This is a genomic window from Mediterraneibacter gnavus ATCC 29149 (assembly GCF_008121495.1).
GTDB lineage: Bacteria > Bacillota > Clostridia > Lachnospirales > Lachnospiraceae > Mediterraneibacter > Mediterraneibacter gnavus.
In genome coordinates this window covers 513,413-571,083 of the sequence record NZ_CP043051.1, presented here as the reverse complement: position 1 = coordinate 571,083, position 57,671 = coordinate 513,413, and the positions used below count along the sequence as shown (strand labels likewise).

General features: G+C 42.4%; 60 protein-coding genes, 3 tRNA genes and 1 pseudogene (2 of these 64 running past the window's edge). 58 read left to right on the top strand and 6 right to left on the bottom strand.

Features of this window, described 5'->3' with window-relative positions:
• The 22 genes from rplX to FXV78_RS02775 form a co-directional block, all read left to right on the top strand.
• Position 1, top strand: partial view of a 50S ribosomal protein L24 gene (gene rplX / locus FXV78_RS02880; protein ID WP_004843595.1) — a 1-nt sliver only. Its footprint begins 311 nt before the window's first position; a 1-nt sliver of its 312-nt coding sequence is all that appears in the window; the start codon falls outside the window, past its left edge; only part of the stop codon is in view: it crosses the left edge, with 1 base visible at position 1.
• A gap of 23 nt (positions 2-24) precedes the next feature.
• Positions 25-564 (top strand): 50S ribosomal protein L5, encoded by a 540-nt coding sequence (rplE, locus tag FXV78_RS02875; RefSeq protein WP_004843594.1) that lies wholly within the window; start codon positions 25-27, stop codon positions 562-564.
• Between the two features lie 13 nt (positions 565-577).
• On the top strand, positions 578-763 hold the full coding sequence (locus FXV78_RS02870; RefSeq protein WP_004843592.1) for a type Z 30S ribosomal protein S14: 186 nt from the start codon (positions 578-580) through the stop codon (positions 761-763).
• A 49-nt stretch (positions 764-812) separates the two neighbouring features.
• Entirely contained in the window at positions 813-1,214 is a 402-nt protein-coding gene (gene rpsH / locus FXV78_RS02865; RefSeq protein ID WP_004843590.1) for a 30S ribosomal protein S8, read from the top strand.
• 104 nt (positions 1,215-1,318) lie between these two features.
• Positions 1,319-1,861 carry a 50S ribosomal protein L6 gene (gene rplF, locus FXV78_RS02860; RefSeq protein WP_004843589.1) on the top strand — a complete coding sequence of 181 codons (543 nt, stop codon included), beginning with the start codon at positions 1,319-1,321 and terminating at the stop codon, positions 1,859-1,861.
• Positions 1,862-1,878: 17 nt separating this feature from the next.
• Entirely contained in the window at positions 1,879-2,247 is a 369-nt protein-coding gene (gene rplR, locus FXV78_RS02855; protein WP_004843587.1) for a 50S ribosomal protein L18, read from the top strand.
• Between the two features lie 16 nt (positions 2,248-2,263).
• Positions 2,264-2,773: a 30S ribosomal protein S5 gene (gene rpsE / locus FXV78_RS02850; RefSeq protein WP_004843586.1), complete on the top strand. Its 510-nt coding sequence runs from the start codon at positions 2,264-2,266 to the stop codon at positions 2,771-2,773.
• A gap of 13 nt (positions 2,774-2,786) precedes the next feature.
• On the top strand, positions 2,787-2,969 hold the full coding sequence (rpmD, locus tag FXV78_RS02845; protein WP_022037027.1) for a 50S ribosomal protein L30: 183 nt from the start codon (positions 2,787-2,789) through the stop codon (positions 2,967-2,969).
• A gap of 25 nt (positions 2,970-2,994) precedes the next feature.
• The gene (rplO, locus tag FXV78_RS02840; protein WP_004843584.1) at positions 2,995-3,435 is read left to right on the top strand and encodes a 50S ribosomal protein L15; all 441 of its coding nucleotides are present in this window, start codon (positions 2,995-2,997) and stop codon (positions 3,433-3,435) included.
• Positions 3,435-4,766: a preprotein translocase subunit SecY gene (gene secY / locus FXV78_RS02835; RefSeq protein WP_004843583.1), complete on the top strand. Its 1,332-nt coding sequence runs from the start codon at positions 3,435-3,437 to the stop codon at positions 4,764-4,766. The genes rplO and secY overlap by 1 nt, the downstream gene beginning before the upstream one ends.
• 102 nt (positions 4,767-4,868) lie before the next feature.
• On the top strand, positions 4,869-5,513 hold the full coding sequence (locus FXV78_RS02830; RefSeq protein WP_004843582.1) for an adenylate kinase: 645 nt from the start codon (positions 4,869-4,871) through the stop codon (positions 5,511-5,513).
• Positions 5,514-5,516: 3 nt separating this feature from the next.
• The gene (locus FXV78_RS02825) at positions 5,517-5,762 is read left to right on the top strand and encodes a KOW domain-containing RNA-binding protein (RefSeq protein WP_004843581.1); all 246 of its coding nucleotides are present in this window, start codon (positions 5,517-5,519) and stop codon (positions 5,760-5,762) included.
• Positions 5,763-5,797: 35 nt separating this feature from the next.
• The gene (gene infA, locus FXV78_RS02820; RefSeq protein WP_004074886.1) at positions 5,798-6,016 is read left to right on the top strand and encodes a translation initiation factor IF-1; all 219 of its coding nucleotides are present in this window, start codon (positions 5,798-5,800) and stop codon (positions 6,014-6,016) included.
• Positions 6,017-6,137: 121 nt separating this feature from the next.
• Positions 6,138-6,251: a 50S ribosomal protein L36 gene (gene rpmJ, locus FXV78_RS02815; protein WP_003497809.1), complete on the top strand. Its 114-nt coding sequence runs from the start codon at positions 6,138-6,140 to the stop codon at positions 6,249-6,251.
• Between the two features lie 353 nt (positions 6,252-6,604).
• Positions 6,605-6,973 (top strand): 30S ribosomal protein S13, encoded by a 369-nt coding sequence (gene rpsM / locus FXV78_RS02810; protein WP_009245086.1) that lies wholly within the window; start codon positions 6,605-6,607, stop codon positions 6,971-6,973.
• Between the two features lie 61 nt (positions 6,974-7,034).
• Positions 7,035-7,430, top strand: a complete 396-nt coding sequence (rpsK, locus tag FXV78_RS02805; protein ID WP_004843578.1) for a 30S ribosomal protein S11 — start codon at positions 7,035-7,037, stop codon at positions 7,428-7,430.
• A 106-nt stretch (positions 7,431-7,536) separates the two neighbouring features.
• Positions 7,537-8,130 (top strand): 30S ribosomal protein S4, encoded by a 594-nt coding sequence (gene rpsD, locus FXV78_RS02800; protein ID WP_009245085.1) that lies wholly within the window; start codon positions 7,537-7,539, stop codon positions 8,128-8,130.
• 89 nt (positions 8,131-8,219) lie between these two features.
• Entirely contained in the window at positions 8,220-9,179 is a 960-nt protein-coding gene (locus FXV78_RS02795) for a DNA-directed RNA polymerase subunit alpha (RefSeq protein WP_004843576.1), read from the top strand.
• Positions 9,180-9,282: 103 nt separating this feature from the next.
• Positions 9,283-9,813 (top strand): bL17 family ribosomal protein, encoded by a 531-nt coding sequence (locus FXV78_RS02790; protein ID WP_004843575.1) that lies wholly within the window; start codon positions 9,283-9,285, stop codon positions 9,811-9,813.
• Positions 9,814-10,005: 192 nt separating this feature from the next.
• A complete protein-coding gene (locus FXV78_RS02785; protein ID WP_004843574.1) occupies positions 10,006-11,460 on the top strand; it encodes a L,D-transpeptidase family protein in 1,455 nt (484 codons plus the stop codon).
• Between the two features lie 151 nt (positions 11,461-11,611).
• Positions 11,612-14,233 (top strand): bifunctional acetaldehyde-CoA/alcohol dehydrogenase, encoded by a 2,622-nt coding sequence (adhE, locus tag FXV78_RS02780; RefSeq protein WP_004843573.1) that lies wholly within the window; start codon positions 11,612-11,614, stop codon positions 14,231-14,233.
• A gap of 284 nt (positions 14,234-14,517) precedes the next feature.
• The gene (locus FXV78_RS02775) at positions 14,518-15,273 is read left to right on the top strand and encodes an aminoglycoside phosphotransferase family protein (protein ID WP_004843572.1); all 756 of its coding nucleotides are present in this window, start codon (positions 14,518-14,520) and stop codon (positions 15,271-15,273) included.
• 66 nt (positions 15,274-15,339) lie between these two features.
• Here FXV78_RS02775 and FXV78_RS02770 read toward each other — a convergent pair whose 3' ends face one another.
• Positions 15,340-16,473 carry a cell wall hydrolase gene (locus tag FXV78_RS02770; protein WP_004843571.1) on the bottom strand — a complete coding sequence of 378 codons (1,134 nt, stop codon included), beginning with the start codon at positions 16,471-16,473 and terminating at the stop codon, positions 15,340-15,342.
• Between the two features lie 143 nt (positions 16,474-16,616).
• Between FXV78_RS02770 and FXV78_RS02765 the strand changes: the two genes are divergently transcribed.
• The 22 genes from FXV78_RS02765 to trpS all read left to right on the top strand — a co-directional run bounded on the left by FXV78_RS02765 (position 16,617) and on the right by trpS (position 39,364).
• Entirely contained in the window at positions 16,617-17,444 is an 828-nt protein-coding gene (locus FXV78_RS02765) for a Cof-type HAD-IIB family hydrolase (protein WP_004843570.1), read from the top strand.
• Between the two features lie 10 nt (positions 17,445-17,454).
• Positions 17,455-18,282, top strand: coding sequence for an undecaprenyl-diphosphate phosphatase (locus FXV78_RS02760; protein ID WP_004843569.1), 828 nt, complete (start codon positions 17,455-17,457; stop codon positions 18,280-18,282).
• 146 nt (positions 18,283-18,428) lie between these two features.
• Positions 18,429-19,223, top strand: coding sequence for a transporter substrate-binding domain-containing protein (locus FXV78_RS02755; protein ID WP_004843568.1), 795 nt, complete (start codon positions 18,429-18,431; stop codon positions 19,221-19,223).
• A gap of 98 nt (positions 19,224-19,321) precedes the next feature.
• Positions 19,322-20,008, top strand: a complete 687-nt coding sequence (locus tag FXV78_RS02750; RefSeq protein WP_004843567.1) for an amino acid ABC transporter permease — start codon at positions 19,322-19,324, stop codon at positions 20,006-20,008.
• Entirely contained in the window at positions 19,998-20,741 is a 744-nt protein-coding gene (locus FXV78_RS02745) for an amino acid ABC transporter ATP-binding protein (protein ID WP_004843566.1), read from the top strand. Before FXV78_RS02750 ends, FXV78_RS02745 begins: the two co-directional genes overlap by 11 nt.
• Before the next feature lie 87 nt (positions 20,742-20,828).
• Complete coding sequence (locus FXV78_RS02740; RefSeq protein WP_004843565.1) at positions 20,829-23,531, top strand: translation factor GTPase family protein; 2,703 nt, start codon at positions 20,829-20,831, stop codon at positions 23,529-23,531.
• A 2-nt stretch (positions 23,532-23,533) separates the two neighbouring features.
• Complete coding sequence (gene mutY, locus FXV78_RS02735) at positions 23,534-25,267, top strand: A/G-specific adenine glycosylase (protein WP_009244955.1); 1,734 nt, start codon at positions 23,534-23,536, stop codon at positions 25,265-25,267.
• A 75-nt stretch (positions 25,268-25,342) separates the two neighbouring features.
• A complete protein-coding gene (locus tag FXV78_RS02730; RefSeq protein ID WP_004843563.1) occupies positions 25,343-25,945 on the top strand; it encodes a TetR/AcrR family transcriptional regulator in 603 nt (200 codons plus the stop codon).
• Between the two features lie 17 nt (positions 25,946-25,962).
• The gene (locus FXV78_RS02725; protein WP_004843562.1) at positions 25,963-26,883 is read left to right on the top strand and encodes a diacylglycerol/lipid kinase family protein; all 921 of its coding nucleotides are present in this window, start codon (positions 25,963-25,965) and stop codon (positions 26,881-26,883) included.
• 15 nt (positions 26,884-26,898) lie between these two features.
• Positions 26,899-27,708: a glycerophosphodiester phosphodiesterase family protein gene (locus FXV78_RS02720; protein WP_004843561.1), complete on the top strand. Its 810-nt coding sequence runs from the start codon at positions 26,899-26,901 to the stop codon at positions 27,706-27,708.
• Positions 27,709-27,835: 127 nt separating this feature from the next.
• Positions 27,836-28,516, top strand: coding sequence for a phosphatase PAP2 family protein (locus FXV78_RS02715; protein WP_039959869.1), 681 nt, complete (start codon positions 27,836-27,838; stop codon positions 28,514-28,516).
• A gap of 132 nt (positions 28,517-28,648) precedes the next feature.
• Positions 28,649-29,347, top strand: coding sequence for a response regulator transcription factor (locus FXV78_RS02710; protein ID WP_039959868.1), 699 nt, complete (start codon positions 28,649-28,651; stop codon positions 29,345-29,347).
• 96 nt (positions 29,348-29,443) lie between these two features.
• Positions 29,444-30,370 carry an ABC transporter ATP-binding protein gene (locus FXV78_RS02705; RefSeq protein WP_004843557.1) on the top strand — a complete coding sequence of 309 codons (927 nt, stop codon included), beginning with the start codon at positions 29,444-29,446 and terminating at the stop codon, positions 30,368-30,370.
• Positions 30,364-31,164 carry an ABC transporter permease gene (locus tag FXV78_RS02700; protein WP_039959866.1) on the top strand — a complete coding sequence of 267 codons (801 nt, stop codon included), beginning with the start codon at positions 30,364-30,366 and terminating at the stop codon, positions 31,162-31,164. Before FXV78_RS02705 ends, FXV78_RS02700 begins: the two co-directional genes overlap by 7 nt.
• A 15-nt stretch (positions 31,165-31,179) precedes the next feature.
• Positions 31,180-31,659: a peptide deformylase gene (locus FXV78_RS02695; protein WP_004843555.1), complete on the top strand. Its 480-nt coding sequence runs from the start codon at positions 31,180-31,182 to the stop codon at positions 31,657-31,659.
• Positions 31,660-31,738: 79 nt separating this feature from the next.
• Entirely contained in the window at positions 31,739-32,602 is an 864-nt protein-coding gene (locus FXV78_RS02690; RefSeq protein ID WP_004843554.1) for a sialate O-acetylesterase, read from the top strand.
• A 2-nt stretch (positions 32,603-32,604) separates the two neighbouring features.
• Complete coding sequence (locus FXV78_RS02685) at positions 32,605-33,552, top strand: sensor histidine kinase (protein ID WP_004843553.1); 948 nt, start codon at positions 32,605-32,607, stop codon at positions 33,550-33,552.
• 65 nt (positions 33,553-33,617) lie between these two features.
• Complete coding sequence (locus FXV78_RS02680; protein WP_101871984.1) at positions 33,618-34,997, top strand: DUF1266 domain-containing protein; 1,380 nt, start codon at positions 33,618-33,620, stop codon at positions 34,995-34,997.
• A gap of 4 nt (positions 34,998-35,001) precedes the next feature.
• A complete protein-coding gene (locus FXV78_RS02675) occupies positions 35,002-36,405 on the top strand; it encodes a hypothetical protein (RefSeq protein ID WP_004843551.1) in 1,404 nt (467 codons plus the stop codon).
• 98 nt (positions 36,406-36,503) lie between these two features.
• Positions 36,504-37,406 carry a hypothetical protein gene (locus FXV78_RS02670; RefSeq protein WP_131588783.1) on the top strand — a complete coding sequence of 301 codons (903 nt, stop codon included), beginning with the start codon at positions 36,504-36,506 and terminating at the stop codon, positions 37,404-37,406.
• Positions 37,381-38,193: a hypothetical protein gene (locus tag FXV78_RS02665; RefSeq protein WP_004843549.1), complete on the top strand. Its 813-nt coding sequence runs from the start codon at positions 37,381-37,383 to the stop codon at positions 38,191-38,193. Before FXV78_RS02670 ends, FXV78_RS02665 begins: the two co-directional genes overlap by 26 nt.
• An 82-nt stretch (positions 38,194-38,275) precedes the next feature.
• Positions 38,276-39,364 carry a tryptophan--tRNA ligase gene (gene trpS, locus FXV78_RS02660; RefSeq protein WP_004843548.1) on the top strand — a complete coding sequence of 363 codons (1,089 nt, stop codon included), beginning with the start codon at positions 38,276-38,278 and terminating at the stop codon, positions 39,362-39,364.
• Between the two features lie 48 nt (positions 39,365-39,412).
• Here trpS and FXV78_RS02655 read toward each other — a convergent pair whose 3' ends face one another.
• The 3 genes from FXV78_RS02655 to FXV78_RS02645 form a co-directional block, all read right to left on the bottom strand.
• Entirely contained in the window at positions 39,413-40,456 is a 1,044-nt protein-coding gene (locus tag FXV78_RS02655; protein ID WP_004843547.1) for a ribonucleotide-diphosphate reductase subunit beta, read from the bottom strand.
• A gap of 29 nt (positions 40,457-40,485) precedes the next feature.
• On the bottom strand, positions 40,486-42,777 hold the full coding sequence (locus tag FXV78_RS02650) for a ribonucleoside-diphosphate reductase subunit alpha (RefSeq protein WP_004843546.1): 2,292 nt from the start codon (positions 42,775-42,777) through the stop codon (positions 40,486-40,488).
• A gap of 165 nt (positions 42,778-42,942) precedes the next feature.
• A tRNA-Arg gene (locus FXV78_RS02645) sits at positions 42,943-43,016 on the bottom strand.
• A 181-nt stretch (positions 43,017-43,197) separates the two neighbouring features.
• Between FXV78_RS02645 and glf the strand changes: the two genes are divergently transcribed.
• From glf to FXV78_RS02570, 14 genes and pseudogenes are all read left to right on the top strand, one after another.
• Positions 43,198-44,298 (top strand): UDP-galactopyranose mutase, encoded by a 1,101-nt coding sequence (glf, locus tag FXV78_RS02640; RefSeq protein ID WP_004843545.1) that lies wholly within the window; start codon positions 43,198-43,200, stop codon positions 44,296-44,298.
• Between the two features lie 14 nt (positions 44,299-44,312).
• Positions 44,313-44,711 (top strand): GtrA family protein, encoded by a 399-nt coding sequence (locus FXV78_RS02635; RefSeq protein ID WP_004843544.1) that lies wholly within the window; start codon positions 44,313-44,315, stop codon positions 44,709-44,711.
• A 177-nt stretch (positions 44,712-44,888) separates the two neighbouring features.
• Positions 44,889-45,506 (top strand): hypothetical protein, encoded by a 618-nt coding sequence (locus tag FXV78_RS02630; RefSeq protein ID WP_226970752.1) that lies wholly within the window; start codon positions 44,889-44,891, stop codon positions 45,504-45,506.
• Positions 45,507-45,791: 285 nt separating this feature from the next.
• The gene (locus FXV78_RS02625; RefSeq protein ID WP_004843542.1) at positions 45,792-46,247 is read left to right on the top strand and encodes a DUF1700 domain-containing protein; all 456 of its coding nucleotides are present in this window, start codon (positions 45,792-45,794) and stop codon (positions 46,245-46,247) included.
• A gap of 213 nt (positions 46,248-46,460) precedes the next feature.
• Positions 46,461-46,655, top strand: a complete 195-nt coding sequence (locus FXV78_RS02620) for a hypothetical protein (protein WP_009244939.1) — start codon at positions 46,461-46,463, stop codon at positions 46,653-46,655.
• Positions 46,656-46,820: 165 nt separating this feature from the next.
• Positions 46,821-47,969, top strand: a complete 1,149-nt coding sequence (locus FXV78_RS02615; protein WP_039959859.1) for a THUMP domain-containing class I SAM-dependent RNA methyltransferase — start codon at positions 46,821-46,823, stop codon at positions 47,967-47,969.
• 11 nt (positions 47,970-47,980) lie between these two features.
• Positions 47,981-48,589: an XTP/dITP diphosphatase gene (locus FXV78_RS02610; protein ID WP_004843538.1), complete on the top strand. Its 609-nt coding sequence runs from the start codon at positions 47,981-47,983 to the stop codon at positions 48,587-48,589.
• A 12-nt stretch (positions 48,590-48,601) separates the two neighbouring features.
• Positions 48,602-49,081: a metallophosphoesterase family protein gene (locus tag FXV78_RS02605; RefSeq protein WP_004843537.1), complete on the top strand. Its 480-nt coding sequence runs from the start codon at positions 48,602-48,604 to the stop codon at positions 49,079-49,081.
• 229 nt (positions 49,082-49,310) lie between these two features.
• Entirely contained in the window at positions 49,311-50,183 is an 873-nt protein-coding gene (licT, locus tag FXV78_RS02600; protein ID WP_004843536.1) for a BglG family transcription antiterminator LicT, read from the top strand.
• A complete protein-coding gene (locus tag FXV78_RS02595; protein ID WP_004843535.1) occupies positions 50,167-51,975 on the top strand; it encodes a glucose PTS transporter subunit IIA in 1,809 nt (602 codons plus the stop codon). The genes licT and FXV78_RS02595 overlap by 17 nt, the downstream gene beginning before the upstream one ends.
• Positions 51,976-51,977: 2 nt before the next feature.
• A pseudogene (locus FXV78_RS02590) lies at positions 51,978-53,417 on the top strand (MFS transporter).
• Positions 53,414-55,657: a glycoside hydrolase family 2 protein gene (locus tag FXV78_RS02580; protein WP_004843532.1), complete on the top strand. Its 2,244-nt coding sequence runs from the start codon at positions 53,414-53,416 to the stop codon at positions 55,655-55,657. The pseudogene FXV78_RS02590 and the gene FXV78_RS02580 overlap by 4 nt, the downstream one beginning before the upstream one ends.
• A gap of 157 nt (positions 55,658-55,814) precedes the next feature.
• Positions 55,815-55,885: transfer RNA gene (locus FXV78_RS02575), tRNA-Gln, on the top strand.
• 30 nt (positions 55,886-55,915) lie between these two features.
• Positions 55,916-55,989 (top strand) — tRNA-Pro (locus FXV78_RS02570).
• A gap of 69 nt (positions 55,990-56,058) precedes the next feature.
• Here the strand turns inward: FXV78_RS02570 and FXV78_RS02565 are convergent.
• Together FXV78_RS02565 and FXV78_RS02560 are read right to left on the bottom strand one after the other, a co-directional pair.
• Positions 56,059-57,330 carry a tyrosine-type recombinase/integrase gene (locus FXV78_RS02565; RefSeq protein WP_179974618.1) on the bottom strand — a complete coding sequence of 424 codons (1,272 nt, stop codon included), beginning with the start codon at positions 57,328-57,330 and terminating at the stop codon, positions 56,059-56,061.
• A gap of 40 nt (positions 57,331-57,370) precedes the next feature.
• Positions 57,371-57,671, bottom strand: the 3' portion of a protein-coding gene (locus FXV78_RS02560) for a rolling circle replication-associated protein (RefSeq protein ID WP_004614644.1). 524 nt of this gene lie beyond the right edge of the window; 301 of the gene's 825 nt are visible here — the last part of the coding sequence; its start codon lies beyond the right edge, outside the window; it ends in the stop codon at positions 57,371-57,373.

Sequence of the window (57,671 nt, the reverse complement as noted above, 5' to 3'; positions counted from 1 at the left end):
ATTTGGGAAAGGAGGACCAGAACTTTGAGTAGACTGAAAGAACAGTATCAGAATGAGATCGTTGATGCAATGATCAAAAAATTTGGATATAAAAACACTATGGAAGTGCCGAAACTGGACAAAGTTGTAATCAACATGGGTGTTGGTGAGGCAAAAGAAAACGCGAAAGTATTAGAGTCAGCAGTAGCTGATCTTGAGAAAATCGCAGGTCAGAAAGCAGTTCTTACAAGAGCTAAGAACTCAGTGGCTAACTTCAAAATCAGAGAAGGTATGCCGATCGGATGTAAAGTTACTTTAAGAGGAGAAAGAATGTATGAGTTCGTTGATCGTCTGATCAACCTTGCTCTTCCTCGTGTACGTGACTTCAGAGGTGTAAATCCGAACGCATTTGACGGAAGAGGTAACTACGCTCTCGGAATTAAAGAGCAGCTGATTTTCCCAGAAATCGAATACGACAAAGTGGATAAGGTCAGAGGTATGGATGTAATTTTCGTTACAACTGCTAAGACTGACGAGGAAGCTCGTGAATTATTGACACAGTTCAATATGCCATTCACAAAGTAAAGGAGGGAAATTCATGGCTAAAACATCAATGAAAATCAAACAGCAGCGCAAACAGAAATTCTCTACAAGAGAATACAGCCGTTGCAGAATCTGTGGACGTCCACATGCATATTTGAGAAAATATGGTATCTGCCGTGTTTGCTTCCGTGAACTGGCATACAAAGGACAGATCCCAGGCGTAAGAAAAGCAAGCTGGTAAGTCCGGAACAAAGGAAACTACCCGTATAAACATATAGGAGGTCATATAAATGAACATGAGCGATCCAATTGCAGATATGCTTACAAGAATCCGTAATGCAAATACTGCGAAACATGATACAGTAGATGTACCTGCATCCAAAATGAAAAAAGCAATCGCTGAGATTCTTTTCAATGAAGGATACATCGCAAAATATGATATCGTAGAAGATGGACACTTTGAAACAATCCATATTACACTGAAATATGGTGCAGACAAGAACGAAAAAGTTATCTCTGGTCTGAAGAGAATCTCCAAACCAGGTCTGCGTGTGTATGCTGGAACAGAGGATATCCCGAGAGTACTCGGAGGACTCGGAACAGCAATCCTTTCTACAAACAAAGGTGTTATCACAGATAAAGAAGCCAGAAAACTTGGCGTAGGTGGAGAAGTACTCTGCTTCGTTTGGTAGGCACTGAACACCGAGATATTCTGTGTAAAACATAGATAATTGTAACTGAAAACAGAGGAGCCAAAGCAGCTCCTCCGAAAATCTAAGTTAAGGAGGAAACAGGTATGTCACGTATCGGAAGACTGCCAGTTGCAATTCCAGCAGGAGTAACTGTGGAAGTTGCAGCAAACAATGTAGTGACTGTAACAGGTCCAAAAGGAACTCTTGTAAAAGAGCTTCCAGTTGAAATGGAAATCAAAGTTGAAGGTGAAGAAGTTGTTGTAACAAGACCAAGCGATCTGAAGAAAATGAAATCTCTTCACGGTCTTACAAGAACACTGATCAACAACATGGTTGTTGGTGTAACAAACGGATACGAAAAAGTTCTGGAAGTTAATGGTGTTGGTTACAGAGCATCCAAATCCGGAAACAAACTGACATTGAACTTAGGATACTCTCATCCAGTTGAAATGATCGATCCGGAAGGTGTTGAGACTGTACTGGAAGGTCAGAACAAAATCACAGTAAAAGGTATCGACAAAGAAAAAGTTGGCCAGTTTGCAGCTGAAATCAGAGATAAGAGAAGACCGGAACCATACAAAGGTAAAGGTATTAAATATGCTGATGAAGTTATCAGACGCAAAGTTGGTAAGACTGGTAAGAAATAATTAAGGAGAGTGTGAAAATGGTTAGTAAGAAATCAAGAAGCGAAGTTCGTAGAAAAAAACACATGAAATTACGTAACCGTTTCAGCGGTACTGCTGAAAGACCACGTTTGGCTGTGTTTAGAAGTAATAATCATATGTATGCTCAGATTATCGATGATACAGTTGGAAACACTCTGGTTGCAGCGTCTACACTTGAAAAAGATGTAAAAGCAGAATTAGAAAAAACCAACAACGTTGAAGCAGCAGCATACTTAGGAAAAGTAATTGCTGAAAAAGCAAAAGCAAAAGGAATCACTGATGTTGTATTCGACAGAGGCGGATTCATCTATCAGGGAAAAGTTAAAGCATTAGCAGATGCAGCTAGAGAAGCTGGACTGAATTTCTAAGGAAGGGAGAACACAGATGAGACAGGAACGCATTGATGCTAGTAATTTAGAATTAACAGAAAAAGTGGTATCAATCAAACGTGTTACCAAAGTTGTTAAAGGTGGTCGTAACTTCAGATTCACAGCTTTAGTAGTTGTTGGCGATGGAAAAGGCCATGTTGGTGCAGGTTTAGGAAAGGCTACTGAAATTCCAGAAGCTATCCGTAAAGGAAAAGAAGATGCAGCTAAAAATCTGATTAAAGTTGCATTAGATGAAAACGAGAGCATTACACATGATGTGATCGGAAAATTCGGCAGCGCTTCCGTACTGCTGAAAAAAGCTCCGGAAGGTACTGGAGTTATCGCCGGTGGTCCGGCTCGTGCGGTTATCGAGATGGCAGGTATCAAGAACATCCGTACAAAATCTCTGGGATCTAACAACAAACAGAATGTCGTACTTGCAACAATCGCAGGTCTGAAAGACGTTAAGACTCCGGAAGAAGTAGCAAAACTTCGCGGCAAATCAGTAGAAGAGATCGTAGGCTAGGAGGTAAATGAAAATGGCAAATTTAAAAGTTACATTAGTAAAGTCTACAATCGGTGCCGTACCAAAGCATAAAAGAACTGTTGAGGCACTTGGATTAAAGAAAGTGAACAAAACAGTCGTATTACCAGATAATGCAGCTACCAGAGGTATGGTACAGCAGGTTAGACATTTAGTAAAAGTTGAAGAAGAAGCTTAATTTCAGACGATAAGGAGGTAATATCATGGACTTATCTAACTTAAGACCGGCAGACGGTTCTAAGCACAGCGATAATTTCAGAAGAGGCCGTGGACACGGTTCTGGAAATGGTAAGACAGCTGGTAAAGGTCACAAAGGTCAGAAGGCTCGTTCCGGAGCAACAAGACCAGGCTTTGAAGGTGGTCAGATGCCTTTATACAGAAGAATACCAAAGAGAGGATTCAAATGCAGAAACTCTAAAGAAATCGTTGGTATCAATGTAAGTGCATTAGAAAGATTTGAAGATGGCGCAACAGTTTCCGTTGAAACTCTGATCGAAAGCGGTATCGTAACAAATCCTAGAGATGGTGTTAAAATTCTTGGAAACGGAGAGTTAACTAAGAAACTCACTGTTCAGGCAAATGCATTCAGTGCAGGCGCTGTTGAAAAGATTGAGGCCCTTGGTGGAAAAGCAGAGGTGATCTAATGCTCAAGACTGTGCGAAAAGCATTTCAAATAGAAGACATTAGAAAACGGCTTTTCTATACATTTTTAATGCTGATCGTTGTAAGATTTGGTTCTCAGCTCCCGACTCCGGGAGTTGACCCGACTTACATTCAGAATTTACTGGCGAGCCAGAATAACGGTGCATACAGCTTTTTTGATGCATTTACCGGTGGTTCGTTCACAAGGATGTCAGTCTTCGCACTGAGCATCACACCATACATTACATCTTCCATCATTATGCAGCTTTTGACAATTGCAATTCCGAAGCTTGAGGAAATGCAGAAGGAAGGTGCTGAGGGAAGAAAGAAAATTGCGGCAATTACGCGTTATGTGACAGTTGCTCTCGCACTGATCGAATCCATTGCAATGTCTATCGGTTTTGGTCGTCAGGGACTTCTGGAAGAATTTAACTTTGTAAATGTTGCGATTGTTGTGTGTACATTGACAGCCGGTTCTGCATTCTTGATGTGGATCGGTGAGCGTATCACAGAAAAAGGTGTGGGAAATGGTATTTCTATCGTACTGTTGATTAATATTCTTTCCCGTGTACCGAATGATTTTGTGACGCTTTACACACAGTTTATTAAAGGAAAAACTCTGGCAAAGGGTGCTATGGCAGCAATCATTATCCTTGCAATTCTGTTGGCAGTTGTGTTATTTGTTATCATTCTGCAGGATGGTGAGAGAAGGATTGCAGTACAGTATTCCCAGAAAGTACAGGGAAGAAGGACATATGGTGGCAAGGCTACACATATTCCGTTAAAAGTAAATACTTCAGGTGTTATTCCGGTTATCTTTGCATCTTCACTGATGCAGTTCCCGATTGTAATTGCCCAGTTCTTAGGCAAGGGTGACGGAAACGGATGGGGAAGTCAGATTCTTCGGACAATGAATTCCAATAACTGGTGTGATCCTGATAATTTAGTATATTCAATAGGACTGATCATTTACATTGCGCTGACAATCTTTTTTGCATATTTCTATACATCGATTACATTTAATCCACTGGAAATTGCAAACAACATGAAAAAAAGCGGCGGATTTATTCCGGGAATTCGTCCTGGAAAACCAACAGTCGAATATCTGCAGACAATTTTGAATCGTATCGTATTCATTGGTGCATGCGGACTTGTGATTGTTCAGGTAGTTCCGTTCTTCTTTAACGGTGTATTTGGTGCGAATGTTTCTTTTGGAGGAACTTCACTGATCATTATCGTAGGTGTTGTACTTGAGACGATCAAGAAGATCGAGTCGCAGATGCTTGTCCGCAACTACTCAGGTTTCCTGAGCAGCAAGGGCTCATCAAAGTAAAAGGGTTCTTGGATATGAAATGAGACAATTTAGCTCGTTGTATGCTGTCCCTTTTTGGGACGGAATACGGCGGGTTAAAGTGCTATATGGAGGGATACTGTTATGAAGATTATTATGTTGGGTGCTCCTGGAGCAGGAAAAGGAACACAGGCTAAGAAAATTGCAGAGAAATATGATATTCCTCATATTTCTACAGGTGATATTTTCAGAGCCAATATTAAAAACGGAACAGAGCTTGGACAGAAAGCAAAAACATATATGGATCAGGGACTTCTTGTACCGGATGAACTGGTAGTTGACCTCGTGGTAGACAGGGTAAATCAGGAAGACTGTTCCAAAGGATATGTGCTGGATGGTTTCCCGAGAACAATCCCACAGGCAGAGGCACTGGATAAAGCTCTGTCTGCAATGGGACAGAAGATGGATTATGCCATCAATGTAGAAGTTCCGGATGAAAATATTGTAAACAGAATGTCCGGACGCAGAGCATGTGTAGACTGCGGAGCAACATACCATATTGTATATGCACCGACAGAGAAAGAGGATGTCTGTGATAAATGCGGTGGAAGTCTGATCTTAAGAGATGATGACAAACCGGAAACAGTACTGAAACGTCTTGGAGTATATCACGAGCAGACACAGCCACTGATCGACTATTATACAAAAGCGGGAATCTTAAAAGAAGTAGATGGAACGATCGATATCAATGATGTGTTTGCAGCAATCGTTCAGATTCTGGGAGAGTAATTCATGCAGCTGGAACTGGGAATGCTTGCGCGTTCGAAAGCAGGGCATGATAAGAATTGTATATATGTCATAATTTGTGTCAAAGATGAATATGTATATCTGGCAGACGGGCAGCTTCGTCCGGTCTGCCGGGCAAAGAAGAAAAACCTGAGGCATGTGCAGCCGATCAAAAAGCTTCACAGTACTTCAGTGACCGATGATGAAACAATCAGAAATGTAATAAGAAAGTATTCCAAATCTATTGGATGAGGAGTGGAAGCGTCAAGAGCGCAGGAGGATTTAGTATGTCAAAAGCTGACGTAATCGAAATTGAAGGAGTCGTAGTTGAAAAGCTGCCAAACGCAATGTTTAAAGTAGAGCTGGAGAATGGTCATATCGTGCTGGCTCATATCAGTGGAAAACTGCGTATGAATTTTATTAAGATTTTACCAGGTGACAAGGTGACATTGGAGATGTCTCCATACGATCTGAGCAAAGGAAGAATTGTTTGGAGAGATAAGTAAAAAGGTATTGACTTTATTAGATATAGGGTGCTATAATATCAAATGGCTGTTTTTGGGTAGGTGTGTCCAAAAACAGTTGGAAACGTAAGGGTTTTAGCAAAGGATGGAAGGAGGATTTGACATGAAGGTTAGATCATCAGTAAAACCAATTTGTGAAAAATGCAAAATCATTAAAAGAAAAGGAAGCATCAGAGTAATCTGTGAGAATCCTAAGCACAAACAGCGTCAGGGATAATTGTTGGTTTGTGAAATGAATTAGGCGGCTGACAGCGCGACACACCAGGAAGTGTGTAGAGCTGTTTAATATACAGTAAGGATACACCACTGCTACGCATTTGGCAGATTGCCTCACAAGAAGGCTGGTGGTCTTGACACATACACGAGAACTTGGATACAGGTTCTTTCTTCTGCATTCGGCAGGACAGTATGTGTGTGTATATTGCTTCTAATACCCGACGGTCATTTGCGTAAAAAGATTTGCGTGTCGGGAAAGGGTGCATCATATTTGCACCTGGTGTGATTCAGCAAAGTCTGACACACCCAGTTAAAGACAATATTAAATTTAGATTCAAAATGGAGGAAAGACACATGGCTCGTATTGCAGGTGTAGACTTACCAAGAGACAAACGTGTAGAAATCGGACTTACTTATATTTACGGAATCGGAAAAACATCCGCTATCCGTATCCTTGCAGATGCAGGAGTAGATCCAGATACACGTGTTAGAGATTTGACACAGGACGACGTTAAGAAAATCAGTGAAGTGATCGATGAGACTCAGGTTGTAGAAGGTGATCTCAGAAGAGAAATCCAGTTAAACATCAAGAGACTTAAAGAAATCGGATGCTACCGTGGAATCCGTCACAGAAAAGGACTTCCGGTACGTGGTCAGAAAACAAAGACTAATGCAAGAACATGCAAAGGTCCTAAGAGAACTGTAGCAAACAAGAAAAAATAATATAAAGTAATATCCCCGTCAAGTGGGGAATACAAGAATTCAAGAAAGTAGGTTAGTTTAAATGGCTAAGAAAGTTACAAAAAAAGTGACAAAGAAACGTGTCAAGAAAAACGTTGAACGAGGACAAGCACATATCCAGTCATCTTTTAATAATACAATCGTAACATTAACAGATACACAGGGAAATGCACTTTCATGGGCAAGTGCAGGCGGTCTGGGATTTAGAGGTTCAAGAAAATCTACTCCATATGCAGCTCAGATGGCAGCTGAAACAGCAGCAAAGGCAGCATTAGTACATGGTCTGAAAACAGTTGATGTTTTCGTAAAGGGTCCAGGATCAGGAAGAGAAGCTGCAATCCGTGCATTACAGGCTTGCGGTATTGATGTAGTAAGTATCAAAGACGTAACACCGGTACCACACAACGGATGCCGCCCACCAAAACGCAGAAGAGTCTAATTTCAGGACTTGGCGGCAGTTTTTTGCTGCAGGTGAGCTAACAGAGAATTTGAGCAATGAGCATAGCGGATTACTGCAGTTCCGCTGATTTTTAAGGAGGATAAACATGGCAGTTAATAGAGTTCCAGTTCTTAAAAGATGCCGTTCATTAGGTATGGACCCAATCTATTTAGGAATCAACAAAAAATCTAACAGACAGTTAAAAAGAGCTAATAGAAAAATGAGCGAGTACGGTCTCCAGTTACGTGAGAAACAGAAAGCAAAATTCATCTATGGTGTATTAGAGAAACCTTTCAGAAACTACTATGCAAAAGCAAAACAGATGGAAGGTATGACAGGTGAAAACCTGATGATTCTTCTGGAATCCAGACTGGACAATGTAATGTTCCGTATGGGATTCGCAAGAACAAGAAAAGAAGCTAGACAGATCGTTGACCACAAACACGTTTTAGTAAACGGAAAACAGGTAAACATTCCATCTTACCTTGTAAAAGCTGGTGACGTGATTGAAATCAAAGAAAAACACAAAGACTGCCAGAGATACAAAGATATTCTGGAAGTAACAGGTGGAAACATGATTCCTGACTGGCTGGAAGTTGATGCTGAGAACCTGAAAGGTACAGTAAAAGAGCTTCCTTCAAGAGAAGCAATCGATGTTCCTGTAGATGAGATGTTAATCGTCGAATTATATTCTAAATAATCTCTCAGTGAGTAGCAGAAGTTTTAGAATCCGGAGATTTAACATTGTACCCCCTCAACATATATTAACCCATAAGGAGGGTCTGTGTAGTGTTTGATTTTAATAAGCCGAATATTGAAATTACAGAAATTTCAGAAGATAAAAAATATGGAAAATTTGTAGTGGAACCTCTGGAGAGAGGATACGGAATCACATTGGGTAACTCCCTGAGAAGAATCATGCTTTCTTCTCTTCCGGGAGCAGCCATCAGTTCTGTAAAGATTGACGGAGTTCTGCACGAATTCAGTTCCATCCCAGGTGTAAAAGAAGATGTAACAGAGATTATCATGAACTTAAAGTCCCTGGCAATCAAAAATACATCAGAATCAGACGAAGTAAAGACTGCATATATCGAGTTTGAAGGAGAAGGTATTGTAACAGGTGCTGATATCCAGACAGATTCTGATATTGAGATTATGAATCCGGAGCAGGTTATCGCTACATTGAGCGGCGGTAAAGACAGCAAATTGTATATGGAACTTACCATTACAAAAGGCAGAGGATACGTAAGCGCAGACAAGAACAAGAGTGAGGATATGCCGATTGGTGTGATTCCGATCGATTCAATCTATACACCGGTTGAACGTGTCAATATGACCGTTCAGAATACTCGTGTCGGACAGGTTACAGATTATGACAAACTGACATTAGACGTATGGACAAAGGGAACACTGCTTCCGGATGAGGCAGTCAGCCTTGCAGCAAAAGTTCTCAGTGAACATCTGAAATTATTCATTGACCTTTCTGAAGTTGCTCAGTCAGCTGAAGTCATGATTGAAAAAGAGGATGACGAGAAAGAGAAAGTTCTGGAGATGAGCATTGATGAATTAGAGCTTTCTGTACGTTCATACAACTGTCTGAAGAGAGCCGGCATCAACACAGTAGAAGAACTTACAAACAAGACACCGGAAGACATGATGAAGGTGCGTAACCTTGGACGTAAGTCTCTGGAAGAAGTGCTGGCAAAATTAAAAGAATTAAACCTTGAGTTAAATCAGGGAGAGGAATAAAGAAAATTATCCCGTCAGTAAGCCCGAAGAGCGTGGCGGGAGCATTTGATTTATAAGCCCGAAGATGCAAAACCAAATGTTTATTTAATGGAGGACCATAAAAATGGCAAAATATAGAAAACTCGGCAGAACATCCAGCCAGAGAAAAGCTTTGATCAGAAACCAGGTAACAGCATTACTGAACAATGGTAAAATTGTTACTACAGAAGCAAAAGCAAAAGAGATCCGTAAAGAAGTTGAAAAACTGATCGCTTTAGCTGTAAAAGAAAAAGATAACTTCGAAGAAGTAACTGTAAAAGCTAAAGTTGCTAAAAAAGACGACAAAGGCAGAAGAGTGAAAGAAGTTGTTGACGGTAAAAAAGTAACTGTTTACGAAGAAGTTGAAAAGACAATCAAAAAAGATATGCCAAGCAGACTTCACGCAAGAAGACAGATGCTGAAAGTTCTTTACACAGCAACAGAAGCTCCAAAGAACAACATCAAGAGAAATATGAAAAAAGTTGATTTAGTGGATAAATTATTCACAGAAATCGCTCCAAAATATGCAGACCGCAACGGTGGTTACACAAGAATCGTTAAGATTGGCCAGCGTAAAGGTGATGCAGCTATGGAAGTACTGATCGAGTTAGTTTAATCAGTAATCAAAATAGCAAAAGAGAAGCACTTGAAGATCAGAGATGGTTTTCGAGTGCTTTTTTGATTCATCTAAAATTAAAAAAAATTTAATGATTTTTGCAACACATTTGTAATCTTTTTCGTCTAATATATAGGTGATACTGTATCACGGTATTATTACATAAGAGAATGTAAAAGGGGAACATTTAGGATGGGAAAAGCGAAAAAAACAAAGGCAGTAAAAAGAAGAAAAGTGGGAAAAGACGGTAAAGTAAAGGCTTTGTGGATCACAGGAGGGGTTCTTGCAGTGATCTGTTTGATCTATGTTGCAATCTCTGTGTATTTCATGAGTCACTTTTTCGTGAATACGAAAATTAACGGTAAAAACTTTTCGGGGAAGACAGCAAGTGATGTAGAAAAGTATCTCCAGACAAATATAAAAGATTATAAGCTTACAATTTTGGAAAATGAAGGAAGACAGGATGTGATCAGCGGAAGCGAGATTGGACTGGAATACAGAGCGGGGACAGAAACAGAAAAATTGTTGAAGGATCAGAATGGATTCGCCTGGCCGAAAGCTTTCTTTACGGAGAATTCCAGAAAGGTTTCAGTCAATGTGTCATATAATGAGGAATCCTTGAATCAGCGGATCTCACAGCTTTCATGTCTGCAGACAGAGCAGACACCGGCAGAGAATGCAAAGCCGGAATTTGATGGAAACCAGTATGTCATCAAACCGGAAGTGTATGGAAATGCCGTGGATAAAGAACGTCTTACAGAGCAGGTAAAAGTTCATATCACAGAGTTTCAGCCACAGTTGGATATGGTGGAAACCAAGTGCTATGCGAAACCAAAATATGTAGAGGATTCCAAGGAAGTACAGGAAGCCTGTGATGCAATGAATAAATATGTAAATGCAAGTATCACATATCCGATGAATGAACCAGTCGTAGTAGATAAAGCGCTGATCTCACAGTGGCTACAGGTAGACGGAGAAATGAAGGTTTCTCTCAATACAGAGGCGATGAAGCAGTGGTTTACTGCCTTTGGAGATAAGTATGATACACAGGGAACGACCAGAACCTTTACAACGCCGGCCGGAAAGAGCGCAACTGTGACGGGCGGGACTTATGGATGGTCGATTGATGAGGATACAGAGCTTGTGAATCTGCAGAACAGCATTTTAAACGGGGAAGTAGTCACAAGGGAGCCTGCATATTATGCGGGCGGTACTGCCGCAGCACATTCCGGGCAGGACTGGGGAAATACGTATGCAGAAGTGGATATGAGTGCACAGCATATGTGGTATGTTCAGAATGGACAGGTGGTGCTGGAGACGGATGTTGTGACAGGAGAGCCGATTCCGTCCAAGATTACACCGGAAGGAGTGTATTCCCTGATGTGGAAGCAGCCAAATTCTGTTCTGGTCGGAGATATTAATCCAGATACCGGAGAACCGGCATACAGAACAAAGGTAAAATACTGGATGCAGGTGACGTCAAGCGGAGTCGGTTTTCATGATGCGACCTGGCAGACTGCATTTGGCGGGACATTGTATCAGATTCCGGGAACAGGGTCTCATGGCTGTATCAATATGCCGTTAGATCAGGCGGGGGCGCTCTTCAATATGATCGAACCAGGGACACCGGTAATCTTCCATTGGTGATAAAAAATTAATTTTTTGTGCAAATGTACCAATTGATGTTAAAAAGATAACGTTAAATATTTGTCAAAAGCTATATTGACAATTATTTAACAAGAAAGTATACTAATACCTGTAATTAAGAAACCAAGTCAATTACAGGAGGATTATTGAAATGGCGAAGAAAAAAGAAGAGATGGGAGTACCTGCAATCGTAGACAGCGTAGAAACACTGGAAGCGAAGATGAAAGCAATGCGCGAAGCTCAGAAAGAATTTGCAAAATTCTCTCAGGAGCAGGTTGATAAGATTTTCTATGAAGCAGCAATGGCAGCGAACAAAATGCGTATTCCACTCGCTAAAATGGCAGTTGAAGAGACACAGAGAGGTGTTCTTGAAGATAAAATCATTAAAAATCATTATGCAGCAGAGTACATCTATAATGCATATAAAGATACAAAAACTTGTGGGGTGATCGAAGAAGACACTGCATACGGAATCAAAAAAGTGGCAGAGCCGATTGGACTTGTTGCGGCTGTTATCCCGACAACAAACCCGACATCTACAGCAATCTTTAAAACACTGATCTGCTTGAAAACAAGAAATGCAATTATCATCAGTCCACACCCAAGTGCAAAAGCATGTACGATCGAAGCTGCAAAGGTAGTATTGGATGCAGCCGTAAAAGCCGGAGCACCGGAAGGAATCATCGGATGGATCGATGTTCCATCTCTGGAACTGACAAATCAGGTTATGAGAGATTCTGACATCATCCTGGCTACAGGTGGTCCTGGAATGGTGAAGGCTGCATATTCTTCAGGAAAACCAGCACTTGGTGTTGGACCTGGAAATACACCTGTTATCATTGATGATACAGCAGATATCAAGATGGCAGTAAACTCTATCATCCATTCTAAAACATTTGACAATGGTATGATCTGTGCTTCTGAGCAGTCAGTTACTGTTCTGGATAGCATTTATGAAGAAGTGAAGAAAGAATTCCAGTATCGTGGATGCTACTTCCTGAAAAAAGGCGCTGAGCTTGATAAGGTTCGTAAGACAATTATCATCAATGGTGCATTAAACAGCAAGATTCCTGGAAAATCTGCATATGAGATTGCAAAAATGGCAGGTGTAGATGTTCCTGAGAATACAAAAATCCTGATCGGTGAAGTAGAGTCTGTAGATATTTCAGAAGAATTTGCTCACGAAAAATTATCTCCTGTACTTGCTATGTATAAAGCAAAAACATTTGACGAAGCACTTGCAAAAGCAGAACAGCTTGTAGCAGACGGTGGATATGGACATACATCTGCTCTGTACGTTCATCCGGCACAGACAGAAAAGATTGAAAAACACTATGCAGCAATGAAGACATGCCGTGTTCTGATCAACACTCCTGCAGCTCAGGGTGGTATCGGAGATCTTTACAACTTCAAACTGGCTCCATCTCTTACACTGGGATGTGGTTCATGGGGCGGAAACTCCGTATCAGAAAACGTTGGAGTAAAACACCTGATTAACGTGAAGACAGTTGCAGAGAGGAGAGAGAACATGCTCTGGTTCAGAACACCTGAAAAAGTATACTTCAAGAAAGGCAGCATGCCGGTTGCACTGGATGAACTTGGAACAATCATGCACAAGAAAAAAGCATTCATCGTAACAGACTCATTCCTGTACAAAAACGGATATGTAAAAGGAATCGAAGAGAAACTGGATGCTATGGGAATCCAGCACACATGCTTCTATGAAGTAGCTCCGGACCCGACACTGCAGTGTGCACAGAAAGGTGCAGACATGATGCGTTCTTTCGAGCCTGATACAATTATTGCTCTTGGTGGTGGATCTGCAATGGACGCTGCTAAGATTATGTGGGTAATGTACGAATATCCGGATGCAAACTTTGAAGATATGGCTATGGACTTCATGGATATCCGTAAGAGAGTATACACATTCCCTGAGATGGGTAAAAAAGCATACTTCGTAGCAATCCCGACATCTTCAGGAACAGGTTCTGAGGTAACACCATTTGCGATCATTACAGACGCAGAGACAGGTGTAAAATGGCCGCTGGCTGATTACCAGTTACTTCCGAACATGGCAATCGTTGATGTTGACAACATGATGACACAGCCAAAAGGACTGACAAGTGCATCAGGTATCGACGTTATGACACATGCGATCGAAGCATTTGTATCTATCATGGCTACAGACTACACAGATGGTCTTGCTATGAAAGCAGTGAAGATGGTATTTGAAAACCTTCCATCTGCATATGAGAACGGAGCAAATGATCCGAAAGCACGTGAAGAGATGGCAAACGCTTCTTGTATGGCTGGTATGGCATTCGCAAATGCATTCCTTGGATTGAACCACTCTATGGCTCATAAACTGGGAGCATTCCACCATCTGCCACACGGTGTTGCAAACGCAGTACTTCTGACAGAAGTTATGAGATACAATGCATCTGAGGTTCCAACTAAGATGGGAACATTCTCTCAGTATCAGTATCCACATGCACTTGCAAGATACGCTGAGTTAGGACGTTTTGCAGGATGCACAGGAAAAGATGACAAAGAAGTATTTGAGAACTTCCTTGCAAAACTGGAAGTATTAAAAGAACAGATCGGAATCAAGAAATCCATCAAAGAGTATGGTATCGATGAGAAATACTTCCTTGACACACTGGATGACATGGTAGAGCAGGCATTCAATGACCAGTGTACAGGAGCAAACCCAAGATACCCACTGATGAAAGAGATCAAAGAACTTTACCTGAAATGCTACTATGGAAAATAATTTCCGGTAAGGAAAATAAGAGAGAAGGACATTCCAAACGCCAGAAATGACGGGAGGAGTGTCCTCTTTTTGTGAAAATATAAAAGAAGAAAATCGTTAAAAAAAGTTAAGAAATTAACAATTATATTCAGTAAAAAAATATCGTGAAAAATTGCACAAAGTTAACTTTAGGGGCTTACATTTCAAAAAAGCAGGAGCTATAATAAGGTCAGTAAAAGAAAAACAGATACCACACCGGAAGGATTTACCGGGCGGGATAGAATGTATGACAGGAGGCAATTTTTATGAAACTGGAAGAAAAAAACTTAATCGTAAAACGTTCTTACAAAGAAGTGTACAAATGTGAAGAAGGAATTGTAAAAGTATTTGCAAAAGAGCATCCGAAGTCAGACGTACTGAATGAGGCTTTAAATACTGCCCGTGTTGAAGAAGCAGGACTGGATATCCCGAGTGTAAAAGAAGTGACACAGATCGATGGAAAATGGGCTCTGGTGATCGAGTACAAAGATGGTAAGACAATGGAAGAGATGATGAAGGTCGATCCTACAAATCTGGAGAAATATATGAATGATTTTGTGGATCTGCAGCTGAGTGTTACAAGTAAAAAGGCACCTCTTTTAAACAAGATGAAAGATAAATTTGCCCGGCAGATCAATGGATTAAAAGTCCTGGATGCGACGACAAGATATGAACTGATGACACGACTGGAAAGTATGCCGAAGCATGACAAGATCTGTCACGGAGATTTTAATCCGAGCAACGTGATCGTTGGAAAGAACGGTAAGATGACTGTGATTGACTGGGCTCATGTGACACAGGGAAATGCAAGTGCGGATGCAGCTATGACCTATCTTTTGTTTGCACTGGAAAGTCAGGAAAAAGCAGATCTGTACCTGAAGATTTTCTGTAAGAAGAGTGATACAGCAATGCAGTATGTACAGCAGTGGCTTCCGATCGTCGCAGCAGCACAGCTTTCCAAGGAAAATGCGCTTGAGAAAGATTTCCTGATGAGATGGATTGATGTTATGGATTACCAATAGAAAAGAGGCTGAAGATCGGTATTAACAAACCGATTTTCAGCCTTCTTTTTATGTACGTATAAATTTCTACCAGCTCTGGAAGAAAAGATTCCCGCCGACATTGACTCCCGGACGATCGGTAGCACCTGCATACAGGAAGTAGTAGCAGTCAATGACAGAAGAAAGTCTTGCTCCGTTGACTGCGTCCTGGGTAACCTGAAGTGCCAGGCTGGACGGACCGGAATTCAGAACAGAATCAAGTCTTCCGCTCCAGACCGGTTCAAACTGTCCGGTTGCATAGATGACACCGTGAATTGAATTCGGGAAAAGCGGACTTTCCACACGATTCATGATCACGGTCGCTACAGCCAGCATGGAATTATAATCATGTATGGCCTCGCAGTCCAATAAAGCGGCAAAGGTAGTGAGCTCATCATGGGTTGCATCAGAGCCTCCTCCCTGAATGATATCTCCGCCGGAATCCGGTGTAGTCGGAGGTGTCGGAGTCACTGTTGAGTTACCGTCACCGGATGAAGGCTTGTCCGATTTCTGCTGCTGTTGCTGCTGAAGTTCCTGCTGTCTTTTTGCTTCCAGTTCTGCAGCTTCCTGTGCTCTAAGTGCTGCAAGCTGTGCCTGAAATGTAGCCAGATCAGTAGAAGTAGCAGCGGCTTTCGCTTCGAGATCAGACTGCTTCTTATCCAGACTTGTCTGGAGTGAGACCAGAGAATCCTGCTGTGCCTGAAGAGTCTTTTCCTCTTCTGCGATTTGATTTTTCGTCTCCTGCAGTTCAGTGAGCATCTTGCGGTCATAGTCGCTGATGTTCTGGATAAAATCTGCTTTGTTCAGAAAGTCAGTCATATCCTCTGCAGAAAAGAGCATTTCCAGAAGTGATGCGCTTCCGGTCTCGTACATATACTTAATACGTGTCTTCATGTCATTATACTGTTGAGCTTCTTTTGCCTGTGCGTCGGCTAAGGAATCTTTTGTCCTTTGAATCTCGCCATTCGTAATCTCAACCTGCATCTCAGTCGTAGATATCTGATCGCTGATGGCGACAAGTTCCTGATTGATACCGGCCAGCTGGCCTGCCAGATCAGAAGTTTTGCTTTCGAGGCTTTGGGTGCTTTCCTCTGCGGAAACAGGGAGAACAGAAAAAGCCATTGCGAGGGAGCAAATAAGTGCAGTACCTGTTTGCAGCCTGCGTTTTAAGCCTGATTTCATAACTTTAATTCCTTTCTATAAAAAAGTCTGTTTCGCTATTATACTATAAATTGCGAAATAACGCAAATTTTGATAAAATAAGTTACAAAACTTTAAGAAAGAGGTTACTGTGAGCAGTAACAGAAAGATGAGGAGTAGGCTTCATGAAAAAGATAAAAATGATAGGACTGGATTTGGACGGGACTTTGCTCAATTCAAAAAAAGAGGTAACTGATCATACAAAGAGTGTACTGGAGGAGGCCATCGCGCAGGGGATCATTGTGCTGGTAGCGACCGGGCGGCCGCTTACCGGTATTCCAGGACAGGTAAGAGCGATACAGGGAATGCAGTATGCGCTGACGACCAATGGGGCGAGAATCTACGATTTGATCCATGAAAAAACGATTCTTTCGCATCCGGTTCCTTATGAAAAAGGAAAGAAAGCGTTGGAAATCACAGAAAAGTATGATACATTACAAGAGGCGTACTTTGACCGGGAGGTATATGCGCAGGAAAATCAGCTACAGGAAATTTGGCGTTATCACAAGAATCCGCATATGTGGGAGTATGTAAGGTCTACCAGGACTGTAGTTCCGTCTATTGTAAAATGGTATGGCGAAGCAGAGCGCGATGCAGACAAACTGCAGCTTATGTTTGCGGATATGCAGGATATAGAGCGTGCCAGAAAAGAGCTGGAAGAGATTCCGGGGCTGGTATTGACGGGATCGCTTGGAAATAACATTGAGATTAATGCTCAGGGAATCGATAAGGGAATTGGAATGATTGAGCTTGGGCACAGACTTGGAATTGACAGAGATGAGATTATGGCATGCGGAGACGGGGACAATGATCTTGAAATGTTAAAGGCCGTGGGATTTGGAGTTGCCATGGGCAATGCAGAGGAAAGTGTAAAAGCGGTAGCAGATTATGTGACGGATACGAATGAGGAAGAAGGCGTGGCAAAAGCAGTCGAAAAGTTTGCTTTGAGATAGGAGGAGAGATATGTTAGAAGCATTAAAAGTAATCATACTGGGGATTGTGGAAGGAATTACAGAATGGCTCCCGATCAGCAGTACAGGACATTTGATCCTGGTAGAAGAATTTGTGAAGCTGAATTTCAGCCAGTCGTATCTGGATATGTTTAACGTGGTGATCCAGCTTGGTGCGATCATGGCAGTTGTTGTGATTTATTTTCACCGGCTGAATCCGTTTTCACCGAAAAAGACAGAAAAGCAGAAAAAAATGACGCTGCAGCTCTGGGTGAAAGTAGTGATCGCTTCCATACCGGCAGGAGTGGTAGGAATCCTGTTTAATGATTTTATTGAAGAAAAATTTAATAATTCTTATGTAGTTGCTACGATGCTGATCGTAGTCGGTGTTCTGTTTATTGTGATCGAGAACAGACACAAAGGAAGGAAACCTCAGATCACCAAGATTTCCCAGATGGGAGTTCCGGTCCTGATCTGGATCGGAGTATTCCAGATGCTTGCTATGATTCCGGGAACTTCCCGTTCAGGAGCAACGATCATCGGAGCACTGGCACTGGGCGTGTCAAGAACTGCAGCAGCGGATTTTACATTCTTTCTGGCGATTCCGGCAATGGCAGGTGCCAGCCTTGTAAAACTTCGTCACTTTGGATTTGACTTTACAGGGACTGAGCTTGGGCTTCTTCTGCTTGGATGTGTTGTTTCATTTGTTGTGTCCATTCTGGCGATCAAGTTTTTATTAAAATACATTCAGAATCATGATTTTAAGGCATTTGGATATTATCGTATCGTACTTGGAATTATTGTGTTCCTGTATTTCGGGATTCATGCACTGCTTGCATAAAAATGAATTATATACAAAAAATATACGTATAAAAATGATAATTTATGCATAATTAGTCTTGCAATTTCGTAAAAACATGGTATCATATATGTATAAAATGAATGATTATACAGACTATGTGTATTTTGTTTTGGGAGGAATGAAAGATGAAAATGAAAAAGTTGACAGGAATCGTTCTGGCAGCGGCATGTATGGTTTCGCTTGCAGGATGTGGTTCTTCAGAGAAAAAAGAAGTGAATGTTGAGAAACCGGAAGATCTTAAGACACTGACGATCGGTGTTCAGCAGGGAACGACAGGAGATATCTTAAGCTCCGATCAGGTAGAGAAAGACTCTCAGATGAAGCGTTATCCGAAAGGATCAACTGCAATACAGGCGCTGAAAAACGGAAAGATCGACTGTGTTGTAATCGATTCTGAGCCGGCAGCAAAATTTGGAGAAAAGAATCAGGATCTGAAGATTATCGACGGCGTTTTTGAAACAGAAGAATATGCAATGTGTGTGAAAAAAGGAAACACGGAATTGCTGGATGAGATGAACAAAGCGCTTGAAGAACTGAAAGAAGACGGTACAGTTGATAAGATCATCGGAAACTATATTGGAGATGACACCGGAAAATATCAGTATGAATCTCCGGCAGATGTGGATCACTCCAAGGGAACACTTGTTATGGCTACGAATGCAGAATTTGAACCATACGAGTATCATGAAGGTGACGGAATTGTAGGAATCGATGTGGATCTTTCCAGAGCGATCTGTGATAAAATGGGATATGATCTGGAGATTCTGGATATGGAATTTGATTCTATTCTTCCATCCATTGCAGCAGGAAAGGCAGATTTCGGTGCAGCCGGCATGACAGTGGATGCAGAGCGTCAGAAAAATGCAGATTTCACAGACACATATGCAAATGCAAGCCAGGTAGTGATCGTAAGAAAATAATCACAGAATGGTAATGAGATACAATAACAGGGGTGCGGGACAAAAATCAGGCAGCCCTGTTTTGAACTGTTAAAGAAACATACAAGAGAGGTAAAAACATGAGCTTTTCAGAAAAGTTATATCAGAACTTTATTGAAGATGACCGGTGGCTTTTGCTGGTAAACGGTCTGAAAGTTACGATCCTTGTAACATTGTTTGCACTTTTAGTAGGTGTGATCATTGGTTTTACTGTGGCGATCATTCGTTCTCTGCATGATAAGACCGGAAAATTCAAAATTTTAAATGCAATCTGTAAAGTGTATCTGACCATTATCAGGGGAACACCGAGCATGATCCAGGTATTGTTCATGTATCTCGTTGTGTTCGGGGCTTCTTCCCTGAATTCCATCGTTATCGGAGGGCTGGCATTTGGTATCAACTCCGGAGCCTATGTAGCTGAGATCGTGCGGTCCGGTATTATGGCGATTCCGGAAGGACAGACAGAGGCTGGAAGAAGTCTTGGGCTCAGCTATGGACAGACGATGCGTCTGATCATTATGCCGCAGGCATTTAAAAATGTACTCCCGGCGTTGGTCAATGAGATGATCGTGCTGATCAAAGAGACTGCGATCATCGGATATATTGGAGAACAGGATCTGACAAAGGCGGCAATGGTAATTCAGAGCCGTACATTTGAGGCATTTATTCCATTAATCACAGCGGCAGTGATCTATCTGGCACTGGTGATGCTGCTTACATTCTTTATGAACAAACTGGAAAGGAGACTGCGCACAAATGAACGATAAGAACGAAGTATTGATCCAGGTTCAGGATCTGAAAAAGGCATTTGGAAAGTTGGAAGTACTGCGTGGGATTTCTACAGAGATCAAAAAAGGAGAGGTCGTTGTTGTGATCGGACCGTCTGGATCAGGAAAATCTACATTTTTGCGGTCTCTGAATCTGTTGGAGGTTCCAACAGGAGGAACTGTTTTATTTGAAGGGACGGATATTACAGACCCAAAGACCGATATTGATGTTCATCGTCAGAAGATCGGAATGGTGTTCCAGCATTTCCATCTGTTTCCACATAAGACGATCCTGGAAAATATCATGCTTGCACCTGTGACATTGAAAAAGATGTCGAAAGAAGAGGCAGAGAAAAAAGCAAAAGAACTGCTGCAGAGGGTTGGACTTGCAGACAAGGCAGATGCATATCCGGATCAGCTTTCCGGTGGACAGAAACAGCGTATTGCGATCGTGCGGTCTCTGGCAATGAATCCGGATGTGATGTTGTTCGATGAGCCGACTTCTGCGCTGGATCCGGAGATGGTAGGAGAAGTTCTGGAGCTAATGAAACAGCTTGCAAGAGACGGAATGACTATGGTTGTGGTAACACACGAAATGGGATTTGCAAAAGAAGTTGCCACAAGAGTTGTGTTTGTGGATGAAGGGCAGATCAAAGAAGAAGGAAATCCGAAGGAGTTCTTTGAGCATCCGAAGGATCCGAGACTGAAAGAATTTTTGTCAAAAATTTTATAGAAGAGTGAAAACGAGAACGTATCTCGACTATCGCCTCCTTTTGTGATATAATACAACATCAATGTAATCACAAGAGGAGGCGTTTTCATGAGCTCAAAAGAGTCTGAAAAAGTAAAAAAACATATCTGTCTTGGCATCCTCGCTCATGTAGACGCAGGAAAGACGACACTGTCGGAAAGTATGCTCTATATAAGCGGAAGTATCCGGAAAATGGGACGGGTGGATCATAAGGACGCATTTCTGGATACCTATGATCTGGAACGTTCCAGAGGAATCACTATTTTTTCAAAACAGGCAGTGCTTTCCTGGAAGGATATGGGGATAACTCTGCTGGATACACCGGGGCATGTGGATTTCTCTGCGGAGATGGAGCGGACACTGCAGGTTCTGGATTATGCAGTGCTTGTGATCAGTGGTGCAGACGGAGTACAGGGACATACAGAGACACTGTGGAGACTTCTTGGACAGTACAAGATCCCGGTGTTTCTTTTTGTGAATAAGATGGACCAGGCGGGAACAGACAGAGAACGCGTTCTGGCAGAATTGAAAAAGCGATTTGGAGATCACTGTATTGATTTTGAAAAAGTGTTTGGAAGTGAAAGCAGTGAAGAGGCAGCAGAGCAGCTAGCCATGTGTGATGAAGGGCTGCTGGAGCAGTATCTGGAGAACGGAGAACTTCCGAGAGAGCAGGTAGCAGATTTGATCAGTCAGAGACGGGTATTTCCGTGTTATTTTGGCTCAGCACTGCACACAGAAGGTGTGGAAGAACTGTTGGATGCGCTTGAGAGTTTGACCGAGGAGAGACAGTATCCCGCAAAATTTGGTGCGAAAGTATACAAGATTGGACGGGATGAGCAGGGGAACAGACTGACATATTTAAAAGTGACAGGAGGAAGTATAAAGGTCAGGGAGATCATCACGGATACGGAGGAGAAGATCAATCAGATCCGCCGCTATTCCGGTGCAAAATATGAGATGCTTTCAGAGGTACATGCAGGGGAAGTCTGTGCAGTTACCGGGCTTTCTGATACGTATCCGGGACAGGGGCTGGGAGCAGAGTCGGAGTCTGATATGCCGATTTTAGAACCGGTCCTGAATTATCGGATTGAATTGCCGCCGGATTGTGATATACACAAGATGCTTCTCAATCTAAAAGAGCTGGAAGAGGAAGAGCCCGAGCTTCATATTGTATGGGAAGAGCGGCTTTGTGAGATCCATGCGCAGCTGATGGGAGAAGTGCAGATCGAAATTCTGAAAAGCATTATCTGGGATCGGTTTAAAGTACGTGTGGAATTTGGAACAGGGAAAGTGGTCTATAAAGAGACGATTGAGGATCCTGTCGAAGGGGTCGGACACTTTGAACCTCTGCGTCATTATGCGGAGGTACATCTTTTACTGGAGCCGGGAGAGCGTGGGAGCGGTTTGCAGTTTTTTACAGACTGCAGTGAAGATATTCTCACCCGCAACTGGCAGCGTCTGATTCTTACTCATCTGGAAGAAAAAGAGCATAAAGGGGTACTGACCGGATCGGCGGTCACAGATATGAAGATTACACTGGTATCCGGTCGTGCTCATCAGAAACATACAGAAGGCGGAGATTTCAGACAGGCGACCTATCGTGCAGTGCGTCAGGGGCTTAGAAAAGCAAAGAGTGTCCTTCTGGAGCCGTATTATGAGTTCGAGATGGAGCTCCTTCCAGAGCACGTGGGACGGGCTATGATGGATATCCAGAAAAGAAGCGGGACATTTGAGCCGCCTGTCGCAGACGGGGAAATCTCCATTTTAAAAGGGTGTGCCCCGGTGTCTCAGATGCGCGGATATCAGACAGAGCTCACTTCGTATACCGGAGGGAGAGGACGGATGTCCTGTCGGTTAAAAGGCTATGAAAAATGTCCGGATCAGGAGCCTATCGTGGAAGAAATCGGATATGACCCTGAGGCAGATCTGGAAAATCCGACAGGCTCGGTGTTCTGCGCGCATGGAGCCGGATTTGTAGTGAACTGGGATGAAGTGGAAGCGTATATGCATCTGGAAAACACGCTGGAGAGCAATGAGGTTTCCGAAGAGAAGAAGCGCCCGGTGGTGCGTCAGACACGCAGTACTTCTTCCCAGATCGAACTGACCCGGGAAGAACTGGATGCGATTTACGCAAGAACACCGGATCCGGTGAAAAAGAACCGGACACCCGTAATGGTAAGGGCAAAAGCACAGCCGGCAGCGGATGATAAGTGGACATCACGCAAAGAAGAAAAAAAGGAAGAATATCTCCTTGTAGATGGATACAATATTATTTTTGCATGGGAAGAGTTAAAAGAGCTGGCAAAGTCAGATTTGAAAAGTGCCCGAGACAAGCTGATGGACGTGCTGTGTAATTATCAGGGATATAAAAAATGTACATTGATCCTGGTTTTTGATGCCTACAAGGTAGAAGGCGGTCCGGGATCTGTGATGAAATATCACAACATTCATGTGGTATATACAAAAGAGGCCGAGACTGCGGATCAGTATATTGAAAAGACAGTCCGCAGGATCGGAAGAAATCATCATGTGACAGTTGCTACATCAGATGCGCTGGAACAGGTGATCATTCTGGGGCACGGCGCAGCGCGTATGTCTGCTTTGGGATTGAAAGAGGAAGTGGAGCTTGCGCTTTTGGAAATTCGAAGAGAACATCTTGGAAAAGCAGAAAATGACAGAAACTATCTGTTTGATTATCTGACAAAGGAAGACGCAAGGCAGCTTGAAAAAGTCAGGCTGGGAGAGATGCCCGGCAAAACAGGAGAAAGATGATTATGAAATATGAGAGAATAGAGCGGGCGACATTTCTGGAACGGCCGAACCGTTTTATTGCGTATGCCAGGATTGCAGGAAAACAAGAGACGATCCACGTGAAGAATACAGGCAGGTGCGCGGAACTTCTTGTGCCCGAAGCAGAGATTTTTGTGCAGGAGAGTGACAACCCGGAGCGAAAGACAAAATGGGATCTGATCGGGGTGAGAAAAGGAAATCGTCTGATCAATATGGATTCCCAGATTCCAAACAAAGTCGTGGAAGAATGGCTGCGTGCAGGCAATTTGTTTCTTGAACCGGTGACGGTTCGCCCGGAGACAACATACGGCAACTCCCGATTTGATTTTTATGTGGAGTCGGGAGAAAAGAAAGCGTTTATCGAGGTCAAGGGAGTGACCCTGGAAGAGGATGGTGTTGTGCGTTTTCCGGATGCGCCGAGTGAGCGGGCAGTAAAGCATATGGAAGAACTGATCCGTGCAAAAAAGGAAGGATACGATGCTTATGTATTTCTGGTGATCCAGATGAAAGGCGTCCGCTATTTTACACCGAATATGGATACACAGCCGGAATTTGGTGAAGTACTGAAAAAAGCAAAAGCAGCAGGGGTAAAGATTCTGGCGTATGACTGTCAGGTGACAGAAGATTCGATCAAAATCGATGAAGAAGTTCCGGTTGTATTAGAGAAACCGATTTTGTGGGAAACCGTAGATCCGATTGTAGCCTGGTATCGTGAAAATAAGCGGGATCTGCCGTGGAGGCATGATGTGACGCCGTACCGAGTGTGGGTGTCTGAGATTATGCTGCAGCAGACTAGGGTGGAAGCAGTGAAGCCGTACTATGACCGGTTTTTAAAGGAACTTCCGACGATCACGGATCTGGCCAATGCAAAAGAGGACCGGCTGATGAAGCTGTGGGAAGGGCTTGGATATTACAACCGGGTCCGCAATATGCAGAAAGCTGCGATCCAGATGGTTGAGCAGTATGGCGGTCAGTTTCCGGAATCATATGAAGAAATCCATGCACTGACAGGAATTGGAAATTATACGGCGGGAGCTATCGGATCTTTTGCGTTTGGAATACCAAAACCGGCGGTGGATGGAAATGTGCTGCGTGTGGTGTCCCGGATTCTGGCAAGCAGAGAAGATATTATGAAAGCCAAAGTCCGTACGGCGATAGAGACGGCACTGGAGGAAGTGATTCCAAAAGATTGTCCGGGAGACTTTAATCAGGGATTGATCGAGCTTGGTGCGATCGTATGTGTGCCAAACGGAGAGCCAAAGTGCGAGATCTGTCCGGCAGCAGAGATCTGCCGTGCCAGAAAAGAAGGAATCGCAATGGAGCTTCCGGTCAAAACAAAAGCAAAGGGAAGAAAAATCGAAAAGAGGACGGTACTTGTATTTCATGACAGTGATACTCTGGCAATTCAGAAACGTCCGGACAAAGGACTTCTCGCGGGATTATACGAACTGCCGAATCTGGAAGGCTGGCTGAGTCAACAAGAAGTGATCGAGTACAGCAAGTCCATCGGGCTTTCTCCGATCCGTATCAAAAAACTTCCGGCTGCGAAGCATATTTTCAGTCATGTAGAATGGCAAATGAAAGGGTATGAGATCCAGGTGGATGAGCTGGAGAAAAACTGCAGCAAGGAAATGATTTTTGCAAAAGAAGAAGTATTAAAGGAAAAGTATTCGATTCCATCTGCGTTTGAGGCATATTGTGTGTGGAAACAAAAATAGATTAGAGTGTGCTCTGTTTTCTTGAATGACTTTTCGATTTGTGATATACTTGGGTGCGAATAAGGAGTGATTATCATGGAAGAAACAACAGGATTATCCAAGCAGCAGAAAAAGTCCATGGAAACAAAGGCAAAGATTTTCAAGGCGGCAAAGCGGATTCTGCAGCGCAGTGGATATGAGACATTATCAATTAAAAATATATGTGAAGAGGCCGGTGTGTCCAACGGCAGCTTTTATCACCATTTCAAAACAAAGGATGATCTTTTGTCTTATTATATCGAAGATCAGCCGAGCATCAATCCGGATCTTCTGGATCTGCCGGAAAATGCAGAGGATGCAAAAAGAACGATCATCCAGGTATATTTAAATTATGTTTCTTATTGCAAGGAACTGGGTGTTGAGTTTATGGCAGGATACTATGATACGAAGAATCAGGCGCTCAATCCGGTCAGCCGGACGGAGCGTCCGTATCCGATCGTGACGGTACAGAACTATGTGGAAAAAGCCATAAAAGAAGGAAGGATTCAGATGAACGTGGAAATCGAGGCATTTACCACGGACATTCGTATGATCGTGATCGGAAATGTGTTTGAATGGTGTCTGCGAAATGGAGAAGCAGATTTTGAGGGAAATATGGTACGTTCGCTCGGAAAATATCTGGACAGTACATTAGATTAGATCCGGAGGTTTCTGGAATGAGATGTTGTTTTATTATAAATCCAAATTCCCGCTCCCAAAGAGGAAGGGCAATCTGGGAAGAGGTACAAAAAGAATTAGAAAAGAGTCAGATAAAATATGAGATTTATCTGACGGAACGGAGAAAAAATGCGACAGCGATCGCAGCGATGCTTACGGCTGACCAGGAGGAAAAGACTCTGGTCGTTCTGGGTGGAGACGGAACGGTAAATGAAGTGTTAAACGGAATACAAAATTTTGAAAATGTGATCCTGGGATATATTCCGACTGGATCCAGTAATGATTTTGCAAGAGGAATGAAGATTCCAAAAGATCCCGTCAAAGCACTTCATCTTGTTCTGCATCCGCAGGCAATACAGAAGATGGATATCGGTGTCGTAGATTATGGAGAGAAAAGCAGACGGTTTGCAGTCAGTGCGGGAATCGGATTTGATGCGATCATTTGTCATCAGGCAAGTGTTTCGAAGTTGAAGGCGGCGCTGAATAAGATCAGACTTGGAAAGCTGACTTATGCAGGAATCGCAATCGACAGATTGATCAAAGATGATTCCGTGCGGGCGGAGGTCGAACTGGACAAAGGAGAGACACAGGTATTTCGAGATACCTATTTTGTGGCAGTCCAGAATCAGCCGTATGAAGGCGGTGGATTTAAATTCTGTCCGGAGGCGGATCCGGGAGACAGAAAACTGGATGTGATCGTAGTATCCGGTCTGAAAAGATGGCAGGTGATCAGAACACTGCTTCTGGCATTTCAGGGAAAGCATGTAGGACATAAAGGCATTTCCATTTTCCGGTGCGAAGAAGTAAAAATCCGGTTTTCTCAGGCAAGAGCGGTGCACACGGACGGAGAGGCAGTATTTTTGAAAAAAGAAATCCGGATGCATATACTGCCGCAGCAGGTGCGGGTGATCACATCATAAAGGAGTGCGAGGAATATGTGGAGATATCTGACAGGATGTATCCTGATCGTAATTGGCGCGTATTTTTATATGATTTTCCCGGGAATGGAAAGAAAACGGGAGATCTGGAAATTCAGAGGAACACAGTGGGCACACAGAGGGCTGCATGATAAAAAGAGCGGAATTCCGGAAAATTCGATGGCGGCTTTTCGGGAAGCAATACGGGCAAACAAAGGAATTGAGCTGGATGTACATTTGACAAAAGATAAGAAGATAGCAGTATTTCATGATGATTCTCTGAAGCGGATGTGCAAAGTCTCCGGAACAATAGAGGAGAAGACATGGGAAGAGCTGAAAAAACTCCGGCTTCTGGAGACTGCAGAGCCAATTCCGCTGCTTGAGGATGTTCTGCATCTTGTGCAGGGGAAAGTTCCGATCCTGATCGAGGTAAAGCTACTGACAGAAGATATGGAAATCTGCCGTTGTCTGGCAAAGACGATGGAAGATTACAAGGGAACGTTCCTGGTTCAGTCATTTAACAGCCTGGTACTGCAGTGGATGAGAAAGAATCAAAAGCAGATTTTACGGGGGCAGTTGTCTTCCGATCTTGTAAAAAGTGAAAAGACACCGCATTATTTTTTCAGATTCTGCGTAAAATATTTATTGAGCAACTGTATCTGCAGACCGGATTTCATCTCTTATAAAATGGAGGACAGCAAAAACCTGAGTCTGTGGATGCAAAAACATATTTTTCATGTACCGATTGCGGCATGGACACTGCATGGAGAAGAGATGCTTCAGCGTGCAAAGAGCAGATTTGATATGTATATTTTCGAAAAAAATTAGAAGAAATAGAAAGAAAATCAAAAGATTTGTTAAGGTTTTATGAATCGCCTTGTTGATTAAAAAAAATCGTGCTATAATCGGGGCAGTTAAAAAGAATTATGTTTTACAAATTAAGGGAGCGGTCAGAATGAGCAGGAGCAGTGCATTGAAAAATTTTATAAAAAAATATAAACATGCATGGGTATTCCTGTATGCGTTTATCTATATGCCGTGGTTCATGTATCTGGAAAAGCATATTACAGCAGAGTCGGAGTATCATGTGATCCACTCCGTACTGGATGATAAGATTCCGTTTGTTGAGTATTTTATTGTGCCGTATCTGCTCTGGTTTGTCTTTATTGCTGCGGTATTCCTCTATTTTTTCTTTACAGATGTAGAAGGGTTTTATAAGCTGGCGAAGCTCAGTTTTATCGGAATGACGATTTTTCTTTTGATTTCTACAGTATTTCCGAACGGACTGACATTAAGACCGGTCGTATTTCCACGGGATAATATATTTACAGATATGGTCAGGATGTTGTATCTGGCAGATACCCCGACGAATGTATTTCCGAGTCTTCATGTGTTCAATTCTCTGGCTGCATGTATTGCAATCGCACAGAGTGAGCAGCTGAAGAAGCATCCGGTGATCAGCAACGGAGCCTATATTTTAGCAGGACTGATCATCCTTGCGACGATGTTTTTAAAACAGCACTCCGTCATTGATGTGATGGGAGCTGTGCTGATGGCATATACACTGTATCAGTTTGTGTATGCGACAGAGAAAAAGAAAGTGCCAAGCGTGTCAAGAAGCAGAGAGTTTGGATAGGAAGTTCAGAGTATCATAACAAGGGTCATTGTGAAATGGAGCAATGGCTCTTTTTGTTGTGCAGAAACAGAAATTGAAAGAACACTGCGAAAATGATACAATGTGGAAAAAGTGTACAATATGGAGGAGTTTATGGAACGACAGAAGATATTGATCGTAGAGGATGATGCGGATATCAGTGGTCTGCTGGTCAAAATTATGGAAGGGGCAGGATATCAGGTGAGACAGGTATTTTCCGGAACAGAGGCATTGTTTTGTATGGAACGGGAATTACCGGACTGTGTGCTGTTGGATCTGATGCTTCCGGGGATGACAGGAGAAGCGGTGTTGGATCAGATCCGACAGAAACAGAAAAAAGAGATGCCCGTGCTGATCTTATCAGCGAAAGTGTCAGTGCAGGACAAGGTGAAGCTTCTTAGGCTTGGCGCTGATGATTATATTACAAAACCATTTGATCCAGAGGAAGTAATTGCAAGAGTAGAAGCTGCCATGCGGCGTTATACAAAAGAAGCACAGAATATGGAAGCAGAACAGGAGGTTTTCCGATACAAAAATCTGAGCTTATATCCACAATCCCGAAAAGTTGAAGTATCAGGCATTGAGCTTCCACTGACCATGCATGAATATGATATTTTGTATTTGCTGATCCAGAATCCACAGAAGGTATATTCCAGAGAACATCTCTATGAGCAGGTCTGGAAAGGCGGGTACTATGGGGAAGACAATACGGTCAATGTGCATGTCAGCAATCTGCGCAAAAAGATCCAGAAGGCAGACAAAGAAGAATCTTATATTAAAACAGTCTGGGGAATCGGGTTTAAGCTGGAGTAATCTTTATAGTTTCTTTAAACTTTCTTGAGGACTCCTTAAAACAGAAAACGGTATACTACGAATGGAAACAGAGAAACACAAAAAGGAGAAGGAAAGTTGAGAGAACGAGTCATAGAAACAACACAGATTACAAAGACATATGGAAAAGTCCTGGCACTCGATCATGTGGATATCTGCGTAAAGCGAGGAGATATTTACGGGCTGATCGGGGATAACGGAGCCGGAAAGTCAACACTTTTGAAGCTTCTGGCAGGGCATAGTGCGGCATCCACAGGAGAGATCAGGCTGTTGGGAGAACAGGGAGAGAAGGAACTGCAAAGGGCGAGACGGCGCAGTGGAGTGATGATCGAACAGCCGGGCTTTTTCGGAAACCTGACAGTGGAAAATAATATGGAATATTATCGGATCCAGAAGGGAGTTCCGGGAAAAGAAAAAGTAGAAGAGATGCTTCGCATGACGGGCATCTGGGAAAAAAGAAAGTGCCGGTGCAAGACTCTTTCCATGGGAATGAAACAAAGACTGGGACTGGCGATGGCGATGCTCGGAGAGCCGGAGCTGTTGATCTTAGATGAACCGATCAACGGACTGGACCCCAGTGGGATTGTAGAATTCAGACAGCTTTTAAAGCGTCTGAACGAAGAAAAGAAGATCACGATTCTGCTTTCCAGTCATATTCTGACAGAACTGCAGCAGCTGGCAACGGTATATGGCTTTTTAAGTAAGGGAAGATTACTGGAACAGATCACTGCGGAAACCCTGCATGAACGATGTACGGATTCTGTGGAGATTACAGTGTCAGACGTGCAGCAGTATGCCGTATTTCTGGAAGAACAGTTATCAGGAGAAGGATACAAAGTACTTTCGGATGGGAAAATCCGTATTGTAAATCCAAAACAGGATATTGAAGTCTACAGCAGGCTTGCAGCAGAACATGGAATTTTTATCCGGGAGCTGACCAGAAAACAGGCATCTTTGGAAGCGTATTACATGAATCTGAAGAAGGGGGGGAATCAGGGATGTTAAATTATATAAAAAGTGAATGCTACAGAGTGATGCACAGCCGCTCGACTTATGTGATGACAGGAATTATGGCAGTATTGCCGGTGTTGTTTCATATTATTTTGTATGTGACAGGTGTGGCCAGTAGTACAACGCAGGATTTTCCCTATGATATTACTTCTTTTTCATTCAGTTTTCTGGCAGGAAGTCCGATGCTTTTTACTTATGCAGGGCTGATTGTTGCAGCAGTTTTGTATGAGGAGGAACATAAAAACGGAAATATGAAAAATGCAGTGGCGTTTGGGATTTCCAGAGAAAAGCTGTTTTTGGGGAAATGCATAACTGCAGTTTTGACGGCAACGGTTATAATGGCGCTGGTATTGACTGCCTATATAGGAAGTGCATGGTTCTTGTTAGAGCATACGGGACCGACAAGCCTGAAAATTATTTTAACCGAGATTCCGGCAGTGTATGGAACAGCAGTTGCATCTATGATCCTGGGGATCGCACTTCTGGCATATTTCAAAAATGAGGTGATGGCAGCAATGCTGTGGGCAGTAATTGTATATGCGATACCGAGAGTGTTACTGTTGGCTGGAATGGTTTTACTGGGACAATGGGGCATAGAATTTTTGTGGGATTTTGCACAGCTTCTGCCTGCGAATCTGTTTCAGTTTGGAGCCAAGGTCAATATGTCTCATTGTGAAGTGCTGTGGAAGACTTCCCAGGGAATGACAAAATGTGTGATTGTGGGAATCGTGGGAACAGTGCTTGCGATAGTGGCAGGAATTGTAATGCTGCGGAAAAAAGAGGTATAAAAGGAGAATGAAAACATGGAACGAGATATTTTATTGCTTGGCAATCCCAGATTGTATGAGATTTCAGAGGAGGTGAAACGTGAGGAATTAGAAGAACTGCGCTCTGTTTTTACGGATATGTTTGATTGTATCAGAGGTATCCGACGAGATTATGGGTTTGGACGGGCAATTGCGGCACCACAGATTGGGGTACAGAAGCGGCTGATTTGTATTTTGACAGATCAGCCTTATGTCATTATCAATCCCCGGTTAGAATTTGTGGGTAATGAAATGATGGAGCTGATGGATGATTGTATGTCATTTCCAAATCTTCTGGTTCGGGTCAGACGCTATCGCCGCTGTATTTTACACTATCTGGACGAGAACTGGAAAGAACAGGAAATGTATCTGGAAGACGATATGTCTGAACTGATTCAGCATGAGTACGATCATTTGGATGGTATCCTGGCCACAATGCGGGCAATTGATAACAAGTCTTTTGTGATAAAACAATAGACAATTCTAATTTGAGCGAGAAAGGGATGAGAGAGATCAAATTACATCAGATATTTACGAAGGAGGGAAAGAGAAAATCATGAAATCTATTTTAATGATCGGTCAGTCAAATATGGCAGGAAGAGGATTTATAAATGAAGTACCGATGATCTGTAATGAAAGAATCCTAATGCTTCGCAATGCAGGATGGCAGATGATGGCGGAACCCATCAACTATGACCGTCCGAATGCAGGAATCGGGCTTGCGGGTTCCTTTGCTGCGATGTGGTGTATGGAGCATGAGGGAGAACAGATCGGGCTGATTCCATGTGCGGAAGGGGGAAGTTCACTGGATGATTGGGCAGTGGACAAAAATCTGTTCAAGAATGCAGTGATACAGGCTGGATTTGCGATGCAGGACAGTGAACTGATCGGTATCTTGTGGCATCAGGGCGAAAGTGACAGTTACGGAGGTGGTTATCAGACGTATTATAAAAAATTACAGGTGATTATTGAGTCACTCCGAAAAGAATTAAACGCATTCGAAGTTCCTTTGATTATTGGTGGATTAGGGGATTTTTTAGGAAAGAACGGATTTGGTCTGAATTGTACAGAATATGAACTTGTGAATGAACAGTTGTTAAAGTTTGCGAGAGAACAGGAGAATAGCTGCTTTGTGACTGCAGAAGGTCTGACTCCCAATCCGGATGGAATTCATATGGATGCGGTTTCGCAGAGAAGATTTGGTGTGCGCTATTATGAAGCATTTGTTAAAAGAGAGCATGTGCTAAAGCCGATAGAAAATGAGATGGAATTGTTGGAGCGATGCATCAGCGGACCACATACAAAAAGGGAAAAAATGTATCTGGCAATGGCAGAATTTGCAGCGGGGAAAATGACAGATGAGGAATTTGGCGAACGAATGAGAGTGATCACAGTAAGTTCAGAAGCGATGGAGGAATAGATGTGCTATGGGTATTATTTAGCGTTGCAATCGTGATCGCAGTTTACTTTGCCACTCGTTTTTTCTTATTAAAAAAAGCAATGAAAGAGGCAAATCGGGAGTTTCAGGATATTCTGAAAGATATACAGCAGAATCAGATCCTTCACATGGCGATGCCGGATAAAGAGCTGGAAAATATGGCGCAATCTGTCAATCAGGCATTGGAACAGATTCGAACAGAGCGTCAGGAGTATGAAAAGCGAGAGCGGGCATTTCAGTCAGAGATTGAGAATATCAGTCATGATCTGCGTACCCCGTTGACTGTGATATTGGGATATTTAAAGCTGATGAAGGGACAAAAGGAGACGGACATGGAGATGGTGGAGACGATCGAGCGGAAAGCAAAGACCATGCAAAGACTGGTGACAGATTTCTATGATTTGTCCCGACTTAGTGCCAGAGATTATGAAGTGGAGATCAAGGAAACAGATGTAGGAAGGATTCTTAGGGAATCACTGATGGATAGTTATCATATTTTAGAAAAACGCGCGTTGGAGCTGGAGGCGGAGATTCCGGAGCATATCATAGAAGTGTTAGGGGATGCATCGGCGTTGGAGCGTATTTTTTTAAATTTGATTCAGAATGCAGGACGATATGCACAAAGTTTTTTGCATGTGTTTGTAAGAGAGCAAAAGCAGCAGGTGTGGATCTGTTTTGAAAATGATGCCTTCAATGTGACAGAGGCAGATGTGGAGCATTTGTTTGAACGATTTTACAGGAAAGACCGGGCAAGAACACAGGAAGGAACCGGTCTGGGACTTACGGTAGCAAAGCAGCTGGCAGAAGCAATGGAAGCAAAATTGACTGCAGAACTGATCAGAGAGCCTGGAGGTGGGAAAGGAGAGATCATACCAAAACTGCGTTTTACATTAGAAATGAAAAAAGTAGAAAAATTTATGCAAAAGGAATAAAAATAAATAGAGTATTGCAATATTTTCGATTATAATGAAAGAAAAACATGTCGGAGGTATATGCAATGCGAGAGGAAAAAAAGAAAAAAAGAAAACGGATTCTTTCAGTAGTGCTTGCAGTGACAATGGGGATGTCCATGCTGACAGGATGTGGAGCATCTGAAAACAGCCAATCGGCAGAAACTGTCGAACTCAAAGGAGAGTATCAGGCATCGCCTTTTGTGCAGGCTGAGATCAACAGCGATACGGTAGAGTGGATTTGTGCAGCGTATGCCGTATATACGCAATATAATCATAAGACTCTGGGTGTGATAGGCGGATTATCAGACCAGGAAAAGGAATCTTCGCAGGACAGAATCAAACTGACACTTTCAGAGGGCTGGGGAATCAATGGCAGAGACGATGTGACAGAAGTCATCAATAAGCTGCTTATAAAAGGTCACAGGGAAACCTATTTAAAAACGGTGAAAAAATTGGAGAAGAAAGGCTTGCTGGAGCTTTCCACAGAAGAGGCTATGACAAATTTTTCCGAGGATGACGAGGAATTTGCGCGATATCAGGATGCTCATGAGATGTACACGCAATATGGAGAGCATGGAATGGATGGCTGGGATTACAGCAGAGCGCTTCAAGTGCTGGGGGACTGTTATCTTGCAGATTATATCAATCTGGAAGAATGTCTGGATCTGTCTCTTCCGATCGCAAAAAAGCTTCAGAGTGCATTTACGAGCTGGGAAGAACTGGCAGACAGCTATATATATGGATATGCGTTCTGGCAGAATGAAACAGCGGACGATGTAGAAACGAAGTTTCGAATTCAGGCCTATGCGGAATTAGTAGAAATGGAAAACAGTCCATATTCGGTTGCGTATGATACCAAATTGGAGAATACCTGGAAAGATGGGGAGAAACGGAAAGAAGAACGCAAAGCGTATGAAATGTCAGATGGATATGTTCCCATCCGATGTACAGATACAGAAAGTGTTCAGGTACGTCTTCCGGAAGAATATGTGTTTGACAAAGAAGATTATGAAGAGTATGAAAATACCAAATTTACCAAACCATGTGGGGATGGAGACAGCATCTATATCAGTTATCAGGCAGAATTTCTGGATGACAGGAACAATGCAGAATTGCAAAAAAAATATTGGACAGAAGGAAATGCACAAGAGAAGGAAAATGCAGAAAAGAAGGGCGGTACTTATGAAGCAGGGGAAATCAAGTCACTTTCCGTCAAGGAAGACCTCACCGTTTTTTATCTTGCTGAAAAAGAGGTGACGGAAGGCGGAACACAGCAGATTTCCTATCAGGCAGTGGCAGAAGTAGGGGGAAAATATCTGGTAAAATGCTATATCAGCGATGTGGCATCTCCGGGATATGAGCTGATGCTTGGCATGAATGAGGAAGCCCTGATAAAAGAACTGTTTTCTGATTTTAGGTGGTGAGCCTATGAATACACAGTGGGAATTGTATTTTCTGAGGCGGGAGATTGAGCGGCAGAAAATACAGAAACAGAGAAAGAAAAAGCGGCGCATATGGATTGCCGGTATAAGTGGACTGCTTGCATTGGTATTTCTTGCAGGCGGGATTTCTATGGTACGATTTTATAGAAGTGATTATGGAAAATTGAAGCGCGCAGCGGATCAGTATGATTTCAGACTGGCGGCAGTCAGGATGTCACAGTATGTGAATGAAAAATATGGAGAAGAGGTGTGCAGTTCCGGAGAGTTATCCGTCTCTCCCTGGGATCCATCCAATCTCCGATCTTATCTGGGGTTTCGGGCCGAATCAGAGGAGGATCCGGGCAAGGTGATCTATATGCTGTATTTGTCGAAAGAGAAAGTTGTGTATCTGGATACTTTTCAGTGGGAGGAGATTTCAGAAGATCTGATGCAGGAAGCTGCTGAGAAGACTGGAATTGATCAGGTGTGCTGTGACACGATGCAGTATTCGAGTGTGGAGCTGAGTGAGCCTTATTACTATTGTCCATGGGTGGCTGCAGGGGCATACATGACAGAATATGAAGGAAATCTGAAGCAGTTTTTTACAGAAGAGGTGAAGGTGCGTCAAGCTTTGCCTGATATAGAAAAATTGGGAGAACTTCGGATTAATGGGGCTTTTGCACTGTATTTTGGAGATTCTGCCGTACCGACCATGCGTGAACGGATTCAAAATCCAAATGTAGATTACCGAGAACAGTTTGAAACAGGGCTAAAAGCGATAGAAGAGAAATATCAGATCGATATTGCATCTGCTGTTTTGTTTCAAAGGGTATTTCTGGAGATGAAACAGGCAGTGACGGAAAAGGAGTCTTATTCGATTTTTCCGACGACATGGATGGAGTATGGAAAAGGGGAGACATTTTTCAGTCCGGCATATACACTTCTGAGCTTATCTTATGATCAGGTGTTTGAACCGAAAGCGGAAAAGGCAGCAGAAGGTGTGTATGTATTCTCAACCAATGGGAGAAGACGCATGACAGGGTATACCTGTAAAACAACAAAACCTCCAGAGGAAGTCCGTGATTTGGCAGAAAAAGAGCTCTCGGGATGGGAGTTTGATCAGACCTTGCTGTTCCATAGAAACGAGAATTACAGTACACAGGAATATCCGATTTCTTATGCCTTGGCAATTGATGCAGAGAAGCTGTATCCGGATCAGGAGATCTCTGTCATCGGATGGGATAATCTGGACTGGGCAGTGTGTCAGGCGAAAGAACAGAATCTATATCCGCCGAACCGTACTGCAAGAGCCACCTATCAAATGGAAGATGGGTTTATGGTATTTGGCGATACAGATGGATACGGAACGAAAAATTATGGGGATAAGCTGTATTCCATTTTGACCAGGTAATGGAGAGTGCAGGCGGAGGAGCGAAAATGGAAAAATATAATAAAAGAGTGCCTGGAAGGATATCCGGAGTTTTACTGATCTTGCTGGGAGGTTTGGGGATGGCATATAAAATCCTTCTGGTATGGATGGATATTCTGCTGATGCAGGAGTTTCAGAACGAAGAACTTCCGGAACTTGCACGGACGCAGATGGTTTTTACGGCAAAAGATGTATGTCTGGCGATTTTGTGTCTGATTTTGCTGATATGGGGAGTTCGTAAGATTGTGCGTGTGATCCGGTTTTACCGGTTTAAAAAGTTTATCGGAGATCGTGAGATCGTGGCTCTTGAGGAACTTGCAGAAAAGTTTCATACATCAAAGACGAAAATCCGCAGTGAACTGGAGATGATGATTCAACACAATTATTTGTTGCAGGGGCATGTGAATCAGGAGTTCCCGTGTTTGATCACAACGGATCAAAAATACAAGGAATATCTGCAGGTGCTTGAGACGTTGGAGCAGGAGAAGAAAGAATGGGAAGAACTGGGATTTGACGAAGAAAAACGAAAGATCGTGGAGCGTGCACAGAGCTGTCTTTCCAGGATTCAGGAGTCTGTGGCAGTCATTTCTGCGAAAAGAGAAGGAAAGGAAGTATTTCTGGAAGATCTGCACAAGCTGGAGTGCGGCGTGAAAAAGCTGATTTCCGTATGTAGTCATAATCCGGCAAATTTGCAGGAGATGAGCATGTTTTTGAATTATTATCTTCCTACGGCTGAAAAGTTTGCAAGAGAGTATGAGCAGCTTCTTGGGTATGAAAATTTCGGGGAAAATATGGAGAGTCTGAAACAAGATATCCCACAGGGAGTGAGGGAGCTTGCGGAAGCATTTGAACAGATTGCAATTCGGATGTGTGATAAGATGGAAATCAATATTTTCCAGGATATTACGGTTTTGGAAGTATTGATGGCTCAAAACAGCAGGAAAGGAGCAGGAACGGATGAGCAGAAAAAGAAAAATTCTTGATATTCTCGGTATGATTCTGGGAGTTCTTCTGGTGATCGTAAATGGAATGATGGTCGGTCTGGAATATATGTATCAGGTAGGGGATAAGATTTATATGCTCGGTACGATGCGCGACAAGATGATTCCACTTGTATTTGGTGTGTTCTGCTTTCTGCTTGGTGTGTTCCTGATCTACAGAGGGCCCCGGGATTTCAGACGATATCGCAGATATCAGCTTTTTAAAAGTATCTGTGCCGGAAGGGAATATGTAGAGATTGAAGAAATTGCCCGGGAAGGACGATGTTCTCCAAGTTCTGCGCTTCGAAGCACGAAACAGATGTTGAAAAAGCACTTGCTTACGGGAGCGGTTCTGGATGTGCAGGAAGGCATGATTCTGTTTGGCGAAGAGGTGAAAGCATCGTATCAGAAAGCATGGAGTCAGTGGAATCAAAAACAGAATGTGTACAGAGCAGTCGGGGTATCTCTGGAAGAGCAGGAGGCATTTCTTTTGGGAAAACAGCAGGCAGAAGAACTGCAGGAGCTGGCAGGAGAAATTGAGGAGTCTAATATTCGAGCCCTGCTGCAAAGGGTTGCAGAAGTCTATGTAAGCCGCTTTGATCATGCAGAGAAAGAGCGGGGCAATTTTGAGTTTCTTCAGACCGTACGGGCAGACTATTTGCCGGAGGTGGAAAAGATGGCACGAAAATATATTCAAATGGAAAAATTGGATGAGACAGCGAAAGATACGTTTGCGGCGGAAAAGTTTGGAAAATTTCTGGAGAATTTCCCGGGAATGGATGGCCTTTGAATCTTCGCTGGCAAAGTCTCTGCAATGGTGTTATAATGGATGCAGACTATGAGAAAAATGTAATAAAGGAGCGTATCTAATTATGGGAAAGATTATGCTGACAGGTGACAGACCTACGGGAAGACTCCATGTGGGACACTATGTAGGTTCTTTAAAGCGCAGAGTAGAGCTGCAGAATACAGGAGATTTTGATGAGATGTTCGTGATGATCGCAGATGCACAGGCACTGACAGACAATGCGGACAATCCGGAAAAGGTACGTCAGAATATTATTGAGGTGGCGCTGGACTATCTGGCATGCGGACTGGATCCCCAAAAGTGTACACTGTTTATCCAGTCACAGATTCCACAGCTGTGTGAGCTTTCATTTTATTATATGAATCTGGTGACAGTTTCCAGGCTTCAGAGAAACCCTACGGTAAAATCTGAGATTCAGATGCGGAATTTTGAGGCAAGTATTCCGGTCGGATTCTTTACTTATCCGATCAGCCAGGCAGCAGATATCACTGCATTTAAGGCGAACGTAGTTCCGGTAGGAGAGGATCAGCTTCCGATGCTGGAGCAGACAAAAGAGATTGTAAGAAAGTTCAACTCTGTTTATGGAGATACACTGGTAGAGCCGGAGATCCTTCTTCCTGAAAATCAGGCATGTCTGCGTCTTCCGGGAACAGACGGAAAAGCGAAGATGAGTAAATCACTCGGAAACTGTATCTATCTTTCAGAGGAGCCGGATGAGATCCAGAAAAAAGTATTCGGCATGTTTACAGACCCGACACACATCAAAGTGTCAGATCCTGGAAAGCTGGAAGGCAATACAGTATTTACTTATCTGGATGCATTCTGCAGACCAGAGTATTTTGCAGAATTCCTGCCGGACTATGCAAATCTGCAGGAATTAAAAGATCATTATACAAGAGGCGGTCTTGGAGACATGAAAGTAAAACGTTTCCTGAATAACGTACTGCAGGCAGAACTGGAGCCGATCAGAAACCTCAGAAAAGAATATCAGAAGGATATTCCATATGTATATGAGATTCTGAAAAAAGGAAGCGAAAAGGCTGAAGCTGTTGCAGAGAAGACACTTCAGGAAGTGAAAGCATCCATGAAGATTAACTATTTTAACGATCAGGAACTGATTGCAGCACAGGCTGAAAAGTTCAGAGAAGAATAGAAAAGATACCGGGAATCCTGTGAAAACAGGAGGTTCCCGGTATCTTTTTTACAGATCGTCGATCAGTGCGGTACTTTTTGCATAGGCGGTACTTTTGGCTTCAAAGAAGTCAGTTTTTACCATGTTGGCATTGGAATACTGGCTCACCCAGCGCATACTGTCCGGTTCCTGTGTTTGATCCGGATAGATCGGATCAAACCCCAGATTTGTGAACCGCAGATTTCCGAGATACTGGATATATTCCGTGATCATTTCTTTTGTCAGTCCGGCAATCTGATTCCCGATCACATAATGCCCCCAGGCGATTTCCTGACGAACCCCTTCTTTTAACATTTCCTTTAATATTTCGATATGCTCCGGTGTAAATAACTCCGGCAGTTCTTTCTTCATTTCCAGGATCATATTGCGGAACAGCCAGAGATGCGTGTTCTCATCCCGGTTGATATAGCGAATTTCCTGAGCGGAGCCTGGCATTTTCCCGTTTCGGCTTAGGTTGTAGAAAAACATAAATCCGCTGTAGAAGTAAATCCCTTCCAGAATATAGTTTGCCATCATAACTTTCAGCAAGGTGAAATCGTCTTTTTTCTCCTGAAATTCATTGTACAAATCTCCGATAAAGGTGTTTCTTCTTAGTAAATGCGCATCGTTCTTCCACTGGTAGAGAATATCGTTTCGTTCTACTGGACTGCAGATGGAGTCCAGCATATAACTGTAACTCTGGCTGTGTACACATTCCTGAAATGTCTGGATCGAGAGACAGAGATTAATCTCGTTTGCGGTAATGTATTCACCGATGCACGGGAGGTTTGCAGTCTGGATGGAATCCAGAAACACAAGAAAGCTTAAGATCTTGTTGTATGCAGTGCGTTCGTTCTCAGTCAGATTCGGATAATCCTTGATATCCTGGGACAGGTTGATCTCCTCCGGAATCCAGAAATTATTCATGGCCTGCCGGTACCAGTTGTTCACCCAGGTGTAGCGCAGATTGTTGAAATCATTTAAGTTGGTTGTATTGCCGCCGATCATGCGGCGGAGACGGATATCCGTGTCGCCGCCGGGATTGAACAGAGGCTTTTTCTTTAATTCAGACATAAAAATTCTCCTTGTTTTTCTTATTCAGATCAGGAAGAGCAGCTTTCGCATTCTTCTACTTCCAGAGATTTGCTTCGTACATAGTAAATGGTTTTTACACCTTCTTCCCATGCTTTCAAATACAGGTTGAAAATCTGACGCATGGTGAAATCATTGGTGATGTAGATGTTCATGCTTTGCGCCTGGTCAATGTGCCTTTGGCGCACTCCGCAGGCACGAATGCTGTAAGTCTGATCGATCAGATGGGCGTTTTTGTAATACCAGTAAGTAGCCGGTGACAATTCCGGTGCGACTCGTGGGAGCATACTGCCTTTTTTCTCTTCCAGAAAATAACGTTTCAGGATAGGATCTAGTCCGGCAGTCGTCCCGGAGATGATACTGGTGCTGCTGGTAGGTGCAACGGCGAGCAGATACGCATTTCTCATGCCCTGTGTGGCAACCTTTTTTTGCAGGGCAAGCCATTTTTCTGAATGATAGTCTCTTTTTTCAAAGTAGGCGCCGCTTTGCCAGTCACTTCCATTAAAAAGAGAATAACTTTCCTTTTCCTCGGCGAGATTGGTACTTGCAAGAATTGCCGCATAATTGATCGTCTCAAATACAGTGTCAGCAAATTTCAGATGTTCTTCACTTTCCCAGATAATTCCGTGCTTTGCCAGCATGTGGTGGTAGCCGCTGACGCCAAGTCCGATGCTTCGGTATTTTTGATTGGTCAGCTTTGCATACGGAGTGGGATAGAAGTTCAGATCAATCACATTGTCCAGTGCGCGGACAGCGGTAGAAACAATCTCTTCCATATAAGAGGTATCCGTAACCGGAAGATGACCGAGGGAGAGACTGGCGAGATTGCACACCACGAATTCTCCGGGTCTGGTCACAGTGACAACGACGGTGTCTCCGTCTGTGGTCTGTACTTCTTTGCTTACTTCTTCAATTGCCTGCATATTCTGGGCAATCTCGGTACAGAGGTTGGAGCAGTAGATCATTCCGGCATGTCCGTTCGGATTCATGCGGTTGACCGTATCTCTGTTAAATGTAAACGGAGTTCCGGTTTCGGCAGCAGACCGAAGAACCAGGCGGATGATATCTTTGAGTGTGACTGTCCGTTTGGAAATACGGGCATCCTGTACACAATCCAGATAGCGGCGTTCCCATTCTTCTCCAAAGTAGTCTTCCAGATGGTATCCCTTTGCCTGAAAAATCTCATGCGGACACATTAAGTACCAGTTTTGATCCATATCTTCTTTTGCCATTTTCCAGAATAAATCCGGATAGCAGACTGCCGGAAATACGTCATGCGCTTTCATGCGGTCATCTCCGTTGTTCGTACGGAGCTGTAGAAATTCCGGGAGATCCCGGTGCCATACATCCAGATAGACGGCAACCGCACCCTGACGCATACCGAGCTGGTCTACGGCAACAGCCGTGTCATTGACCAGACGGATCCAGCGGATCACACCGCCTGCGGCACCTTCGAATCCGCGGATATTACTTCCGCTTGCCCGTACTTTTCCGAAATACATTCCCATACCGCCGCCGAATTTGCTGACCTGGGCAAAATTATCGATACTTCGGTAAATCCCTTCCAGACTGTCTGGCACGGTATCGATGAAGCAGCTGGAGAGCTGATGATATGGCTTACGTGCATTGGAAAGTGTCGGTGTAGCCATAGTCACTTCCAGACGACTCAGCATATCATAGAATTTTTTTACCCAGAGCATCCGATCGTTTCTTTCATTCATGGCCAGATGCAGTGCGATTCCGAGAAACATCTCCTGTGGAGATTCCAGTGGAATATGGTCATGTGTGCGGATGACGTAGCGTTTCAGGAGCAGATCGAGTCCGGAAAAAGTAAATAAATTGTTGCGTTCCGCTTTTAAATAAGTTTCGGCAAGTAACAGCTCTTCCCGGGAGTAATGCTCCAGAATGTAGGAACCGTACAGATTCTGCCGGGTCAGATATACGAGTTTTTTGTAAAAATCAGAAAGTTCTCTGCGTGTTTCTTCCTGTTTTAAGTGAAAACTGAATTGAAAATATAATAGTCTTGCAGCAATAAACTCCCATTTCGGAGCTTCTGCGGTGGTAAGTTCTGCTGCGGCCTGAAACAGACTTTCAAGCTTCTGCCCGCAGGTACTCTGCGGTGTGAGAAAACTGCGAAATTTTGTATTCAGATACTCCAAAGAGTAGCAGATTTCAGGGAAATCAGTCTGGATCTCAAGCAAAATCGCATCCAGTTTTAAACGGGCTTCATCAGGAAGAACGTTTGAAAACTCCTCTGAGAGTTTATTTCTATTAAAAATTCCTGTAGGATCGGTCGTTTGCATGTAGTGTCTCCTTTTCGTTTTAAGTTGTAAAAATACAAAATATAGTGGATTTGGAAATTATAACACAAGATATTGGATAATTCTAGTCCGGATTTGAAAAAAGTGATCAGTGAGAAAAATAATTGAGAACACAAAAAACCTCTGCAGATATCCTGCAGAGGTTAGCGTGCGATAGAAGATTCGAACTCCCGACCTTCTGGTCCGTAGCCAGACGCTCTATCCAGCTGAGCTAATCGCACCCGTTAAGAACAAATGTCGTTCACAACGAAATTAAGTATAACCTGAAGCAATCGATTTGTCAACAACTTTTTTGAAAAAATTTAAAAAATTTTGAGATATGTACAGAGACGTAAGAAGGTGCTATAATAATCCAGATTGTATGAGGCAGAATTCTGCCTTAGAAACTATGGAGGACAAAAGATGTATCAGTATGATTATTTAATCGTAGGAGCCGGATTATATGGAGCAGTGATGGCACATGAGCTGCATAAAAAAGGGAAACACTGTCTTGTGATCGACAGAAGAGACCACATCGCTGGAAATATTTACTGTGAGGAGATCGAAGGAATCCATGTACACAAATATGGTGCCCATATCTTCCATACTTCCAATCAAAAAGTGTGGGAGTATATCAATCAGTTTGCCGAGTTTAACAACTATATCAATTCTCCGATTGCTGTATACAAGGATGAATTATACAATCTCCCGTTTAATATGAATACATTCAGCAAAATGTGGGGAATCCGTACACCCGGGGAAGCGAAAGAAATGATTGCAAAACAGGTGGCAGAATGTCAGATTACAGAGCCAAAGAATCTGGAAGAACAGGCATTGTCTCTGGGCGGTCGTGATGTTTATGAAAAATTGATCAAAGGGTATACAGAAAAGCAGTGGGGACGTGACTGCAAAGAACTCCCGGCATTTATTATCAAACGGCTTCCGTTCCGTTTTACTTATGACAACAATTATTTCAATGACCGCTATCAGGGAATTCCGATCGGCGGTTATAATGGAATCATCGAGAAGATGTTAGAGGGGGTGGAAGTCAGAACAGGTGTTGATTTCTTTGAATTCCGAAAAGAACAGGCGGATATTGCAGAAAAGATTATTTTTACAGGAATGATCGACGAGTATTTTGAGTATCGGCTGGGAGCACTTGAGTATCGTTCGGTGAGATTTGAAACAGAAGTATTAGACTGTGATAACTATCAGGGAAATGCAGTGGTCAATTATACAGAGCGGGAAGTTCCGTACACAAGAATTATCGAGCACAAGCATTTTGAATTCGGACAGCAGGAGAAAACCGTAATTTCCAGAGAATACTCTTCTGAGTGGAAAGTGGGGATGGAACCGTACTATCCGGTAAATGATGAAAAGAATACCAGATTGTTCGAAAAATATCAGGAGCTGGCAAAAGCGGAAGGAAATGTCATTTTTGGAGGTCGTCTCGGCGATTATAAGTATTACGATATGGATAAAGTGATCGAAGCAGCACTGAATCGACTGGAAACAATGGAATAGAAAAGGGTGAGAAGATGGAAGAAAACAAGAAAAAAAATCTGATGCGTCAGATCATCCGTTTTGCATTTGTAGGCGGAAGTGCATTCGTCATTGACTATGGAGTGATGATCTTTCTGACAGAGATGATCGGAATCAATTATCTGATTTCCAGCGGAATTTCATTTTCGGTTTCGGTTATTTACAATTATATTTTGAGTGTACACTGGGTATTTGATGTGGCGGAGGACAGAAGCAAGAGAGCAGAGTTTGTCATTTTCATCATACTTAGTGTGATCGGACTAGGAATCAACCAGCTCGTGATGTGGATCGCAGTCGATATTTTTAGAATGTTCTACATGATCGCAAAGATCGGGGTAACAGCAATTGTAATGGTATATAATTTTATTACGAGAAAACTGTTTCTGGAAAAATAGAGACAGAAACACATGATGCAGGCACAGAAAAGTGCTTGCATTTTTTATGGAAATCGAGTAAGATACAATTACTTTTTATATTCTTTAATTCATATGACGGCAGGAAGTTTTCTGTCATCAGATACAGATTCGGTCGAATCTATTTTTCACAGAACAGTAGTTAAAAAGAGAGCAAGGATGCAGAGAGGAGAAGGAGTGAAAGACGAGAAAGGATATGATGTAGTTCGTTTTATTGAACATGGAGGAAAATGCAGGCCTGCCATGGACTATGTGAGAGGGCAAACTTTAATTGGACGTCTTCAGACGGAGAAAAAGATACCAAAAAAGCTTTTATTTCAATGGTTTCGGATGCTGTGTACTCAGCTGGATTGTTATCATCGAAGTAAAGGGATGCAGTGTTACCGGTATTTGAGCCCGTACAGTGTGATCGTAACGCGGGAGGAGAAGCTGCTTTTACTGGATCTGAGTGTACCCGGCAACGGATTTGTGATGAAGAAAATGCAGATACCGGCTGTCCGCGCGCATTTCGTGATGCCAGCAGGAAAGAAACGAAGCGGCATGGCAGTCGGAATAGACTTGTATGGTCTCGGCAAATTGTTTCAGTTTATGCTGGCATATACGAGTGTGGTTCCGCCGCTTACCTGGAAGGAGGAGTTTATGATGTCATTGGTGATCCAAAAATGTACAGGGGAAAATGGAAAGAAAACATACCGGGAATTTGATCAGATCCTGCGGGAACTGCCAAGAGGCGACAGGCGGAAATCCTGTTTCCGTAAAATAAAAAAAGCCCTATAACAGGGAGGATGCCAGGTGACCGTTGTCACGGTCCCTGGCGAGTATTATGAAAAAGTTTATTCGAATAGTATCACTACTATGCGGCATCTTTTGCTATCAAATGTTTTATCTTCATTTGATATTTATAGTATAGTCAGGAGAAATGAAGAAACAATGTTAATAAAATGAAAGAATTTTGAATGATAAATGAACAAATTATGAACAGCAAAGTCGCGGTTGTAAGGGGAAAGAGAACTTGATATAATGGACAAAATGACAGATGTGAAAGGAAAGGGAGGATAAGAGATGTCACAGAAAGAATTTCTGGAAGAGCTGCGCACAGCGTTGAGCGGAAAACTGAGTGCTCAGGCTGTTTTAGAGAATATAGAGTATTATCGTAATTATATAGAAGGAGAAGTGCGAAGTGGCAAATCCGAAGCTCAGGTGTTGGAGATGCTCGGAGATCCGTGGATTCTGGCAAGGACGATCTCAGATGCGCAGGATGGTACGGATGATTCGATTGTAAATGAAGCGGGCGGCAGCGATTATGGTGCTTACGGAGAAGAGACCGGCAGACAGGACATGCATTTTCAGGAATTGAGATTTCCGTGGTGGAAGATCGCGCTGATCATTCTGGCTGTGATCCTTGGAATTGTTCTGGTTATTTCTGTGATCACGGGGCTCATCAGACTTCTGCTCCCGGTTCTTGTTCCAATTCTGATCGTGTGTCTGATCGTGCAGTTTTTCAAGGGAAAACGTTGATAGAGATAAAGTAAAAGACCGATGGGGGAGCCATCGGTCTTTTGAGGGGAGTATAAATAATTAATAAGGGGTTGTAGAAAGACTACTTTCTACAAGCACAAGTATAATATAAGAAATTGGAAAATGCAAGCAAAAATACAAAAATTCCGAATAAAATTGAAAGATGCAGAGATACTATGAGTGTACCAAATAAATTTTTCAGGAGGAATACTCATGGCTAAGAACTACAGCAATAAAGAAAACAACAGAAACATGGCAAACAACAATGCATCAGAAAACGGATATTCATCATATGCAGATGAACAGAACAGAAACAGTAAAAACAGCAGAAATACAAATAAGACAACATCGAAAAACTGCCATAGAAACGGCACGAATTCCAGCGAAAACATGAATAACGCCAGATAATATCAGAGCGGGACTCATGTAAGTGAAAAAAAGAGGATACGATTTTAGTGTGCAGACAGCAGCAGAATCGTATCCTCTTCTTTACTATACGTGTGAATTATAGTAATATGAGTACAGATATTTGACACACGCAATGCGTGTATTCGGATACATATGGAGGAATATATGGAAAGATTTGAATTGATAGCACCGTGTCATTTTGGACTCGAAGCGGTGCTCAAAAGAGAAATTCTGGATCTGGGATATGAAATCTCCCAGGTGGAAGACGGACGTGTTACTTTTTATGGAGATGCAGAAGCCGTATGCAGAGCGAATGTATTTTTGCGGACAGCAGAGCGTATTTTGATCAAGGCAGGATCATTTAAGGCGGTTACATTTGATGAATTGTTTGAAAAGACCAAGCAGATCCCCTGGGAGCATTATATCCCGCGAGATGGAAAGTTCTGGGTGACGAAGGCTGCATCGGTAAAAAGCAAGCTGTTCAGTCCATCGGATATTCAGTCAATCATGAAGAAAGCGATGGTGGAGCGGTTGAAGAGCTGCTACCATATTTCCTGGTTTGAGGAAAGTGGAGCATCCTACCCGGTGAGAGTGTTTCTTATGAAAGATATTGTCACGGTAGGGATTGATACATCCGGGGTTTCACTTCATAAGAGAGGATACCGGCAGCTGTCAAGCAAAGCGCCGATCACAGAGACACTGGCGGCGGCACTGATCATGCTGACGCCATGGAAGAAAGATCGTATCCTGGTGGATCCGTTCTGTGGAAGCGGAACATTTCCGATTGAAGCGGCGATGATGGCAGCAAACATTGCGCCGGGTATGAATCGTTCTTTTACTGCCGAGGAATGGACCAATCTGATTCCAAAGAAAGAATGGTATGACGCTGTCAATGAGGCGAATGACCTGATACAGGACGACGTGGAAGTAGACATCCAGGGATATGATATTGATCCGGACGTGGTAAGAGCGGCGAGAAAGAATGCAGAAGATGCAGGCGTGGATCATATGATCCATTTTCAGCAGAGAGCCGTGCAGGATCTGCGCCATCCGAAGAAATACGGTTTTATCATCACAAATCCGCCGTATGGAGAGCGTCTTGAGGAGAAAAAGGAACTTCCGAAGTTATACTCTGATTTTGGAGAAAGTTTCCGTATTCTGGATTCATGGTCAGCGTATATGATCACAAGCTATGAAGATGCAGAGCGCTATTTTGGAAGAAAAGCAGACAAAAACAGAAAAATCTACAATGGAATGCTGAAGACATATTTTTACCAGTTTATGGGACCGAGACCGCCAAAAGCAAAGAAATAGAGGAATAACAGATGGAAAAGAGAATTATTTTTGCAACCGGAAATCAGAATAAGATGAAAGAGATCCATATGATCCTGGCTGATCTGGGAATGCCGATCTATTCTATGAAAGAAGCTGGAATTGATATTGATATCGTAGAGGATGGAACCACATTTGAGGAAAACGCACAGATTAAGGCAAAGGCAATCGCAAAGTACTTGCCGGATGATATTATTCTGGCAGATGATTCCGGGCTTGAGATTGATTATCTGAATAAGGAGCCGGGAATTTATTCGGCCAGATATGCGGGAGTTGATACTTCCTATGATATCAAGAATCAGATGCTTCTGGACAGGCTTAAAGGAGTGCCGGATGAAAAGCGTACCGCAAGGTTTGTCTGTGCCATTGCGGCGGCATTTCCGGATGGTACAGTAGAAACTGTTCGTGGTACGATCGAAGGAATGATCGGATATGAGATTGCAGGAGAACATGGATTCGGATACGATCCGATTTTCTATGTTCCAGAGTATGGCTGCACAACAGCAGAGATGGACCCGGTACAGAAAAATGAACTCAGTCACAGGGGACGTGCACTTCGTGCCATGCGTGCGATTATGGAAGTAAAAGAGAGAGAAGAATAGAGGGCGTATTTTATGAGAGTATTGATCGTCAGTGATACTCATGGAAGACATACAAGTCTTGACAGGGCGCTGAAAGAGGCCGGAGAGATCGACATGTTTATCCATCTGGGAGATGTAGAAGGCGGAGAAGATTATATTGAGGCTGTTGTAGAATGTGAAAAACATATGATAAGAGGAAATAATGACTTTTTCTCCTATCTTCCGGCGGAAGAAGAGTTCTGGATCGGAAAGAAGAAAGTGTTTATTACTCATGGACACAGTTATTATGTTTCAATGGAGACAGAGCAGATTCGGGAGGAAGGGGCTGCAAGAAATGCGGACATTATTATGTTCGGTCACACCCATCGCCCGTATTTTGAAGAAAGAGACGGGATTACTGTGTTAAATCCGGGAAGTCTGTCTTTTCCGAGGCAGGAAGGAAGAAAGAGCAGTTACATGATTCTGGAGACAGATGGAGAAGAAAAATATGAATTTGTGCAACATTTCTTGTAAAAAATAGAAAAACAAAGAAGTGTTGGCGAAAATGCGGATATATATTTTGTTTACATGTTGACATTTTGTGAAAATATGGTATAATGATTTAAAACTTAGGGTGGTAATTGTTTTACAAGCTAGACCTATTTACATTGTTGCTATGAGAGCAGATTTCTTGTACAACGGGGTAAATAGGTCTCTTTTTGTCTGTATGTAAGTAATGGTGTTTTAGGAGTGGGCGAGAGTCGTGATAATTCAAAGGATTTTAAACAACAATGTTGTAATTGTGAAAAATAAAAAGGGACAAGAAGAAATCGTGTGTGGAAAAGGAATTGCGTTTAAGAAAAAAGTTGGTGAGTTTGTAGATGTTTCCGCAATCAATAAGGTGTTTACGCTTCGCGGGAGAAAAGAATTAGAATATTTTCAGGAATTATGGGAAGAGATTCCGGTGGAATATTTTAAGGTTGCAGATGATGTTGTAGGGATGATAAAACTGGAGCTTGGAAAGAAAATCAGCGACACACTTTATATTTCTCTTATAGACCACATTTATATGGCAGTCCAGAGGAGCGAAAAAGGGATACAGGTGAGAAATGCCATGATGTGGGATATTCAGCGGTTTTACCCGGAAGAATTTCATCTGGGTGAAAAAGCATTGGGAATGATTCAGAAAAAATTGAATGTATCTTTGTTGCAGGATGAGGCAGCTTTTATAGCGCTTCATATCGTCAATGCATCTGCAGATGGAAGTGATATGACAAAAGTTTTGGAAATTACAAAGCTTATCGGAGAAATTGAGACGATTGTCAAAAGATATTATCGGATGGAATTTGAAAATGAGTCAGTATATTATTACCGCTTTGTAACACATTTAAAATTTCTGGCACAGAGGCTGGTGACAAAAACGACATATGATGAGGAAGAAAGTGAACTGTTTACCATGGTCAGAGATAAATATGATCAATCGTACCAGTGTGTAGAGCGAATTGCAAAGTTTATACAGGAAGAATATCACTGTGGTCTTTCCGGGGAAGAAAAGTTATATTTGACAATTCACATTGAACGGGTAACAGAAAAAGGAATGAAAGGAAAAAAGAACGAAAATGAGGCGGAAATATGAAAAACTGGCACAGGAAATTGTGAAAAAAGTAGGAGGAAAGGAAAATATTATCAGTTTGAGACATTGTGTGACACGTCTCAGATTTCAATTGAAAGATGTTGAAAAGGCAGATACAAAGGGGCTGGAAGCAACAGATGGTGTGATTACAGTAGTCCAGGCGTTGAGTGAATATATGGTAGTTATCGGGCAGCATGTAGGGGAAGTATACAAAGAAGTATGCATCCAGGCGGGGCTGGATACTGCAAAAGAGAATACTTGTGAAAAGCCGGAGAAAAAAAGCGGGTTGGAAACAGCACTTCTGACCGTGATGGCGGGAATTGGCCCTACGCTGTATCTGCTCGGAGCAAGTGGAATGATCAAAGGAATACTTGCTGTATGTGTTATGCTGGGATTATCAGCAGATACAACTGTTTATACGGTAATGTATGCATTGGGAGATGGCCTTTTATATTTTCTGCCTTTGGTGTTGGGGTATAATCTGGCAAAATATTGTAAAATCGAACCTTTTGTTGGTGTGTGGCTGGCAGCGGCCATGTGTTATCCCAAAATACAGGGACTTGAGATCAGTATATTGGGAATGAACAATACAGTCCACTATACATCGACTTTTTTACCAATTATATTTTCGGTATTAATTGCGTCACTGATTTATCGTTTCCTGGAAAAACGGATGTCGGAAACAAGGAAAAATCTTGTGATTCCGCTTTTGACGCTTTTGGTGGCATTTCCATTCGGCATTCTGGTGGCAGGTCCGTTTGGAAACTGGATGGCAGAATGGCTTCACAGAGGAATTATGGCATTGTGTGGATTCTCGCCTGTTTTGATGGGAGTTTTGATAGGTGGATTGTGGCAGGTTCTGGTATCTGTCGGGATACATGGAATTATTACCGTATTGGCATTTGCTGATGTTCTTGCAGGAAACAGCAGTCCATTGTTAGCACTTTCTTATAGTGCATCCTTTGCTGTCAGCGGAGTTGCATTTGCGGTATTTATGAGATCCAGAAATAGTGGAGAAAAACAGACAGCCAAAGCGGGTGCAGTTTCTGCGATCATGGGAGCAACAGAACCGGCGATGTATGCACTGATCAAACCTGATAAAAAGCGGTTTGCACTGTGTTGTGCCGGAGGCGCGCTTGGGGGTGCGACAGCAGGATTTTTTGGAATTTCAATGCATGCATATGCAGGAATGGGAATAACGGGTCTTTTTGGATTTTTTCAAACAGGAGATGTAAAGCTGGTGGGAGTATTGCTGATGGCAGTATTGCCGTTTGGATTTACATGGTTGATAGAGATGCTGTTATACAGACAAGAAAAAGCCGTGGAAAGTGAAGAAATAATTGTGATGTCGGTCAATGGGTCTGTGGAACAATTGGAGAATGCTGAGGATACAGTGTTTGCAAGCAAGGCATTAGGAGATGGTGTACTGTTACATTCTGATGATGGAAAAGTCTATGCACCGTGTGATGGGATTATACAAACCGTGTTTCCGACGAAACATGCAATTGGGATAGAAAGCACAGACGGAAGCGAGATTTTGATCCATATGGGAAATAATACGGTGGCTCTGAATGGAAAATATTTTACTGTGCATGTGAAAGAGAAGGATGAAGTGAAAGCAGGCCAGATTTTAGCTGAGTTCGATAAAAAAGAGATAGAAGCGCAAGGCTATAACTGTGAGATACCGATGGTTGTGACTAATATGGAGATGTATGAAATGTCAGGAGAGCCGACATACAGAAATTATAAGAAAGGAGAAGAAATTTTCAGGCTGAAAAAGAAAACCAATGTTTAAATATGATTAGGAGGAAGATGAAAATGAACAAAGTCAACAGACAAAGACCGTTTGGAGCGAAGGATAAATGGTCATATGCAATGGGAGATTTAGGGTGCAATATGAGTTTTGCGCTGAACAGCTATTTGATGCTGTTTTATACACAGTATATTGGGCTGGATTTAGGAACATGGGGAATCATTATTTTGCTTTTGAAAATCTGGGATGCGATTAATGATCCGATCATGGGAGCATTAATGGATGCGTTGAAACCGGGAAAAAGAGGAAAATTTAAAACTTATATTTATTATGGATCTTTTGTACTGTTATTTTCAGGAGCGTTATGTTTTCTGCCGATCCCAAGTGCACCTTATCCGATTAAGGTACTGGTATGTGTTGTGGGATACCTGATCTGGGATATGGCATATACTGTTGTCAATGTACCTTATGGAGCAATGAATGCAGCTATTACTACAGATCCGACAGAGAGAGCACAGTTGTCAACTTACCGCGGAATCGGATCAATGATCGCGAATATTGTTGTTTTGATTACTTTACCGTTATTATGTTACGATAAGGATAACAATCTGATCGGAAGCAGAATGTTTATTGTGGCGTTAGTGCTTGGAATCATTGGTTTTGCGGCATTTCAGATTCTGATCAAAGGGACTGTGGAGAGAGTGGCTGTCTCCCATGAACCTCAGGAAAAAGTGAAATTTAATTATTTCGAGTCATTAAGCGCTTTTTTGAAAAATAAAGCAGTTGTAGCGATTACGATTGCATCCATTGCGCTGATCATCATGCAGATAGGGCTTTCCAGCGCGAACCAGATTGTATTTCAGAGTTATTTTAAAAATGCAAAATTATCCGGTATTCTGGGGCTTGCAACAATGATTCCATCTTTAATTGTAATACCACTGGTAAAACCGACAGTACAGCGCTTCGGAAAACGTGAAGCTGCAGCAGCCCCAATGCTGATTGGAATTTTGGCGGCAGCAGGAATTGTATTTCTTCCGATAACACCTGACAATACGGGAATGATGATTTATATTATCTTAGCAGTACTCATAAACAGTTCCTGTATTTTTTTCTCGACTGTTGTGTGGGCACTTGTGGCGGACAGTGTGGATTATCAAGAATTACAGACAGGAAAATGAGAAGAGGGAACTATATATGCAACGTATTCTCTGGGAAGAAAACTGGCTCAGGGAGTGGGAGTATCGATTGTTTCGTTCTTGTTGATCTTAACAGGATATGATGAGAATCTGGGGGCACAGCAGAGTGTAGATGTGGCAAGAAATGTATTGATTCTGATCGGTCTGGTATATGCAGTTTGTGTTGCTGCCCAATACATTTGTTTGCGGTTTGTGTATCCGCTGGATAAAAACAAGACATTAGAGCTGGAAAAGAAACTGGGACGTTCCAATGTGGAATTGATTGGTGAAACAGGAGACGAAGAATGAGACGAAAAATAGAAATTAATGAAAATTGGTTTTTTACAAAAGAAAGACCAAATCTGACAGCACCCGATTTTTCGGCAATGCAGGAGATAACACTGCCTCATACGTGGAATGCAGAAGACGGGGCAGATGGGGACGATTATTATGACAGAAGAGAATGCTGGTATGTTCGAAAACTGGAGCGTCCTCAGGGCGATGAAATTTATTTGGAGGTTCCGGCTGCAAGTCAGACTGCACATGTGTATCTCAATGGAGCAGAGATCGGGCATCATATCGGAGGATTTTCGCTGTTTCGGATTCGTTTGACGGAAAGATTGGAAGAAAAGGAGAATATTCTTGCAATTGCAGTAGATAATTCGGAAAGTCAGGATACATATCCGCAATTTGCGGACTTTACCTTTTTCGGTGGTTTGTATCGAGGTGTAAATTTACTGGTTGTACCTGAACGGCATTTTGAATTGGAAGAATATGGAGGTCCCGGGATTTATGTGACTTCACACCTAAACGAAGATGGAAAAGCAGAAGTTCTGGTGCAGGGAAAGGTATCAGGCGGGCAAAGTGAAGCATATAAGGTGCAGATACGGAATGGAGAAGGGGAGATTATTCTGGAAGCAAATACAGAGAAACCTGAAAAAGTGTTTTTCATAGATAATCCAAGAGTATGGAATGGGAAAAAAGATCCCTATTTATATACAGCGAAAATGATCATGGAAGGTTCCGGTGATGAGGTAAGTACCCGATTTGGTATTCGGGAATTTTATGTGGATGCTGAAACAGGATTCTTCCTGAATCAGGAGAGTTATCCTTTGCGCGGAGTTTCCAGACATCAGGACCGACAAGGAAAAGGATGGGCAATCAGCGAGGAAGATCAAAGAGAAGATGCGATGTTGATTCATGAAATAGGAGCTACAGCAGTAAGACTGGCACATTATCAGCATGCACAGAGTTTTTATGATTTTTGTGATGAGTTAGGTATGGTAGTTTGGGCGGAAATTCCATTTATTTCTCGTTTTATAAATACGAAAGAAGCAAAAGAGGATACTGTACGACAGATGCGGGAATTGATTATGCAGAATTATAATCATCCAAGTATTTGCTTTTGGGGGATCAGTAATGAAATCACGATGGGGGAAGAGTCTGATGAACTTGTGGAAAATCAGAGGATTCTGCAGAAATTATGCCACAAGCTGGACCCGTCCCGAAAAACAGTGCTTGCAAATCTGACAACTGTGGAGAGCCAAAGTGAACAGAACAAGATTACAGATTTATCGGCCTATAATGTTTATATGGGATGGTATGCAGGAAAAGTAGAGGACTGCGGAGCGTGGATGGACTCTCTCCATAAAGAAAATTCTGATATGTGCATGGGAATTTCGGAATATGGCGCAGATACCAATGTTCAATATCATTCGGATGCTCCGAAACGTCAGGATTATACGGAAGAGTACCAGTCTTATTATCACGAAAAAATGCTTCAGGCAATACAGGAACGACCGTATCTCTGGTGCAGCTTTGTGTGGAATATGTTCGATTTTGCGGCAGATAAGAGAAAAGAAGGTGGCACACAAGGGCGTAATACAAAAGGTCTGGTTACATATGATCGGAAAATTAAAAAGGATGCATTTTATCTTTATAAAGCATATTGGACAGAAAAACCGTTTGTGCACATCTGTTCAAAGCGTTTTCAAAAAAGACCGGGAGACACTACAACAATAAAAGTATACGCCACAGGAATCGAAAAGGCGGAACTTTGGATGGATGGAAAACGGATCCAAGAACAAAAAGGGACATATTGTTTCCTGTTTGAAGGTATTAAATTAACTCAAAATCACCAAATTACAATTTATGGTTATTGCGGAGATGAGAAGGTTTGCGAAGACGAGGCCGCTTTTACTCATACAGATGGATTGGAGGCAGAGTATATTCTGGAGTCCGGCGAAAATGACGGAGTCAACTGGTTCCTGGATGAGTATGGAGAAAAAAAGAAGCTTGAAGCAACACAGGGCTTTCTGTCTGTATATGATGAGATAGGGACAATACTGGATACAGAGAAAGGCAATGAAATTCTGAATGGGTTGTTTATCTCGTTTGGAGAAGGTGGTAAAGCGTTACTGACTGAGAGTGTGCAGAATTCAATTCGTTCGTTGACATTCGTAGAGCTTGCGAAAATGATCGGACCAGCAATTACACCTGAAATGTTAAATATGCTCAATGAGCAATTAAGGCATGTAAAAAATTCTTAAAGAATGGGCCGGCGTGATGGTCGGCCCTATTCGTTACTGTTCACACTCAATCACCTTTATTAAATAAAAACAAAAAATATAAAAAAGGTATTGACTTTTTTTATACATGTGGATATAATAACTATGTTGCGTCTGACAGAGACGAAACATGAGGTGATGCGGATTGGTGTAATGGCAGCACAGCAGACTCTGACTCTGTTAGTAGAGGTTCGAGTCCTCTATCCGTAGGTTATAAGATAAGAATTTCTTATCTTATATCGGAGTGTGGCTCAGCTTGGTAGAGCGCTACGTTCGGGACGTAGAGGTCGCGTGTTCGAATCACGTCACTCCGATTTTACCCCCATTTTATGGGGGTTTTTCATTTTTTAGGTGTTGAAAAAGTTGGTTGGCTTTGGTTGGGATTATCCAGTGTGTGCCAGATTCTTAAATTTGGCATTTCGCTCTTGGATAATCTTTTTCTTTTCGGCAAGGTTTGAAGTGTCATAGGTATAATACTTCTCGTTGACCTCGGTAGTATGTCCTAACATACTTGCGACCACTGATTTTGGTGTGCCTTTAGCTTGTAAGTCGGAACTGGTTGTTTTCCGTAGCTTAGTGATACCACCACCGTTTAATTTGTTTTCCCGGCATAACCGTGTCATGCAGTCAGTTATGTTTCTTGCATGGGTATAACTTCCATTGCCATCCGTGAAAATCCATTCACATAAAATTCCATGTTCTTCTTGTACTCGCTTGATGCGTGCCAATAAGTGATTAATCTGTCCGTCAACCGGATAGGCTCTTGATTTCTTGGTTTTAGTCTTACCAACAGAAAATTCATTTTTTAACCGATTGTGTTTTGCAGATTTATTGATACTGATGCAGATATCATTGATATCAGACCATTTCAAGGTTGATAGCTCACTAACCCTCATACCCGTGTACATTGCTAATTCTATGGCATAAGGCGGCATATATAAAGGGTTCTCCCTATAATATCCATGCAAGGCTTTTAAGATAATAGCAAGTTCAGTATCGGTATAGTATTTATCGCAGTCAGATACTTCAATTTCTCCACAATGTTTTGTAAAGTCCTTAGGCTCAAGAAATTCCACTGGATTATCTGTGATAATTTTTTCAATTCTTGCGTATCTAATCACGTTTTTTATATAGCTGAAAAACTTACGTGTGGTTTCTTTGCACAATTCAAGTCGCTTGATGGTTTCCAACATAAAAACTTTTATTGTGTTCTCATTAATCTGATTAATAGGCATCTCAGCAAAGTCTGTACCAACAAAGAAACGTTTGCAGTCAGTATTAAACTTATAGATTGAGTTATCGTCTAATTCTAAATCCTTAATACTTCGCCACATGTAATAGACTTCTAGGAAAGTAGGGCAAGTCTTTTCCTGCTTTTTTCGGGATTCCTCAATGACATAATACTCTATGATTTTACTATTCAATTTTTCCTCGTTGACACTCTCAATCTGCTTTCCCTTTGGCGGTTCAACCCCCTCTTTTGGTAAATAGCTGTACCACTTACCATTTTTTCCTTGCCAGTAGTTATACATTTTTTTGTGTAAATCAAGAACTTGTTTTTTATTCATATCAACCTGTTCTTGTATATCCGTTAGCGAAAGTATACCAGTTTTTAATTCTTGATACAATATCTTTATTGAATCTGCTCTCGACATAATGGCTTTCTCATATTGCAGGATTTCAAGGGCGTTCAGTTTAGCCAGTACAATCACGCCCCTTTTTAATTTTCAGATATGTAACACTGCTGTCTTTAAGGGGTGAGCCGTTTGTAATGATAGATTTTGTATCATACACCTGTCTGGTATATTCTTTCTGAAAGACGACATTCTCTTGTGTTAAATCCTGTAGAATATCATCTGTAAGCATTAACTTTTGTTCAATTGGCATTTTAAGGTTTTGAGATTTGAAAAATGCCTTTTTTTTGTGTTCCTTTAACTCTAGGTCTTTACCAAAATATTTGCTTAAATAACGTCCTCTGTTCTCCATGCTGTCTACA

What these genes read in the sequence shown, in the direction of transcription:
- FXV78_RS02825 (WP_004843581.1), top strand. Translation starts at nt 5,517, where the DNA reads ATGCAGCTGGAACTGGGAATGCTTGCGCGTTCGAAAGCAGGGCATGAT.
- FXV78_RS02625 (WP_004843542.1), top strand. Translation starts at nt 45,792, where the DNA reads ATGTCACAGAAAGAATTTCTGGAAGAGCTGCGCACAGCGTTGAGCGGA.
- FXV78_RS02715 (WP_039959869.1), top strand. Translation starts at nt 27,836, where the DNA reads ATGAGCAGGAGCAGTGCATTGAAAAATTTTATAAAAAAATATAAACAT.
- FXV78_RS02760 (WP_004843569.1), top strand. Translation starts at nt 17,455, where the DNA reads ATGTTAGAAGCATTAAAAGTAATCATACTGGGGATTGTGGAAGGAATT.
- rpmJ (WP_003497809.1), top strand. Translation starts at nt 6,138, where the DNA reads ATGAAGGTTAGATCATCAGTAAAACCAATTTGTGAAAAATGCAAAATC.
- rpmD (WP_022037027.1), top strand. Translation starts at nt 2,787, where the DNA reads ATGGCAAATTTAAAAGTTACATTAGTAAAGTCTACAATCGGTGCCGTA.
- FXV78_RS02670 (WP_131588783.1), top strand. Translation starts at nt 36,504, where the DNA reads ATGGCATATAAAATCCTTCTGGTATGGATGGATATTCTGCTGATGCAG.
- FXV78_RS02665 (WP_004843549.1), top strand. Translation starts at nt 37,381, where the DNA reads ATGAGCAGAAAAAGAAAAATTCTTGATATTCTCGGTATGATTCTGGGA.
- FXV78_RS02725 (WP_004843562.1), top strand. Translation starts at nt 25,963, where the DNA reads ATGAGATGTTGTTTTATTATAAATCCAAATTCCCGCTCCCAAAGAGGA.
- FXV78_RS02830 (WP_004843582.1), top strand. Translation starts at nt 4,869, where the DNA reads ATGAAGATTATTATGTTGGGTGCTCCTGGAGCAGGAAAAGGAACACAG.
- FXV78_RS02690 (WP_004843554.1), top strand. Translation starts at nt 31,739, where the DNA reads ATGAAATCTATTTTAATGATCGGTCAGTCAAATATGGCAGGAAGAGGA.
- infA (WP_004074886.1), top strand. Translation starts at nt 5,798, where the DNA reads ATGTCAAAAGCTGACGTAATCGAAATTGAAGGAGTCGTAGTTGAAAAG.
- FXV78_RS02595 (WP_004843535.1), top strand. Translation starts at nt 50,167, where the DNA reads ATGAGGCGGAAATATGAAAAACTGGCACAGGAAATTGTGAAAAAAGTA.
- FXV78_RS02790 (WP_004843575.1), top strand. Translation starts at nt 9,283, where the DNA reads ATGGCAAAATATAGAAAACTCGGCAGAACATCCAGCCAGAGAAAAGCT.
- FXV78_RS02745 (WP_004843566.1), top strand. Translation starts at nt 19,998, where the DNA reads ATGAACGATAAGAACGAAGTATTGATCCAGGTTCAGGATCTGAAAAAG.
- FXV78_RS02610 (WP_004843538.1), top strand. Translation starts at nt 47,981, where the DNA reads ATGGAAAAGAGAATTATTTTTGCAACCGGAAATCAGAATAAGATGAAA.
- FXV78_RS02680 (WP_101871984.1), top strand. Translation starts at nt 33,618, where the DNA reads ATGCGAGAGGAAAAAAAGAAAAAAAGAAAACGGATTCTTTCAGTAGTG.
- FXV78_RS02765 (WP_004843570.1), top strand. Translation starts at nt 16,617, where the DNA reads ATGAAAAAGATAAAAATGATAGGACTGGATTTGGACGGGACTTTGCTC.
- FXV78_RS02710 (WP_039959868.1), top strand. Translation starts at nt 28,649, where the DNA reads ATGGAACGACAGAAGATATTGATCGTAGAGGATGATGCGGATATCAGT.
- FXV78_RS02750 (WP_004843567.1), top strand. Translation starts at nt 19,322, where the DNA reads ATGAGCTTTTCAGAAAAGTTATATCAGAACTTTATTGAAGATGACCGG.
- rpsM (WP_009245086.1), top strand. Translation starts at nt 6,605, where the DNA reads ATGGCTCGTATTGCAGGTGTAGACTTACCAAGAGACAAACGTGTAGAA.
- FXV78_RS02580 (WP_004843532.1), top strand. Translation starts at nt 53,414, where the DNA reads ATGAGACGAAAAATAGAAATTAATGAAAATTGGTTTTTTACAAAAGAA.
- FXV78_RS02605 (WP_004843537.1), top strand. Translation starts at nt 48,602, where the DNA reads ATGAGAGTATTGATCGTCAGTGATACTCATGGAAGACATACAAGTCTT.
- rplR (WP_004843587.1), top strand. Translation starts at nt 1,879, where the DNA reads ATGGTTAGTAAGAAATCAAGAAGCGAAGTTCGTAGAAAAAAACACATG.
- FXV78_RS02675 (WP_004843551.1), top strand. Translation starts at nt 35,002, where the DNA reads ATGAATACACAGTGGGAATTGTATTTTCTGAGGCGGGAGATTGAGCGG.
- rpsD (WP_009245085.1), top strand. Translation starts at nt 7,537, where the DNA reads ATGGCAGTTAATAGAGTTCCAGTTCTTAAAAGATGCCGTTCATTAGGT.
- FXV78_RS02720 (WP_004843561.1), top strand. Translation starts at nt 26,899, where the DNA reads ATGTGGAGATATCTGACAGGATGTATCCTGATCGTAATTGGCGCGTAT.
- FXV78_RS02565 (WP_179974618.1), bottom strand. Translation starts at nt 57,330, where the DNA reads ATGTCGAGAGCAGATTCAATAAAGATATTGTATCAAGAATTAAAAACT.
- FXV78_RS02730 (WP_004843563.1), top strand. Translation starts at nt 25,343, where the DNA reads ATGGAAGAAACAACAGGATTATCCAAGCAGCAGAAAAAGTCCATGGAA.
- FXV78_RS02700 (WP_039959866.1), top strand. Translation starts at nt 30,364, where the DNA reads ATGTTAAATTATATAAAAAGTGAATGCTACAGAGTGATGCACAGCCGC.
- FXV78_RS02695 (WP_004843555.1), top strand. Translation starts at nt 31,180, where the DNA reads ATGGAACGAGATATTTTATTGCTTGGCAATCCCAGATTGTATGAGATT.
- FXV78_RS02785 (WP_004843574.1), top strand. Translation starts at nt 10,006, where the DNA reads ATGGGAAAAGCGAAAAAAACAAAGGCAGTAAAAAGAAGAAAAGTGGGA.
- secY (WP_004843583.1), top strand. Translation starts at nt 3,435, where the DNA reads ATGCTCAAGACTGTGCGAAAAGCATTTCAAATAGAAGACATTAGAAAA.
- FXV78_RS02630 (WP_226970752.1), top strand. Translation starts at nt 44,889, where the DNA reads ATGCAGAGAGGAGAAGGAGTGAAAGACGAGAAAGGATATGATGTAGTT.
- rpsE (WP_004843586.1), top strand. Translation starts at nt 2,264, where the DNA reads ATGAGACAGGAACGCATTGATGCTAGTAATTTAGAATTAACAGAAAAA.
- glf (WP_004843545.1), top strand. Translation starts at nt 43,198, where the DNA reads ATGTATCAGTATGATTATTTAATCGTAGGAGCCGGATTATATGGAGCA.
- FXV78_RS02635 (WP_004843544.1), top strand. Translation starts at nt 44,313, where the DNA reads ATGGAAGAAAACAAGAAAAAAAATCTGATGCGTCAGATCATCCGTTTT.
- rpsH (WP_004843590.1), top strand. Translation starts at nt 813, where the DNA reads ATGAACATGAGCGATCCAATTGCAGATATGCTTACAAGAATCCGTAAT.
- trpS (WP_004843548.1), top strand. Translation starts at nt 38,276, where the DNA reads ATGGGAAAGATTATGCTGACAGGTGACAGACCTACGGGAAGACTCCAT.
- FXV78_RS02740 (WP_004843565.1), top strand. Translation starts at nt 20,829, where the DNA reads ATGAGCTCAAAAGAGTCTGAAAAAGTAAAAAAACATATCTGTCTTGGC.
- FXV78_RS02650 (WP_004843546.1), bottom strand. Translation starts at nt 42,777, where the DNA reads ATGCAAACGACCGATCCTACAGGAATTTTTAATAGAAATAAACTCTCA.
- FXV78_RS02870 (WP_004843592.1), top strand. Translation starts at nt 578, where the DNA reads ATGGCTAAAACATCAATGAAAATCAAACAGCAGCGCAAACAGAAATTC.
- FXV78_RS02755 (WP_004843568.1), top strand. Translation starts at nt 18,429, where the DNA reads ATGAAAATGAAAAAGTTGACAGGAATCGTTCTGGCAGCGGCATGTATG.
- FXV78_RS02775 (WP_004843572.1), top strand. Translation starts at nt 14,518, where the DNA reads ATGAAACTGGAAGAAAAAAACTTAATCGTAAAACGTTCTTACAAAGAA.
- rpsK (WP_004843578.1), top strand. Translation starts at nt 7,035, where the DNA reads ATGGCTAAGAAAGTTACAAAAAAAGTGACAAAGAAACGTGTCAAGAAA.
- adhE (WP_004843573.1), top strand. Translation starts at nt 11,612, where the DNA reads ATGGCGAAGAAAAAAGAAGAGATGGGAGTACCTGCAATCGTAGACAGC.
- FXV78_RS02770 (WP_004843571.1), bottom strand. Translation starts at nt 16,473, where the DNA reads ATGAAATCAGGCTTAAAACGCAGGCTGCAAACAGGTACTGCACTTATT.
- FXV78_RS02615 (WP_039959859.1), top strand. Translation starts at nt 46,821, where the DNA reads ATGGAAAGATTTGAATTGATAGCACCGTGTCATTTTGGACTCGAAGCG.
- rplF (WP_004843589.1), top strand. Translation starts at nt 1,319, where the DNA reads ATGTCACGTATCGGAAGACTGCCAGTTGCAATTCCAGCAGGAGTAACT.
- rplO (WP_004843584.1), top strand. Translation starts at nt 2,995, where the DNA reads ATGGACTTATCTAACTTAAGACCGGCAGACGGTTCTAAGCACAGCGAT.
- FXV78_RS02655 (WP_004843547.1), bottom strand. Translation starts at nt 40,456, where the DNA reads ATGTCTGAATTAAAGAAAAAGCCTCTGTTCAATCCCGGCGGCGACACG.
- mutY (WP_009244955.1), top strand. Translation starts at nt 23,534, where the DNA reads ATGAAATATGAGAGAATAGAGCGGGCGACATTTCTGGAACGGCCGAAC.
- FXV78_RS02620 (WP_009244939.1), top strand. Translation starts at nt 46,461, where the DNA reads ATGGCTAAGAACTACAGCAATAAAGAAAACAACAGAAACATGGCAAAC.